The sequence below is a fragment of the Sphingobacteriales bacterium genome, assembly GCA_016699615.1.
Classification (GTDB): Bacteria; Bacteroidota; Bacteroidia; order Chitinophagales; family JADIYW01; genus JADJSS01.
Window position 1 is genome coordinate 1827672 of record CP064984.1, and the last position, 57671, is coordinate 1885342.

At 30.2% G+C, this 57671-nt stretch carries 48 protein-coding genes, 1 tRNA gene, 1 other RNA gene, 6 pseudogenes and 1 CRISPR repeat array (2 of these 57 cut by a window edge); of the genes and pseudogenes, 34 read left to right on the forward strand and 22 right to left on the reverse strand.

Annotated elements, in window-relative coordinates:
- From IPK18_08660 to IPK18_08680, 5 genes and pseudogenes are all read left to right on the forward strand, one after another.
- Positions 1 to 1374 carry the 3' portion of a HAMP domain-containing histidine kinase gene (locus IPK18_08660; protein QQR96975.1) on the forward strand. 87 nt of this gene lie to the left of the window's left edge, so only the last 1374 of its 1461 coding nucleotides appear in the window; its start codon lies beyond the left edge, outside the window; the stop codon is at positions 1372 to 1374.
- A gap of 1 nt (position 1375) precedes the next feature.
- Complete coding sequence (locus IPK18_08665) at positions 1376 to 2065, forward strand: response regulator transcription factor (protein QQR96976.1); 690 nt, start codon at positions 1376 to 1378, stop codon at positions 2063 to 2065.
- Between the two features lie 160 nt (positions 2066 to 2225).
- Positions 2226 to 5558 (forward strand): isoleucine--tRNA ligase, encoded by a 3333-nt coding sequence (locus IPK18_08670; protein QQR96977.1) that lies wholly within the window; start codon positions 2226 to 2228, stop codon positions 5556 to 5558.
- 640 nt (positions 5559 to 6198) lie between these two features.
- Positions 6199 to 6552 (forward strand): TraR/DksA family transcriptional regulator, encoded by a 354-nt coding sequence (locus IPK18_08675; protein QQR99318.1) that lies wholly within the window; start codon positions 6199 to 6201, stop codon positions 6550 to 6552.
- 112 nt (positions 6553 to 6664) lie between these two features.
- Positions 6665 to 8634: pseudogene (locus tag IPK18_08680) on the forward strand (KUP/HAK/KT family potassium transporter).
- 12 nt (positions 8635 to 8646) lie between these two features.
- On the opposite strand, the gene IPK18_08685 reads toward IPK18_08680, so the two are convergent.
- From IPK18_08685 to IPK18_08700, 4 genes are all read right to left on the reverse strand, one after another.
- The gene (locus IPK18_08685) at positions 8647 to 9765 is read right to left on the reverse strand and encodes a hypothetical protein (protein ID QQR96978.1); all 1119 of its coding nucleotides are present in this window, start codon (positions 9763 to 9765) and stop codon (positions 8647 to 8649) included.
- 79 nt (positions 9766 to 9844) lie between these two features.
- Complete coding sequence (locus IPK18_08690) at positions 9845 to 10681, reverse strand: phosphopeptide-binding protein (protein QQR96979.1); 837 nt, start codon at positions 10679 to 10681, stop codon at positions 9845 to 9847.
- Positions 10678 to 12075: a 7-cyano-7-deazaguanine synthase gene (locus IPK18_08695; protein ID QQR96980.1), complete on the reverse strand. Its 1398-nt coding sequence runs from the start codon at positions 12073 to 12075 to the stop codon at positions 10678 to 10680. Before IPK18_08695 ends, IPK18_08690 begins: the two co-directional genes overlap by 4 nt.
- Positions 12065 to 13282 (reverse strand): hypothetical protein, encoded by a 1218-nt coding sequence (locus IPK18_08700; protein ID QQR96981.1) that lies wholly within the window; start codon positions 13280 to 13282, stop codon positions 12065 to 12067. The genes IPK18_08695 and IPK18_08700 overlap by 11 nt, the downstream gene beginning before the upstream one ends.
- Before the next feature lie 69 nt (positions 13283 to 13351).
- Between IPK18_08700 and IPK18_08705 the strand changes: the two genes are divergently transcribed.
- The 3 genes from IPK18_08705 to IPK18_08715 all read left to right on the forward strand — a co-directional run bounded on the left by IPK18_08705 (position 13352) and on the right by IPK18_08715 (position 15550).
- On the forward strand, positions 13352 to 13930 hold the full coding sequence (locus IPK18_08705) for a 1-acyl-sn-glycerol-3-phosphate acyltransferase (GenBank protein QQR96982.1): 579 nt from the start codon (positions 13352 to 13354) through the stop codon (positions 13928 to 13930).
- An 82-nt stretch (positions 13931 to 14012) separates the two neighbouring features.
- On the forward strand, positions 14013 to 14600 hold the full coding sequence (locus IPK18_08710; protein ID QQR96983.1) for a 1-acyl-sn-glycerol-3-phosphate acyltransferase: 588 nt from the start codon (positions 14013 to 14015) through the stop codon (positions 14598 to 14600).
- A 41-nt stretch (positions 14601 to 14641) separates the two neighbouring features.
- Positions 14642 to 15550, forward strand: coding sequence for a ribose-phosphate pyrophosphokinase (locus IPK18_08715; protein ID QQR96984.1), 909 nt, complete (start codon positions 14642 to 14644; stop codon positions 15548 to 15550).
- Positions 15551 to 15669: 119 nt separating this feature from the next.
- On the opposite strand, the gene IPK18_08720 is transcribed toward IPK18_08715, so the two are convergent.
- From IPK18_08720 to IPK18_08730, 3 genes are read right to left on the reverse strand one after another with little or no spacing between them, the layout of a single operon-like run.
- On the reverse strand, positions 15670 to 16344 hold the full coding sequence (locus IPK18_08720; protein QQR96985.1) for a hypothetical protein: 675 nt from the start codon (positions 16342 to 16344) through the stop codon (positions 15670 to 15672).
- On the reverse strand, positions 16337 to 16642 hold the full coding sequence (locus tag IPK18_08725) for a hypothetical protein (GenBank protein QQR99367.1): 306 nt from the start codon (positions 16640 to 16642) through the stop codon (positions 16337 to 16339). Before IPK18_08725 ends, IPK18_08720 begins: the two co-directional genes overlap by 8 nt.
- Positions 16594 to 17091: a CDP-alcohol phosphatidyltransferase family protein gene (locus tag IPK18_08730; protein QQR96986.1), complete on the reverse strand. Its 498-nt coding sequence runs from the start codon at positions 17089 to 17091 to the stop codon at positions 16594 to 16596. The genes IPK18_08725 and IPK18_08730 overlap by 49 nt, the downstream gene beginning before the upstream one ends.
- A 66-nt stretch (positions 17092 to 17157) precedes the next feature.
- On the opposite strand from IPK18_08730, the gene gmk reads away from it, so the two are divergent.
- Positions 17158 to 17727, forward strand: a complete 570-nt coding sequence (gene gmk / locus IPK18_08735; GenBank protein ID QQR96987.1) for a guanylate kinase — start codon at positions 17158 to 17160, stop codon at positions 17725 to 17727.
- A gap of 11 nt (positions 17728 to 17738) precedes the next feature.
- Here gmk and IPK18_08740 read toward each other — a convergent pair whose 3' ends face one another.
- Positions 17739 to 18857, reverse strand: coding sequence for an ABC transporter permease (locus IPK18_08740; protein QQR96988.1), 1119 nt, complete (start codon positions 18855 to 18857; stop codon positions 17739 to 17741).
- Positions 18858 to 19136: 279 nt separating this feature from the next.
- On the opposite strand from IPK18_08740, the gene IPK18_08745 reads away from it, so the two are divergent.
- The 3 genes and pseudogenes from IPK18_08745 to IPK18_08755 all read left to right on the forward strand — a co-directional run bounded on the left by IPK18_08745 (position 19137) and on the right by IPK18_08755 (position 20869).
- On the forward strand, positions 19137 to 19355 hold the full coding sequence (locus tag IPK18_08745) for a hypothetical protein (GenBank protein ID QQR96989.1): 219 nt from the start codon (positions 19137 to 19139) through the stop codon (positions 19353 to 19355).
- The gene (locus IPK18_08750; GenBank protein QQR96990.1) at positions 19336 to 19773 is read left to right on the forward strand and encodes a PIN domain nuclease; all 438 of its coding nucleotides are present in this window, start codon (positions 19336 to 19338) and stop codon (positions 19771 to 19773) included. Before IPK18_08745 ends, IPK18_08750 begins: the two co-directional genes overlap by 20 nt.
- A 172-nt stretch (positions 19774 to 19945) precedes the next feature.
- A pseudogene (locus tag IPK18_08755) lies at positions 19946 to 20869 on the forward strand (transposase).
- Positions 20870 to 21131: 262 nt separating this feature from the next.
- Here the strand turns inward: IPK18_08755 and IPK18_08760 are convergent.
- From IPK18_08760 to IPK18_08770, 3 genes are all read right to left on the reverse strand, one after another.
- Positions 21132 to 21210: transfer RNA gene (locus IPK18_08760), tRNA-Leu, on the reverse strand.
- Positions 21211 to 21267: 57 nt separating this feature from the next.
- On the reverse strand, positions 21268 to 22626 hold the full coding sequence (rseP, locus tag IPK18_08765) for an RIP metalloprotease RseP (GenBank protein QQR96991.1): 1359 nt from the start codon (positions 22624 to 22626) through the stop codon (positions 21268 to 21270).
- 94 nt (positions 22627 to 22720) lie between these two features.
- The gene (locus tag IPK18_08770; protein ID QQR96992.1) at positions 22721 to 24655 is read right to left on the reverse strand and encodes a DNA primase; all 1935 of its coding nucleotides are present in this window, start codon (positions 24653 to 24655) and stop codon (positions 22721 to 22723) included.
- 199 nt (positions 24656 to 24854) lie between these two features.
- Between IPK18_08770 and IPK18_08775 the strand changes: the two genes are divergently transcribed.
- The 3 genes and pseudogenes from IPK18_08775 to IPK18_08785 all read left to right on the forward strand — a co-directional run bounded on the left by IPK18_08775 (position 24855) and on the right by IPK18_08785 (position 31836).
- Positions 24855 to 25508 (forward strand): hypothetical protein, encoded by a 654-nt coding sequence (locus IPK18_08775; GenBank protein QQR96993.1) that lies wholly within the window; start codon positions 24855 to 24857, stop codon positions 25506 to 25508.
- A gap of 4 nt (positions 25509 to 25512) precedes the next feature.
- Positions 25513 to 28755: a hypothetical protein gene (locus IPK18_08780; GenBank protein QQR96994.1), complete on the forward strand. Its 3243-nt coding sequence runs from the start codon at positions 25513 to 25515 to the stop codon at positions 28753 to 28755.
- A gap of 70 nt (positions 28756 to 28825) precedes the next feature.
- Positions 28826 to 29783: direct repeats of the CRISPR family, unit length 36 nt; unit sequence GTTGTGACACACCACATTTTGAAAGGTATTCACAAC.
- 471 nt (positions 29784 to 30254) lie between these two features.
- Positions 30255 to 31836: pseudogene (locus IPK18_08785) on the forward strand (FAD-binding protein).
- On the opposite strand, the gene rnpB reads toward IPK18_08785, so the two are convergent.
- The 3 genes from rnpB to IPK18_08800 form a co-directional block, all read right to left on the reverse strand.
- Positions 31832 to 32169: RNase P RNA component class A (gene rnpB / locus IPK18_08790), an RNA gene on the reverse strand. The pseudogene IPK18_08785 and the gene rnpB overlap by 5 nt on opposite strands.
- Positions 32170 to 32199: 30 nt before the next feature.
- Positions 32200 to 32604, reverse strand: a complete 405-nt coding sequence (locus IPK18_08795) for a rhomboid family intramembrane serine protease (protein ID QQR96995.1) — start codon at positions 32602 to 32604, stop codon at positions 32200 to 32202.
- A gap of 215 nt (positions 32605 to 32819) precedes the next feature.
- Entirely contained in the window at positions 32820 to 33254 is a 435-nt protein-coding gene (locus IPK18_08800; protein QQR96996.1) for a type I restriction enzyme HsdR N-terminal domain-containing protein, read from the reverse strand.
- 71 nt (positions 33255 to 33325) lie between these two features.
- On the opposite strand from IPK18_08800, the gene holA reads away from it, so the two are divergent.
- Positions 33326 to 34327 (forward strand): DNA polymerase III subunit delta, encoded by a 1002-nt coding sequence (gene holA / locus IPK18_08805; protein ID QQR96997.1) that lies wholly within the window; start codon positions 33326 to 33328, stop codon positions 34325 to 34327.
- Positions 34328 to 34366: 39 nt separating this feature from the next.
- Here the strand turns inward: holA and IPK18_08810 are convergent, their stop codons facing one another.
- The 4 genes from IPK18_08810 to IPK18_08825 all read right to left on the reverse strand — a co-directional run bounded on the left by IPK18_08810 (position 34367) and on the right by IPK18_08825 (position 38033).
- Positions 34367 to 35569, reverse strand: a complete 1203-nt coding sequence (locus IPK18_08810; protein ID QQR96998.1) for a saccharopine dehydrogenase family protein — start codon at positions 35567 to 35569, stop codon at positions 34367 to 34369.
- 113 nt (positions 35570 to 35682) lie between these two features.
- Positions 35683 to 36414, reverse strand: coding sequence for a BlaB/IND/MUS family subclass B1 metallo-beta-lactamase (gene bla, locus IPK18_08815; GenBank protein QQR96999.1), 732 nt, complete (start codon positions 36412 to 36414; stop codon positions 35683 to 35685).
- A 98-nt stretch (positions 36415 to 36512) separates the two neighbouring features.
- Entirely contained in the window at positions 36513 to 37001 is a 489-nt protein-coding gene (locus IPK18_08820; protein ID QQR97000.1) for a hypothetical protein, read from the reverse strand.
- Positions 37002 to 37085: 84 nt separating this feature from the next.
- A complete protein-coding gene (locus tag IPK18_08825) occupies positions 37086 to 38033 on the reverse strand; it encodes an alpha/beta fold hydrolase (GenBank protein QQR97001.1) in 948 nt (315 codons plus the stop codon).
- A 184-nt stretch (positions 38034 to 38217) separates the two neighbouring features.
- On the opposite strand from IPK18_08825, the gene IPK18_08830 reads away from it, so the two are divergent.
- The 13 genes and pseudogenes from IPK18_08830 to IPK18_08890 all read left to right on the forward strand — a co-directional run bounded on the left by IPK18_08830 (position 38218) and on the right by IPK18_08890 (position 50306).
- Entirely contained in the window at positions 38218 to 38919 is a 702-nt protein-coding gene (locus IPK18_08830) for a type 1 glutamine amidotransferase domain-containing protein (GenBank protein ID QQR97002.1), read from the forward strand.
- A gap of 37 nt (positions 38920 to 38956) precedes the next feature.
- Entirely contained in the window at positions 38957 to 39871 is a 915-nt protein-coding gene (locus IPK18_08835) for an acetoacetate decarboxylase (ADC) (protein ID QQR97003.1), read from the forward strand.
- Positions 39872 to 39882: 11 nt separating this feature from the next.
- Positions 39883 to 41244, forward strand: coding sequence for an aldehyde dehydrogenase family protein (locus tag IPK18_08840; GenBank protein ID QQR97004.1), 1362 nt, complete (start codon positions 39883 to 39885; stop codon positions 41242 to 41244).
- 9 nt (positions 41245 to 41253) lie between these two features.
- Positions 41254 to 42177, forward strand: a complete 924-nt coding sequence (locus IPK18_08845) for an NAD-dependent epimerase/dehydratase family protein (GenBank protein ID QQR97005.1) — start codon at positions 41254 to 41256, stop codon at positions 42175 to 42177.
- Positions 42178 to 42205: 28 nt separating this feature from the next.
- Positions 42206 to 43114 carry a helix-turn-helix transcriptional regulator gene (locus tag IPK18_08850; GenBank protein ID QQR97006.1) on the forward strand — a complete coding sequence of 303 codons (909 nt, stop codon included), beginning with the start codon at positions 42206 to 42208 and terminating at the stop codon, positions 43112 to 43114.
- A gap of 9 nt (positions 43115 to 43123) precedes the next feature.
- On the forward strand, positions 43124 to 43852 hold the full coding sequence (locus IPK18_08855; protein ID QQR97007.1) for a nitroreductase family protein: 729 nt from the start codon (positions 43124 to 43126) through the stop codon (positions 43850 to 43852).
- A gap of 29 nt (positions 43853 to 43881) precedes the next feature.
- A pseudogene (locus IPK18_08860) lies at positions 43882 to 44857 on the forward strand (alpha/beta hydrolase).
- A 64-nt stretch (positions 44858 to 44921) separates the two neighbouring features.
- Positions 44922 to 45929, forward strand: a complete 1008-nt coding sequence (locus tag IPK18_08865) for a hypothetical protein (GenBank protein QQR97008.1) — start codon at positions 44922 to 44924, stop codon at positions 45927 to 45929.
- Positions 45930 to 45992: 63 nt separating this feature from the next.
- On the forward strand, positions 45993 to 46676 hold the full coding sequence (locus IPK18_08870; protein QQR97009.1) for a type 1 glutamine amidotransferase domain-containing protein: 684 nt from the start codon (positions 45993 to 45995) through the stop codon (positions 46674 to 46676).
- Positions 46677 to 46727: 51 nt separating this feature from the next.
- Positions 46728 to 47630 carry an AraC family transcriptional regulator gene (locus IPK18_08875; GenBank protein ID QQR97010.1) on the forward strand — a complete coding sequence of 301 codons (903 nt, stop codon included), beginning with the start codon at positions 46728 to 46730 and terminating at the stop codon, positions 47628 to 47630.
- A 248-nt stretch (positions 47631 to 47878) separates the two neighbouring features.
- A complete protein-coding gene (locus tag IPK18_08880; protein ID QQR97011.1) occupies positions 47879 to 48727 on the forward strand; it encodes an aldo/keto reductase in 849 nt (282 codons plus the stop codon).
- A 61-nt stretch (positions 48728 to 48788) separates the two neighbouring features.
- Entirely contained in the window at positions 48789 to 49142 is a 354-nt protein-coding gene (locus tag IPK18_08885; GenBank protein QQR97012.1) for a four helix bundle protein, read from the forward strand.
- 27 nt (positions 49143 to 49169) lie between these two features.
- Complete coding sequence (locus IPK18_08890; protein QQR97013.1) at positions 49170 to 50306, forward strand: aldo/keto reductase; 1137 nt, start codon at positions 49170 to 49172, stop codon at positions 50304 to 50306.
- Positions 50307 to 50350: 44 nt separating this feature from the next.
- Here the strand turns inward: IPK18_08890 and IPK18_08895 are convergent, their stop codons facing one another.
- The 3 genes and pseudogenes from IPK18_08895 to IPK18_08905 all read right to left on the reverse strand — a co-directional run bounded on the left by IPK18_08895 (position 50351) and on the right by IPK18_08905 (position 52136).
- Positions 50351 to 51274 (reverse strand): glycosyl transferase, encoded by a 924-nt coding sequence (locus tag IPK18_08895; protein ID QQR99319.1) that lies wholly within the window; start codon positions 51272 to 51274, stop codon positions 50351 to 50353.
- A gap of 207 nt (positions 51275 to 51481) precedes the next feature.
- Positions 51482 to 51988: a GNAT family N-acetyltransferase gene (locus IPK18_08900; GenBank protein QQR97014.1), complete on the reverse strand. Its 507-nt coding sequence runs from the start codon at positions 51986 to 51988 to the stop codon at positions 51482 to 51484.
- A 43-nt stretch (positions 51989 to 52031) separates the two neighbouring features.
- Positions 52032 to 52136, reverse strand: a pseudogene (locus IPK18_08905) (Crp/Fnr family transcriptional regulator).
- 237 nt (positions 52137 to 52373) lie between these two features.
- On the opposite strand from IPK18_08905, the pseudogene IPK18_08910 reads away from it, so the two are divergent.
- The 3 genes and pseudogenes from IPK18_08910 to IPK18_08920 all read left to right on the forward strand — a co-directional run bounded on the left by IPK18_08910 (position 52374) and on the right by IPK18_08920 (position 55061).
- Positions 52374 to 53029, forward strand: a pseudogene (locus IPK18_08910) (hypothetical protein).
- 13 nt (positions 53030 to 53042) lie between these two features.
- On the forward strand, positions 53043 to 54143 hold the full coding sequence (locus IPK18_08915; GenBank protein ID QQR97015.1) for an MBL fold metallo-hydrolase: 1101 nt from the start codon (positions 53043 to 53045) through the stop codon (positions 54141 to 54143).
- A 165-nt stretch (positions 54144 to 54308) separates the two neighbouring features.
- Positions 54309 to 55061: a pirin family protein gene (locus IPK18_08920; protein ID QQR97016.1), complete on the forward strand. Its 753-nt coding sequence runs from the start codon at positions 54309 to 54311 to the stop codon at positions 55059 to 55061.
- Between the two features lie 174 nt (positions 55062 to 55235).
- Here IPK18_08920 and IPK18_08925 read toward each other — a convergent pair whose 3' ends face one another.
- Positions 55236 to 55658: a helix-turn-helix transcriptional regulator gene (locus tag IPK18_08925; protein QQR99320.1), complete on the reverse strand. Its 423-nt coding sequence runs from the start codon at positions 55656 to 55658 to the stop codon at positions 55236 to 55238.
- 108 nt (positions 55659 to 55766) lie between these two features.
- On the opposite strand from IPK18_08925, the gene IPK18_08930 reads away from it, so the two are divergent.
- A complete protein-coding gene (locus IPK18_08930; GenBank protein QQR97017.1) occupies positions 55767 to 56606 on the forward strand; it encodes an alpha/beta hydrolase in 840 nt (279 codons plus the stop codon).
- Between the two features lie 59 nt (positions 56607 to 56665).
- On the forward strand, positions 56666 to 57671 hold the 5' portion of the coding sequence (locus IPK18_08935; protein QQR97018.1) for a zinc-binding dehydrogenase. Its footprint extends 8 nt past the window's final position; the window shows 1006 of its 1014 coding nt (coding positions 1–1006); the start codon lies at positions 56666 to 56668; the stop codon falls past the right edge of the window.

A 57671-nucleotide genomic window follows, 5' to 3' on the forward strand; every position in this document is an offset into this window, starting at 1 on the left:
AAAGCAATAAAGTCAAAAGAACAAGATTTTGATAAGAATGTCTATCAAACAATGTTTGATGTATCCAAACATATAGAAGATATTCACATAGAACCATTCATGCATAGTATGTTCGGAGATGAAGATTTAGATAGACTGAGTGTCTCTAAGGAATTGATGGTAAAAAACTATGACGAAGAAGGCAATCCAATTCAGTTAGCATTATCAGATTCATTTTCAGCAGAAAAGTTTGCCGCAATTAAAGAAAAAATAAAAGAAGCAATGCCATTGCAAATAGACAATATTCAACAAATAATGGCATCACAATTTATTAGTATTGTCCCAATTCAAAATTACTTGGATACACAAAAGTTGAGAGAGATTATCCAATTAGCGCTTTTACATCATGGCATAAAAACAGATTTTAGATTTGGATTAACTGATATTGCACCAAATAATTTTGTACTAATTTCTAAAAACACACCATTTGTAGAACTATATAAAACAAAATATAGTATAGATTTATTTCCTCAAAGTATTGTGAAACAAAACAAAACACTAAGACTATATTTTCCAGATAAAGATAAATATATTTTCAAATCAATTTGGGTTGTAATAGCAAGTTCTATATTCTTTTTCTTTATAACAATCATTGCATTCATGTTAGCATTCAAGATTATTTTTAATCAAAAAAGATTATCAGATATGAAGAATGATTTTATAAATAATATGACACATGAGTTAAAAACACCAATTGCTACAATTTCCATTGCCAGCGAAATGTTGCGAGATAATAGTATATCATCATTGTCAGAAAATAGAAACAAATACGCCAATATTATTTTTGATGAAAATAAAAGACTAGCCAACCATGTTGAAAAAGTATTGCAAATAGCAAGACTAGAAAAAGGCGAACTAGAACTTAATAAAGATTACAGAAGTGTACATGAAATAATAGACGCCGCAAGCAAACGTTTTCAATTGCAATTAAACGAATTAGAAGGAGAGATTGAACTTAGTCTAAATGCCAAAAATGACATATTAGAAGTAGATGAATTGCATTTCTCCAATATGATAAATAATTTGATTGATAATGCCATTAAATACAACGACAAAAAGCCATTAATAAAAATTAACACTTCAAACTACAATTCAGGCATACAAATTGAAGTAACAGATAATGGAATAGGACTTAGTAAAGAAAATCAAAATAAAATATTTGATAAATTTTACAGAGTTGCCAAAGGAAATGTACACGATGTCAAAGGATTTGGATTAGGCTTAAGCTACGTACTATCAATTGTAAAAGCACATCATGGAAAAATTTCCGTAGAAAGTAAATTAAAAGAAGGAACAAAATTTATTATACAAATACCAACAAATCAAACAGAATAATATGCAAAAGAAAGTTTTATTAGTAGAAGATGACCCAAATTTAGGCGCATTACTACAAGAATACCTTAAACACAAAGACTTTTTAGTAGAGCTAAAGAGAGATGGCGCAGAAGGCTTATTAGCCTACAGAAAAGGCAAATTCGATATTATATTATTAGATGTAATGATGCCAAAAAAAGACGGCTTTGAAGTAGCTGAAGAAATTAGAAAAGACAATCAAGAAGTTCCAATTATATTTCTTACAGCAAAATCTTTAAAAGAAGATAAAATTAAAGGACTAACAATTGGCGCTGATGACTATATCACCAAACCATTTTCTATGGAAGTTTTAGAATTAAAAATGAATGCAATTCTAAGAAGAACAGAGAAAAAAGAAATTAAGCCAACACAAGACACTTATGAAGTAGGCAAAACAACACTTGATTATAAAAACCACAAATTAATAATCAATAATAAAGAAACTAAGCTTACAACAAAAGAAGCTGAACTTTTAAGATTATTCTTTGAAAGAAAAAACGAATTGTTAGAAAGAGAATTAGCATTAAGACACGTATGGCAAGATGATAGCTACTTCACAGCAAGAAGCATGGATGTATTTATCTCAAAAATTAGAAAATATCTAAAAGAAGATGAATCATTGCAAATTCTAAACATTCACGGTCAAGGATACAAGCTATTAGAAAATAATTAATTATTCATATAAAAAGTTTTTACATAGCCTGTTGTTATTCAACAGGCTTTTTTATTCTAGTGCAATATACTTAAACATAATATATTGATTACGAATTAAACATATCTAAGTTTTTTCGTATTTTTGCACCAAATTTTTCAAACACAACCAAGCTGAAACCATGGCAACATCGACGCAAAACACATACAAAGAATACAAGCAATTTAATCTAACTGAAATTGAAAAAGAAGTTGCAGAATTTTGGAAATCAAAAGATATTTTTAAAAAAAGTATAGAGCAAAGAGTAGATTGCCCAAATTATGTCTTTTACGAAGGACCACCAAGCGCAAACGGAATGCCAGGCATACACCATGTTATGGCACGTACAATTAAAGATATCTTTTGTAGATTCAAAACAATTCAAGGATACAAAGTTGAGCGAAAAGCAGGCTGGGACACACACGGACTACCAATAGAATTACAAGTAGAAAAAACTCTAGGTATAACAAAAAAAGATATAGGCACTAAAATATCAGTTGAAGACTACAACAAAGAATGCCGAAGAGAAGTCATGAAGTTCAAAGATAAATGGGATGAACTGACTGAAAAAGTAGGCTATTGGGTAGATTTAGAACATCCATACATCACATACGAAAACAATTATATTCAATCAGTTTGGTGGTTGTTATCAGAGTTGTATAAAAAAAATCTATTATACAAAGGCTTAAAAATCCAACCATATTCACCAGCAGCAGGCACAGGATTAAGCTCACACGAACTCAACCAACCAGGATGTTATAGAGAAGTAAAAGACATTACAGTTATTGCTCAATTCAATATCATTCAAAATGAGCAATCAATGTTTCTGTTTGAGACCAATAATAATAATACATATTTCTTAGCATGGACAACCACACCTTGGACATTGCCATCAAATACAGCATTAGCCGTAGGAAAAAATATAGATTATGTGTTAATAAAAACAATTAATCCATACACACACCTAGAAGTCAATCTAATATTGGCAAAAAATCTACTGAATAAATATTTTTCAAAAGATGATGAGAATAAGGCATTTTCAGAATATCAAAATGATGGGAAAAATTTGCCATTTCAAGTTGTAAAAGAATTCAAAGGAGAACAATTAGCAGGAATTAGCTACAACCAACTATTACCATTCGAAGCAAATAGTAAAGACAAAATCAGTGGCGATGCATTTAAAGTAATAACAGGCGATTTTGTTACCACAGAAGACGGAACAGGCATCGTACACATTGCACCAAGCTTTGGAGCAGATGACATGAAAGTTGCCAACGAAAATGGAATTGGTGGATTGACATTAGTAGATAAAGAAGGAAAATTTGTAGCTGGTGTTGGCGAATTTTCTGGCAGATATGTAAAAGACTATAAAGATGAGCCAAATTACGTATCAGTAGATATTGATATAAGCATAAAACTAAAAAAAGAAAACAAAGCATTCAAAGTAGAAAAATACGAGCACAGCTATCCACATTGCTGGCGTACAGACAAGCCAGTTATCTATTATCCATTAGATTCTTGGTTTATCAAAGTTACAGCAGTAAAAGAAAGATTAGTAGAACTAAATAAAACAATCAATTGGAAACCAGAAAGCACAGGAACAGGTAGATTCGGGCAATGGTTAGAAAATTTAGTAGATTGGAATTTATCTAGAACAAGATTTTGGGGCACACCATTAAATATTTGGAGAACAGAAGATGGCACAGAAGAATTATGTATATCAAGCATTGATGAATTAAAATCAGCAATCAATACATCAATTGAAAAAGGATATTTAGATAAATCATTTTTAGACAAAGAAATAGATTTACATAAGCCATATGTAGATGAAATTATTTTAGTAGCACCATCAGGACAAAAAATGTTTAGAGAACCAGATTTAATAGATGTTTGGTTCGATTCTGGCGCTATGCCTTACGCACAATTGGGTTATCCATTCAACAACAAAGAGCAATTAAAAGATAATTTTCCAGCAGATTTTATAGCAGAAGGTGTAGATCAAACACGTGGTTGGTTTTATACATTACACGCAATAGCAACAATGTTGTTTGATAGTGTTGCATTCAAAAATGTAGTTTCCAATGGTTTGGTTTTAGACAAAAATGGAAACAAAATGTCTAAGCGTTTAGGCAATGCAATTGATCCATTTGAAACTATCGCAAAACATGGAGCAGATGCAGTTCGTTGGTACATGGTAAGCAATGGACAACCGTGGGATAATCTAAAATTTGATATGGATGGTGTAGTAGAAACGCAACGTAAATTATTTTCTACACTATATAATACCTATAATTTCTTCGCTATCTATGCAAATATTGATCAGTTTTCATACAATCCATCACAACAAATTCAAGTTTCTGAAAGAGCAGAAATAGACAAATGGATAATTTCAAAACTAAATTCATTAGTAAGCAGCACTACAGCATCATTAAATGATTATGAGCCAGCAAAAGCAGCAAGAGCAATAGAAGAATTTGTTATTGATGATTTGTCAAATTGGTATGTGCGTTTGTGTAGAAGAAGATTTTGGGATACAGAAGAATCCTTAGACAAGAAAGCAGCGTTCCAAACACTATTTGAGTGCTTAGAAAAAATATCCATATTGATGTCGCCAATTGCACCATTTTTTGCAGATTGGTTGTATGCCAACTTAAATCAAGACAAGCAAAAAGAATCTGTGCATTTAGAATTTATTTCAGCTGTTGATACAAAAAACATAAACGCAGATTTAGAACAAAGAATGGAATATGCTAAAAATATTTCATCATTAATTTTGTCACTTAGAAAAAAGACAAAAATAAAAGTAAGACAACCACTTCAAAAAATACTGATACCAATAATTGATAAACAATTAATTGAGCAAATTAATCTAGTAAAAGATTTGATTTTGTCTGAGGTTAATGTGAAAGAAATTGAATACATAAGCGATACTTCAGGAATTATATCTAAAAAAGCAAAGCCAAATTTCAAATTATTAGGTAAAAAATTAGGTGGAAATATGAAGTTTGCTACTGATGTAATTCAACAATTTAATGCTGAACAAATAAAAGAATTAGAAGAGAACGGACGCATAGCAATACAAGTACAAGGCACAGAATATGAAATTTTGGCAGATGAAGTAGAAATAATTTCTGATGATATACAAGGTTGGTTGGTTGCCAGCGAAAAAAATATCACAGTAGCATTAGATATTCATATTTCAGAGGAACTAAAATCAGAAGGATTTGCTAGAGAAATCATCAATAAAGTACAAAATGAGCGAAAAGAACAGAATTTCAACGTTGCAGATAAAATAACCATAAATGTGCAAAACCATTTGGTTCTCAACGATGTATTTCATCAGTTTAAAGATTATATTTGCAACGAAACTTTATGTAATGGCATCTATTTTGTAGAAGATATTAATAAAGGCAAAATATTTGATATTAACGGTGAGGAATTATTTATGGAAATTCAAAAAGTAACAAATGGCTAAAACTATAAAAACAAATAAAAAAGTAGTTGCAACAAAAAAAACAGCAACGAAAACTGCTCCTGCTAAAAAATCGGCTACTAAAACTGTAGCTAAAGTAATGCCAGCAAAGAAAGCAGCTACAAAAGCTGTAGCTAAAACAACGCCAGCTAAAAAAGTAGCAACAAAAACTATAGCAAAAGCAACACCAGCTAAAAAGGCAGCTACAAAAACTATAGCAAAAGCGACGCCAGCTAAAAAGGCAGCTACAAAAACTATAGCAAAAGCAACGCCAGCGAAGAAAGTAGCTACAAAAACTGTAGCAAAAGCAACGCCAACCAAAAAAGCAGCAACAAAAACTGTAGCAAAAGCAACGCCAGCTAAAAAAGTAGCAGCAAAAACTGTAGCAAAAGCAACGCCAACTAAAAAAGCAGCAGCAAAAACTGTAGTAAAAGCAACGCCAACCAAAAATGCAGCAACAAAAACTGTAGCAAAAGCAACGCCAGCTAAAAAAACAAATACAGGAAAGAAAGGACAACAGAAATTGAGTGTGAAGGAGATTTCTAAAACAAAATTGCATGTTGGTACGCAACATCTTCCAAGCTATACAAACGAAACATATACACACAAAGAGTTAAAACCATTAACCAAAGAACAAAAAACAATTGTTAGATATAGTGATGCTGAGCTTGAAGAGTTTAAAACATTAATTAATGAAAAACTAAGAAAAGCAAAAGAAGAAGTTGATTACTATATAGCACAAATAAGAAGCTCAGCAGAAAGCGAAACTAAATTTTCAAGTATGGATGATGGTTCGTACACAACAGAAAGAGAATCAATAAACCAAACAATTGGAAGACAACAAAAACTGATTGTGCATCTAGAGAATGCCTTGGCTAGAATTGAAAATAAAACGTATGGTATTTGTAGAGAAACAGGATTGCTAATACCAAAAGATAGACTTAGAGCTGTGCCACATGCTACACTAAGTGTAGAAGGAAAGAAAAGACAAAAATAATATTGCATTATTTTATAAATAATTATCTTAGCGCACTTTTGTGTGAATTGTTTTCTATTTAATTAAGTAATTCAATTCATATTATATTTCAGAACTAATATGCTCAAGGTACATGGCAAATAATAATAAATTACACTCATTATCTACAGCAGGTGTATTGATTACACTTGGAATTGTATTCGGAGATATAGGTACTTCACCAATTTATGTGCTCAAAGCAATAATGGGAATGGCAATCTCAGGAAACCATAAAGTTACAGAAGATTTAGTACTAGGTGGCGTTTCATGTGTCTTTTGGACATTAACCATCGTTACCTCATTCAAATATGTATATCTAGCATTAAATGCAGATAACAAAGGTGAAGGTGGAGTTTTGCATTGTATGCATTGGTTAGAAGATATAAAGCAAAATGGACTATCATTCCAGCACTTGTTGGATGTGCAGCACTAATGGCAGACGGATTTATTACACCACCAATTTCAATTTCATCAGCAGTAGAAGGTCTTACTATTTTATATCCAAAACTGACTACAAATGATATTGTTGGAATTGTATTAATCATTATTACAATAATATTTTTATTACAACAATTTGGAACCAACTTAGTAGGTAAATTATTTGGACCAATTACACTTATTTGGTTTATTATGATTGGAATATTAGGTGGTATGCAAATTATAGCAATGCCTTCAATCATTAAAGCGTTAAATCCAATGTACGCTTTCAATTTAATTTTTCATTACGATGGTGGATTTTGGTTTTTAGGCGCCGTATTTTTATGTACCACAGGAGCAGAAGCTTTATATTCAGATTTAGGTCATTGTGGTAAACAAAATATCAGAGTAAGTTGGGGCTTTGTAAAAGTTTGTTTAATATTAAATTATCTTGGTCAAGCTGCTTTCGTATTAGAACATAATAATGGTGGATATAATTGGGAAGAAACTGCTCCATTTTATGCAATAATGCCACGTTCATTTTTACCAATAGGCATTGCAATTGCAACTGCAGCAACAATTATAGCATCGCAAGCATTAATTTCTGGCGCATTTACTCTAGTAAATGAAGCTATGAAACTAAAATTGTGGCCAAATATGAAAGTAATTTATCCAACAGAGCAACAAGGACAAATATATATTCCATCTATCAATTGGTTATTGTTTTTTGGATGTATAGCAGTTGTACTTATTTTTAAAGAATCAGGAAAAATGGAAGCTGCATATGGTTTGGCAATTACACTAAATATGTTGATGACTACAGCTTTACTTACCTATTATTTGTATATAAAAAGAAAGCCAAGTGTACTTGTATGGAGCTTCCTTATTTTATTTCTTTTGATAGAAGGTTCTTTCTTTGCATCAAGTTTATTGAAATTTACACACGGTGGTTGGTTTACATTTATTATTGCAGTGTTTATTTTTATGGCAATGTATTTCTTTAATGAAGGCAAAAAATTAAGAAAAAAACATATAGAATTTGTTGAGATTAATGATTTCTTAGATGATATTAAAGATTTACAAGCAGATACTTCGATACCAAAAGAAGCAACTAACTTAGTTTATTTGGCGAATGCAAACGATAAAAAACACGTAGACTCAAATATCATTTATTCTATCTTTAGAAAAAAACCTAAACGCGCAGATACTTATTGGTTTGTGCATGTAGATATTACAAACGAACCTTATGGTGGAACTTATAGCGTAGATACCATTATTCCAAAAAAATGTTTCTTTGTAAGATTGAAGTTTGGTTTCAAAGTAGAACACAAGGTGCATGTAATGTTTATGCAAATAGTGGAGGAAATGGGCAAACGTGGAGAAATTGATTTATTGAGTCATTATCCATCATTGCGTAAACATGGTTATCCAGCAGATTTTAAATTTGTATTGATAAATTCAAGTATTTCTGCAGACAACGAACTAAAAGGATGGAATCAATTAGCTATTAAAGCATATACAACTATCAAATCTTTAAGCTTACCAACAGAAGTAGATTTTGGTTTGGAAAGAACAAACGTAAGAGTTGAAAATGTGCCTATCAATATCTCAAACAAAGCAGCAATACACTTAGATAGAATAGATTAATTGTAAATGCAATTATGCATTTCTAAGTAGTTGGTTCATCTTTAGAGAAGCAGATGTAAGCAAAACTTTTGCATTTACATTTCGTTCAACTTCGTAATATTTTTGATCAAGCAATTTTATTACTTCATGTATTTGATTGTAATGATGAAAATATTTTCTCAAAGCTTTAGCAATTTTCAATTCTTCATCATTTAGCTTAGGTACATAGTTTGCTTGGTATTGTTGTAGCATGGTTTCTCTAAAAACATGCTCTGTGTATTCCAAAAATGCTTTGATTTTTTCTCTACCCATTTTGGCTTGTTCGTCTACCCATTTTAGTATCGCATTCACATCAAAACTTGTGGTGCATTTCATCCAACTGATGAGTGTGTAAGTAATATCATCAATTTCTTTTTCTGAAATTTGATAAGCATGCATCAGATTTCCATTTGCTAAAAATGCAACTTGCTGTGCTTTGCTTTTAGTTATTCCTTTTTTTATTAATGCAACTTCAATTTCATCATCAGACAACATATTCACTTTAAGAATTTGACATCTAGAAATGATGGTTGGTAATATTGCATCTTGATTTTCTGAAATTAAAATTAGTATGGTATTTTCTGGTGGCTCTTCTAATAATTTTAATAAGATATTTCCTTCTTTGCCTAATGCTTCTGCCAGCCAAATAATATGTATTTTATATTCAGATTCATAAGATTTTAAACTCAGATTTCTAATAATATTTCTTGCCTCATCAGCAGAAATATTTCCTTGTTTATTTTCTGCATCAATTAGTTGTAGCCAAGTTTCTACATCAATATAAGAATTGTCTAAAATTGCTTTGCGCCATTCTACAATATAGTCTGTACTCAAAGATGGTTTGCCAGATTTTTTAGGAATAATTGGATAGGTATAATGTATATCTGGATGAATTAGTTTTTGTGATTTTACACATTCACTACAAGTGCCACAGCTATCTAGTGCTTGCTTGTTGGTGCAAACTAAGTATTGTGCAAATGCTAATGCTAATGGCAATGCACCTGCACCAGCATTACTTAAAAATAATTGTGCATGTGGAATATTGCCTTGCTGCACAATTTCTAATAAATGACTTTTTAGTTCTTCTTGTCCAATTACATCACTAAATTTCATATAGCTAATGTATGAAAATACTTTAGTTTAGTTTGATAAAAATATAAACACACAGTTTTGTGGTTGATGAAATGAGATCTTATTTAGTTTTAGTTAGTGTAATTTCTCTTTTTACACTATTGTATAATGATTCTACTACATTGTTATTTTTATCTAATAATGTTAATTCTATAGTGTTTTTGCCTAATGGCAAACCTTCCATAAAATAACCACTCCATTTTGTTAATATAAATGTTGTGCCATTGATAACTGCTTTTACTTTGTAACCATCTTTAGATAAATCACAATTCATTAAATAAAAATCTAATAAAACAGCATCTGTTTCTGCATCTTTATATTCGCCTTTTGGTCTACTGTAAAACAACATAGGTTTTGATAAATCTTTGTTGGCATATCTAACAGCATATCTACTTTTTCCAGTAATAATATTATCAATAAAAAATGCTTTGCTATGTTTAATACTTTCATGGTATGAACGAGAAATAAAACACAATACTGTATGCATGCCATCTTTTTTTGCATCTACCACAAAATCGTTGGTGTATTGTGCAGAATATGGCTCGTTATTTATAATACAATGTATATGCTGACCTTGTGCAGAGTTTGCACAGTTTTTTGTGTTTGCCAAATCTGTTTGTTTGCCTAAAGTATAATTTTGTGTATTAACTTTTAATCTAATTTTGTTGTTGTCTAATTCTTCAGTTGTTGATGCAACTTCAAGCAACTCTAAGCTTGCATTGTCAAAGTTTTCTACTGAAACTAACTCAGTTAATGTGATGCCATTTTTTTGCATTTGTATGAGTGTTGATGTGTTGTTTTCTTGAGTTTTTACGATGCCTTTTTTAGTTTTTTTATTACACATGGCTAGTCCAAGAAATAAGACGCTTATTACTAGGATGATGCTTAATTTTCTCATGATATATGTATTGATTTTAAAAAATAAATTGCGTGTATATTATTGAAATTTCTAAATTTATGTTGCTTCAATGTAGTATCAAATATAGTCATTTTTTTAGATATCAGATTCGCATTTATTGGGTCATTTTTAATTGATGTTGAATTGTATTTCTGATAAGTTTGTAATATTTTTTTTGGCGTAATTTTTTTTAAATAATGCTTAATGTTTGCTGGCTTCGATTTCTTAAAATCAACACAATGGTTTTTAAATAAGTTATTAAAAATTAAATCTTCATATTGACTAAATGTTGTGTCTTTTTGTTGTAAAAAAAAATAATTGATAAGTTGGATATCATACAATATCAACTGCCATTGATAGCCAAAATACTCAAAACTTCGTACAGCATTTACAATAAATTTTGATGCTCTATTGTTGAGATACCAAAATATATAATCTTGATTTAATTCTTTTGAATAATATTTTATAGCATGCTCATCTTTAAACATACTTCCAGCATAATAATCACCAATAAAACCTGGAAAAAAAATTGACTGATGTGGAACAATTTGTTGTTGTCTTAGATAGTGTAATGCAAAAAAATCTTGCTCATGTGGCAATGATGTAAAATGATGATTGTTCAATGCATAATCTTTCCAAACATCAGTAAAAAATAATTGTAATAAATTTTCATCATACTCAATAAATAACCATGGCACATCTAATTTTTTAGCAACTTCTTCAGCTATTTTTTTTTCTTCTGAGTTGATATTTCCATATGTGTAAGTAAATATGTTTTGTACGCCAGCATCTTTTAGCAAACAAAGTACAGCACGCGAATCATATCCACCAGAAAGTGGCACTACAAAAGTATAATCATAAAATTGTTGCTTAATTTTTTCTACTTTTTTTAATAGTAAATCATAGAAGTTTATGGATTTATTTTCAGAATATTTATTTTTTATAATAGATAAATAGCTATCAATTTTGTACGTGTTTTCTTTTTTATTGTAATAAAAATATTCGCCAATTTGTAATCTTTTCCAATTGTCAATCAATGTGTTTTCATTTTCTGTACAAAAATGCTGTTTAAAAAACTCAACTTGTTTTGTATTAATTGTGTCATTTTCATTTCTTAGAATATTGTTTGTTATATTGATTTCGTGCGTATTTATTTTATAAAATAATGGGAATGCACTTATGGCATCTACACAAGCAAACAAAAAATCTTCATGATGTATAATTAAAGAAAAGCTTTGCTCGATAGAAGTTACATCATCTAAAATTTGTTCTAAACTATCAAATGCACAATGTTCAATATCCAAATGATTGTTACTGATATAATAACAACAATTATTCTGTTTCCAAGAATAGAAATGCTTATCAATATTTTTTATTGCAAGCTTAATTTCCATTTGGCTTAGTTATTTTTAAGATATAAAAAAACAATGCCAAATTCATGACAATGCCAACCAATACTAAATACAAAATTGCTGTCCAAAAATCATTATAATAATAGCCAGCAAACAATGCAAATGCTCTGAAAACAAACAAAATAATATTCCAAATTAGCTCTTTGTGTAGCAAATGTTTTATATCTAATACCATAGAAATTGGAGAAATTACAGCACTAGCAAAATACCAAAATACCAAATATTGCGATAGCTTTCCTGCTTCTATCCATTGGCTATCAAAAAGATAATAAAATATAGATTCTCCAAAAAATGCGACAATCAAAACAGGAATGCAACCTAAAATAATTCCAATCCAAAACGTTTGCCACACTTTTATTCTAAGTTTTTCATTTGTAATGTTGTTGGCTTCTTGCAGAAAAAACTGTGTCATTGCAGTTTGGTACAATGATGCTGGAGCCAGTAATAATCTAACACTCATGGTATAATAACCACAAAATATTTTGCCAAATAATAATTCAATGAGTGGTATAATTCCGTTTCTAGAAATAGTATTTACCATAGATGATAATACACCAAATGTAGGAAACTGAATGTAAGTTTGCAATAATTGCTTGAAATTAGATATGTCAATTTTTACAAAAAATAAATGACGCAATTTGTAAAACAAATACATTGTAGCTATTGCTTGCCCAATTGCAAATGCATAAATTAATCCAAAATTATTTTGCCAAACTTTTATGAAAACGATAGAAAAAAATAATGTTGCAACAACCATTAATATTCTTGAAGTACTAATGTAATTTACTTTTTTTATAATATTCAAATATGCAATCATTGGCTGGTTGAGTGCATACAAAACAAGTATTACAGGAAATGTAAGCCAATAATTTTCTTTATAGATGAATAAAAATGGAATAGAGACAATGATAGAAATTGCACTACCAATAATACAAGATAGATATAAAATTTGAGTTTGTTTTTCTTGATTATTTTCTACTTGCAAAGCAACATCTAATTTTAAATTAATTATTTCTATTAAAATAAATACAAAAGATGTGAATACACCAAAAGTAGCAAATGCTTGTGGCGAATATAGTTTAGGTAAAATCAGAAAGCCAATAGTATTAATACATTGAGCTAGAAACAGACCAAAGAATAACTTATAGAAATTAGTATGATAAAATATTTCTTTAAACCTTAAAAACACTTCATTAAAAATACTGTTTTATTCCAAATCAATGAAAAATATATTACCTTTATCAAACAACCATTCATTATGTTCATTTGGATTTTCAAACTCATATTCAAGCTTAAAGGCTGGAAACTACAAACAGAAATGATAAAAGATTACAAACAATCTATTACTATTGCTGCGCCACACACAAGCAACTGGGATTTAATAATTTCTCTAGCAGCTTTTGATTTAATGCAACTCAAAGTAAAATTCACACTAAAAAAAGAATGGTTCAGATTTCCATTTAAAAGAATAATGCGCAACTTTGGAGGCATTGCTATCGATAGGACACCAAAAGTAGCTGGCGAACAACGATTGAGTACCGTGGAAGCAATGGCAAATTTATTTAAAGAGAATGAAGAATTGCATATCATGGTTACGCCAGAAGGTACACGAAGCCTAAGAACAGAATGGAAAACTGGATTCTACCATACTGCAAAATTAGCAGGCGTACCAATTTTGTGTGGTTATCTAGATTATGAAAAGAAAATTGCAGGAATCGGAAAAATTATTTTCCCATCAGATAATATGGAAGCAGATTTAAGAGCAATTATGGCTTTTTACAAAGATATCAAAGGCAAATATCCAGAAAAATTTAGCACAGACCTTAGATATTCATAATGCAAACCAAGTTTTTTAGTAGTTACTTTTGGGTATAAAATTATCCTTTTTGAAATGTATTTTTGCACGCAAATAATTGAAAATGTTAAAAATAATTTCAAGAATTATATTAATTGCAAAAGGCTGGACATACAATGTAGATTTGGCAAAACCAATAGATAAATGCGTACTCATTGTTGCGCCACACACATCAGCATGGGATTTTGTACTTGGAAGAGCAATATTCACAATGGGTAAAATTCCTGCAAGATTCGCCATCAAAAAAGAAGCATTCTTTTTTCCATTAAATTGGCTGTTAAGATATCTTGGTGGATTGCCAATCGATAGAACACCAAAATCAGCAAATACAAATCAAAGATTAAGTTTGGTAGATGCATTAGCAAATCTTATCCAAAGAAATAAAAGAATATGTATGGTAATTACACCAGAAGCATCAAGAGGCAAACGCCATCAGTGGAAAACAGGCTTCTACTATGTTGCATTGCAAACAAAAGTACCTATTGCATTAGCACACTTAGATTATGACACCAAAGAAGGTGTTATCGGAAAAATATTCTATCCAACAGGAAATATAGATGAAGATATGCGTGTTATCATGGACTATTATAAAGATAAAATACATACAGGCAAATATCCAAATAGATGTGTGTTAGACGAAAGATGGTCGTAGCATATTTTTTTGTATATTGAGTTGAAAATGCACATACACAAATGATTCTTTTTGCTACAAGAAAATACGAATATCTCAAAGATGAAATTATTAAAATTGATTCTAGATTTGAATTAGGTGAAGTAAAGACAAACACTTTTCCAGATGGCGAAATTTATCATCAAATATGTACCACAGTAGCACAACAACATGTTGTTATTATTGGTGGAACAACAGACGATTCCTCTACATTAGAATTGTATGATATTGCAATTGCTTGCGAACAATTAGGTGCCAATAAATTAAGCATTGTAATTCCATATTTTGGATATGCAACAATGGAAAGAGCTGTAAAATCTGGCGAAATAGTAAAAGCAAAAACACGTGCATTATTATTTTCTTCCATTCCACAAACACCATTTGGTAATGATATTTTTCTATTCGATTTACACACCGAAGGTTTGCCATACTATTTTGAAAAAAATTGTAGAACGGTGCATGTATATTGCAAAAATATTATAAAAGAAGCTGCAGCAGAAATCGGAAATCAAAATTTTGTATTAGCATCTACAGATGCTGGTAGAGCAAAATGGGTTGAATCATTAGCAAATGATATGAATGTAAATGCGACTTTGTGTTTTAAAAGAAGAATATCTGGTAATGAAACACAAATCACATCTATTTCTGCTGATGTAAAAGATAAGCTAGTCATTATTTACGATGATATGATACGCACTGGTGGTAGTTTGATACAAGCAGCAAAAGCCTATAAAGAAGCAGGCGCTAGCAATATTGCTGTAATTACCACACATGGACTTTTTATTCAAGATGCATTGCAGAAATTAAAAAACGCAGGAATAATACAATGTGTGTATACAACAAACTCGCATCCAAATAGTATTGCAATACAAGATGATTTTTTAGTAGTAAAAAGTATAGCTAAATTAATTACAGAACAATTTAGTTTGTAATTACACTTCGTTTTCAGATACATAATATCTAAATAAGAAATAAATAGCCAAGGCACACAATATATGCCAAACAGCATGCAACTGAAATAATGAATGTGGATTGCAAAAGCAACTTCCATCTACGCCAAAATTCCAAATAATAAAAGCAACAACAAATGAAAGCACACAATAAAATATGTATTTTCTTTTAATGTCGATATTGTATTTTTAATATTTAATACTTCAATCACTACACCTATAAAACACATAAAACCAAAAGCTAAATTTCCAAGAAAGAAATTAATATCTATGAATTGATGAGCATATGGCGATAGATTGCCCAATATTAAACAACTTAAATAAATTAATACAAAATATTTATGGCTTAATTTAAAATACCTTACTGATGCATAGCTTACCATAAAGCCAGCAATTAAATACATACTGTTCATGTCAAACAAGCCACCTAAATCTGTTTCTGTAGCATGCATTGCCATAGAACATGGTCCTAATAACACCATCATACAACACAGAAATTTTGGAAAGAAACTAGAAACAGAAAATGCATTGTGGCACACAATTTTTTCTTTCTGATAGGTAATTTGCCACGCAGCAAATAAGCCAAAGAAAACAAAGCCAGCATTAGACCATGAGTTTGATGGTTGAAGAATTAATGCATTACGTGCAGCTTCACAAAATCTTCCGCCATTGCCATTTGCAACACCAAACATAGAAAAATTGAGCATTATAAATAAAAGTAAAATGGCAAATACTGCAAAAATTAAAGTAAAATAAAAAGTATTTAACTTAGGCATTTTGTTTATTTCGATTGTTGTCTATTATACTAAATAATACATAACATAAAATAATGGTAGGCATACTTAGCCATTTAAAAATTATTATTTGTGGAATGCATAGTATTAAAAAAATGAATCTAATATTGTTCTCCTTGTAGTTAAATGGATTTCCTTTTAAACTAAATAATGGCAATTCAGCAACCATTAAATAAGATAAAACAACAACAGTTGCTATCAATGTATATTGGTTGATAATTAGTGTATTGACTACACCATGATTGAAAGTATAATAGCAATACAAACCCAATACAAACATGGCAAGATTGGCGTTGGTACACCAATAAAATTTACAGTTTGCCTTGTGTCTATGTTGAATTTTGCTAAACGCAAACAGGCAAATATGGCATAAAATATAGCTACAAATGATAATGCAGGAAATATTATTTCATGGTTTCCCATTGTTTTATTATATTGAAAATGCAATGGTGCATCTGATTGTATTGCATTGAGCATGGAGAATAACATCATGCTTGGCAAAACACCAAATGTAGTCATGTCTGCCAAAGAATCTAATTGCGCACCTAAGTCTGATTTTACTTTCAATGCTCTGGCAACAAATCCATCTAAAAAATCAGCCACCAACGAAATAAAAACCATTACAGGAACTAAATAGTAATGATTGTATAAGCACAATATAATGCCAGCCACTCCACAAAATAAATTGAGTAGGGTAAGTGAGTTTGGAATATGTTGTTTTATTGACATTGTATAAAAGTATATAAAATTCTTGAAAATATAGAATGCAAACAAAATTGTTTAGTATCTTTGCGCATGCAAAAAGTAATTATACTTTCTGGACCATCAGGTGTTGGCAAAAACACACTAGGAGACAAGCTAATGCAAGAATTTCCACAATTAGCATATTCAGTCTCAGCAACTACAAGACCTATCCGTGCTGGAGAAACCGAAGGTAAAGATTATTATTTTATTAGTACTCAAGCTTTTGAAGAACAAATAAAAAATGATGCTTTGCTAGAATGGCAAGAAGTATATGAAGACACCTATTATGGCACACTAAAATCAGAATTAGATAGAATTAATCAACTCAATCAATTTCCACTTTTAGTTATTGATGTCTTTGGTGCTATCAATATTATGAAGAATTTAAAGTTTAAACCTTTAACGATTTTTATTGATCCAGTAAATCTTGAAGTATTAGAAGAAAGATTGAAAAATAGAGGCACAGATTCGCCAGAAAAAATTGCAAAGAGAATGGAAAAAGCAAGCGTGGAAATTCACGAGAAAAAACATTTTGATATTGCGATTGTGAATGACGATTTGGAAATTGCTTCGCAACAACTTGCGGCTATTGTAAAACATTTTCTATTATATATTCAATAGTAGCATAAAAACTACTCAAACTTCATTGCTTTTATGGGCATTATTTTGGCAATTATTCTTGTAGGTAGGTACATTACAAGATAGCATATGACAAACGTTAGAATATTTATGAGTAATATCATCGGAAGGTCAAAGAAAACAGGAACTTCTGAAAGATAATAGTTTTCTTCATTCAGCTTAAAGACGCCTGTGTATTTTTGTAAGAGACATACTGCAAATGCAATAAAATTGCCAATAAGTATTCCAAAAAATATGATGTATGATGCTTGATATAAAAATATTGTTTTAATTTTTTGGTTTGTGGCGCCTAGTGCTTTTAGAATACCAATCATCTGTGTTCTGTCTAATATTAATATGATTAAAGCAGAAATCATGTTGAGCATTGCAACAATTGCCATGATGAGCAGCACAATGTACTCGTTCATTTTTTGTAGATTAAGCCATTCAAATATATTTGGATATATTTCTTTTATAGTTTCGGCATATTTTGTATTGTCGATAATGGTGTAGTAAATTTCATCTTTTACTTTATCCATTTTGTTTATATCATTTAGCCTAATTTCTAGTCCAGTTATTTCATCTTTATTCCATTGATTTATTTGCTGTAACATTGCAACATCCCAAAGCACAAATTTTTCATCATATTCATACAATCCAGTTTTATAAATGCCAGCAATCTCAACTTTTCTACCAATAGGTTGTGGCGCGCCTTTTTTTAGAAAATATAAAATAAATTTATCGCCAACTTCAAGTTTTAATTTTTTTGCTTGAACAGACGAAACCAAAACTTGTTTGCTAAAACCAGTGTCAGTGTATTGTATTTGTTGCCCGTTTGTGATATATTTTTGAATAAAGTTCCAATCAAAATTTTTATCAACGCCTTTTACTACAACACCTTCAATGTCATTTTTTGTTTTTATTATTCCAGCTTTTGTAATGTATGGCGACACATATTTTACAGCATCAATTTTTTTTATTTTAGGAATATCTATCTCGTTGATATGAATTGAGCTAGCTTCAAATGAATTGCTGTTTTCTAATTTGTGAATATGTATTTCGCCCCAGAAGCCGAATATTTTTTCTTTTATTTCTTTTGTAAAACCACCAACTAAGCATATGGCACTTATCATTATAGCCAAGCTAAGTGCTATAGCAATAATTGCAGTTTTAATTATAAAATTGGAGAACGATTTTTTTTCGCCAAGTACAATTCGTTTTGCTATAAAAAATTCGAGATTCAGATGTATTTATACATTAATGAGTGAAAAAACGTAACACACAAATATAGACGATTTTCTTGAAATAATTTCTGTAGTATTTTATACTTATTATTATGTTTATTGAAAAAGGAGTAGCTAGTGCTGAAACTAAGCAAAACAAAATTAATTCTTTTTTAGTATATTTGTATTATGATGTTTCAATCAAATATTGTTTCTGAAATTAGCGAATACGTTGATAAATTGCCAAAGCAAGAACAGATAAAATTATTGTCAAGATTGAAAAAGCAAATTCAACCTAAGGTTAAAAAAGTTTCAAATAAACAAATATTAGAATTATCTAAAGAAATTAATAAGAGTATTTTTAAAAACCACACAAAAAAACGTTTGGATGCTCTTGATATCCGATAGTAATATAATTATTAGTGCTATTGTTTCGCCAAATGGTACTATTTCAAATATCATCCATTCTAAAAGAAAATTCAAAATTATAGCACCTGAATTTCTGAAAGTAGAAATCAATAGGCACAAAGAAAAGATTTTAAAATTAACAGGATATTCAGTTAATGAATATGAATTAATTTATAAAGAATTAATTGCAAATATCCAATTTGTAGATACAAATGGTATTCCTAAATATTATACTCAAAAAGCATTTGATTTGGTAAAAGATATAGATTTGGATGACTTAGAATTTGTAGAATTGGCATTATACAAAAGATGCTTATTATGGACAGTTGATAGAAGTCTAGTAAATGGTCTGAAGAAAAAAGGATTTACAAAAATTATCACTACATCAGAGTTAAGAAAATTTCTCTATAAAAAGTAATACAATAAGCTAACAAGAAGAGGTATAATAGCAAAAAATAGTTGGTAAAATGGCTTAAAGCGTCAATTTTTATTGGTGTTTAGGGTATGGTTATTGAAAATGATTTCAATTTAATTTATTTTACTTAAAAAATGGCTAAAAAAAGTGCTGGTCGTGTGGTTCTAGCAATGTAATAAAATGGGGTTTTCAAAAAGGTAAACAACGTTTTAAATGTAAAGATTGTGGTCTATTATTTATCAGACAAAATAAATCTGTTAGTTTATCTAACAAGTTTATTTAGTTTAAAAAATGGATTTTACAAAGACAAACAATTACTGATTTAGCAATAGAAAGTAATTATAGTGTTCGGAGTTTAAAAAGCTTATTTGATACTTATCTGCAAAAAGCACCAACGCATAAATTCTATCCATCTGAACAACTTAATTTGCTTATTGATGGCACTTATTTTTCTAATAATATTTGCTTAATAATTTACCGAGATGATACGATAAAACTCACACAACTGTATAGGATTACTGATGGTGAATATTTTGAAGAAATTAAAGAAGATTTACAAAATATCTTATCGCTTGGTATTCGTATAGATAGTATTACATGTGACGGTCACAAATCGATACTAAAAGCAATCAAGGTAGTTTGTAAGCAGGTTTATTTACAACGCTGTACAGTTCATATACAGAGAGAATGCAGAGCTTGGCTAACTACTCAACCTAAACATATTGCAGGTGTAGAGCTACTAGCTATTGTGCATCAATTACACACCATTATTACACATGAGCAATCTCATGATTGGATAAAACAAGTGCTAGACTGGCATTTAAAATACAGCTCATTTATTAATGAAAAATCATACAGCATTACCACAAATAGATATTGGTATAAACATAAAATGGTTCGTAAAGCATTTGTTCATATTAGAAACGCAATTCCTAACTTATTTACGTATCTATTTAATCCAAGAATACCAAAATCAACTAATGGCTTAGAGGCATTCTTCGGGCATCTCAAAAGTCATGTTTTAATGCATCGTGGATTGACCAAGGAACATAGAACCAATTTCATTAAATGGTATTTATACTTTAAAAATCAGAAATGAGTTTTTTTAGCCATAGAACAATTTGGTAATAAAAATAAGGCAGTCTTAAAGACTGCCCATTACCATATTTGTATCAACCATATTGCTGGTAGGTTGCTCTCCAGCAGAGCCTACTTCCTCTTTTGGTTGACAGTAGAATATTAAGCATTATTTTTAACAAAATCAACAACTATTTTTTGCACCATTACCCAAGATATTTTATCTGAGATAGTAAAGCAATTAGATGTAATGTTTATATAACAACAAATAATGAGCTATTTTGTACCGAAGGTGGGACTCGAACCCACACACTTGCGTACACGAGTTTGAGTCGTGCGCGTCTACCATTCCGCCACTTCGGCAATTTGTTTAAAGAACTTTTGTAAAAGTAATTATTTTATTTCAATTTCAAAATATTATCAACCAAAAATTCCTCTTATAATATCCATTCCATTAGCAAACAACATTAATCCTAGTATTATTACTAATCCTATATTTTGTAACACATTTTGAACTTTTATAGGTAATGGTTTTCCTACTACCATTTCGTAAAATAAGAATACAATATAACCACCATCTAACATAGGTATTGGCAATATATTCATGAATGCTAATATTACAGATATTAATGCTGTGATGCTCCAAAATGCTCTCCAATCCCAAGTTGCTGGCATTATTTTACCCATAGAATAAAATCCACCTAAGTTGTCTTTTAGTTCTACTTTTGGCAATGCCATTAGTTTCAAGCTCTTCCAATAGTCGCTAATTTTTGTAAATGGCTCTTTAAAACCTCTAGCTATTGCAGCAAAGAAACCATATTCTATATGTTCTGTTGGATATAGATTTTCTAATTCAAATTTTGCAGCAATGCCAATTTTAGCTTCTTTATTTGGCGTTACTTGTATGTCTACAGTATCGTTATTTCTTAGCACTGTAACAGGAATACTTGTATTCGCATGTTTTGCAATTTCGTTATGTGCTTCTACATAGGTTGGTGTGCTTATAGAATCTACAGCTAGTAAAATATCATCTTTTTTAAATCCAGCTGCTGCCGCAGGATTGTCTTTTAATACACTATCAATAACAAATGGCATGATAGGCATTACTATTTGTGTTTTTTTCTTTTGTATTAATGTACCTAAAAATTCTTTTGAAATTTTTAATGTTTGCTCTTCGCCATTTCTATTTATAGTTAATGTAGATGCTTGGTTGAGTAGCATATCTTTTTGGAAATTATCAAATCTTTCAATTGGTTTTCCATCTAGAGCCACTAGTTTATCGCCCGTTTGTAAACCTAAGTCATAAGCAACAGAATCTACTATCATAATTCCGTTTTTTACATTTTTATTAGGCAAATAATCTTCGCCATATACGCCAAATAAGCCTGCGTATATAAACATTGCCAACACCAAGTTTACAGTAACGCCACCAACCATAATGATCAGTCGTTGCCAAGCTGGTTTAAATCTAAATTGTTGTTCCTTTGGTGTGTCGTCTTTATCTAGTTCTTCTTCAGATGTAGTTTCGTCTACCATACCTGCAATATCTACATAGCCACCAAATGGAAACCAGCCTAAGCCATATTCTGTACCACCAATTTTCTTTTTAAATATTGAAAATGGCAATACTTTGGAGAAAGGGAAAAGGAAGTCAAAAAAGAGGTAAAATTTTTTAACACGTGTTCCAAAAAGTTTTGCAGGAATAAAGTGTCCCATTTCATGAAGAATAATTAGTAAGGACAATCCTAAAAACAAGTAAAATATTTGTATAAAATTCATTGCTATATATTAATTTTTTTGGTTTTTAATAATTTTAAAAACAAGGTTGTAAAAATAAGAAACAAAAGCTAGATTATTCGTTAATAATTGTTTATCAATACGGATGTGTAACAGTGCCTATTTTTTTGGCTAGTTCGTTTCTAATGCTTAAGAGTTGTATTTTCTTTAAATAGGATGCAAAAGTAAGCTCTTCTTCTTTACTTTCTTCAGATTCTTTTATTTTTTCATCAATTTGCTGTATGGCTTCCATTATTTTAAGATACTGATATCTATTCATGACAGAAATGACATCGGTTTTGTAAGTTCTATTGGCTTCTTTTACTATAATTTCATGCCTTTTCAACCAATTTGGACTCAGCTCATAGCTTGATGCTTGTATGTCTATCAAGGTTTTTTTTACTTCATCATCTTCAATATGCGTCAGTTGATTAATTTCTTCAAATGGTACATCTTGCTCATAAGCATTAATATAATATTTAATGACTTTGTCGAAAATTGAGTTTTTAAATGGCGTATCTATTAATTCTGAAAGTACAAAAACACCCACGTTTTCATCTTCATTCATTTCTTTGTCGGCGTGTTCCAATAAAACCCGAATGATATCTTTTTCTTGGAAATAGAAAGTTGGTGTTGCTGTTTTTGTTTGCTGTTTTTCTAATTCAATTTGCTGTGTAGGATATTCTTCTGCTTCATTATCATTGTTCCAATCTTCTTGTTTTTTTAGCTGCTGAGATTTTATTTTATTGATTTCAATATTTAAAATCTTTTCATCAATATCTACAATTTTAGCACATTCTTTTATGTATAGTTGTCGTTTAATATTATCGCTAACCAATGCTATACTTCGTACAATGTCTTTTATAATCTCAGATTTCTTGATTGGGTCGTTAGCCACTTCTTCAATGCCTTGCGATGCTTTGAATAATATAAAATCTTTTTGATTGTTTTGAATATAATTTAATGCAACATCAGTGCCATTATTGCGTACAAACGAGTCTGGATCTTCTGCATTGGGAAGCATTACAATTTTTACATTCAAGCCAATTTCCAAAACAATATCCAATCCACGTAGAGCTGCTTTTACACCAGCTGCATCACCATCATACAGTATAACTATATTTTGAGTAAACCTTTTGATGAGTAACACTTGCTCGCGTGTAAGTGCTGTACCAGAACTCGCTACTACATTTTTTATGCCAGCTTGGTACAATGAAATAACATCTGTGTAACCTTCCACCAAAATACATTCATCTTGTTTCCTGATAAATTCTTTTGCATGGAAAATGCCATACAATAATTGACTTTTGTGATATACTTCTGTTTCTGCTGTATTAATATATTTTGGCTGATTTTCTGCTTTTCTTAATACTCTTCCGCCAAATGCTACTGTTTTGCCAGATATATTATGTATTGGAAACATTAGTCTATCTCTAAAGAAATCATATTTCTTATTGTTTTTCTCTTTAATTAGTCCAGCATTCAACAATACATCTTCATTGTATGCATTGCTTTTAGCTTCGTTTAAGAATGCATCAAAGCTATCTGGTGCATACCCTATCTGAAATTTTTCAATCACTTCATGGCTCAAGCCTCTTTCTGTACAATAACTTAGAGCAATTGCTTGTCCATCTTCTGTTTCTAGCAATTGTTTGTGGTAAAATTTAGATGCAAAATTTAAAGCAATATATAAGCTATCTACTTGTGCTTGCTCGGCTTTACTTTCTTCAGTTTGCGTATAAGTTTCTTCTACTTCAATATGATATTTGTTCGCCAAAAATTTTAGAGCTTCAGGATATGATAATTTTTCGTGCTCCATTATAAAATTGATGGAATCGCCGCCTTTGCCACAACCAAAACATTTGAATATATTTTTGTTCGGATTAACCACAAACGAAGGTGTTTTTTCTTGATGGAAAGGACAATTACCTTTGTAGATACTGCCAGATTTTTTCAGATTCACATAATCGCCCACCACTTCAACAATCTGGGCTGTGTCTATAATTTTTCGTATGGTGTCTCTAGTAATCAAGTGTGTAAAGATAAGAACTCTCCATTAAAAAATTGAAGCAATACTATAATAATGCAATTTGTTGAAGTAGCTGTAGGTTTAGCTGGCTAATGAATATACGCACTAAGGAAAAATACTAAAATGTTGAAATCTTTGTAGCAAAAATATAAATTTTAAAATTAACAATCTATTATATTTGATATAGTAAAACTATACAATTATGGAAAAACTTTCTTTTAAGTATTATACTATTTCTGCGGCAATAGCTATAGTCATTAGCTCATCTCTTGCTTTCTTAGGATTTAATAATTTAATTGCGCAAATAACTAAAAACTTTTGTTCAGAAGCAAAGCAAATTATTTCATTAATAATGAGTCTCTTTTCTGTAGCAACAATTGCCTACCTGCTGAACCATTATTGTTTTGGTATAATGCGTTATTTTTTAGGATTACCTGATTTGCGAGGAAACTATACAGGTAAGCTTGAAAGTAGTTATCATGTAGATGATGATGAAAGCAAACCACATATTACTAAATATGTAAAAATTAGTATTTCACAGAATGTAAATGGTTTTTATGTCGAAGCATTTTTTTATGAACATGAAGCATCTTTAAAACATAGTTCAGAATCGTATAGTGTTTCGCATGATATTGATAAGAAACCTAATAATGAGTATATTATTACTTACAGATACAAAAATAAAGCAGATAAGCTACATGATGACCACGAGAAATATGGCTTAACTGACCACGATGGTATTACTATTTTAACTTTTAATGCTAAAAATAAAACCTTAAATGGAAAATATTTTAACGATAGCCAAAACCGACCAAGCTATGGAAATTTAAATTTAACTAAAAACAATAAATTATAGAACTATGGAAACAAATAACAAAAGAGAAAAAAATTATTCTCAACCAACACTAGAGAAAAATGGAGAATTAGCTCTGTTTTATAACTTGGCTTATAATAGAATAAGCGAATATATTAAACTTCAAGAAAAAAATGCTAAAGATGAAATAAGAGACTATTTTGGTGATGTAGATATAAAACACGAAAAATTTTCTGAAGCTTTATTTAGTGAAAGTACCTACACCAATTTAAAAATATACTTGTGGAAAGAACAAAAAGGAGGAAAGATAAAATATATAAAACCATGGGAAATAGAGATGATAAATCATATGTTGCACCTTTTATGGCGATTAAGAGACTTTCATTCACACTATTGGCATGATAATGCTGGTATTGTAATTTTTAAAGAAGATTTTAGAGCTTTTCTTATTGAAAAGTTTAATGAAGCATTAACTTCTTATGATGCTAGATATCCTTTTGCTCAAAAATATTACAGAAACCAAGTTCCTATTTTAATTAATGCAGAAACAAATAAATTTAATACCGAAGGCATAAACTTTTATTTAAGTTTCTTTTTAACAAAGAGCCAAATGGAATTATTTATGAATAATCGTGAATATCTTAAAATGAAAGGCGTAAAGAAAGAATCAAAGAATTCTGAAAATATAAGAGACTTTGATTTTATGAGAAAAGTAAATACACATTTTTGCCTGTCAGATGGGCACCAACTAAATATTGCTTCATTGAAAAAAGAAGATACATTATTTGATGAATATTTAGCTGATCAAATCATTAATAACGAAGAAGGAATAACATTAGATAAACAAAGCCTTGAAATTCTAAAAATAGAAACAGAAAACTACCTTAACTCCATACCTGCATACTTATACAATGAATTAAATATTAACCAAAAGAAATATCAAGTAAAAAGATTGAACAATAATTATTTAGTGCTTTTATCACAATATATTGCCCTGCATACAACAAAATTTTTAAAAGATAATAACGACAAAAGACAAATAAACTGGAAAGTTACCGAATATACTATTGAAAAAAGAAATCCTATAAGAAAAGAAGAATTAAGAGAAGTATCTGAAAATGAAAATAAACAAATACCTAACAACTATGATAAAATAGTCCATAAATTCAACACCAACTTTGGTATTCAGTTTAAAATTGACGATTCTGATAAATCTAAAGTAATTCAGTATTATAATAAACCATACACAGATAAAAATCTTACTGCAATAGAGCTTGTCTTTACTGATAATTCAAGAATACGATTTAATATTGGGCTTAAAGCTCTTACTCATTGGGCAACAATGATTATTGGCGGGCATATTGATAAAGTAGTGAATAATCTTTTTGTTTTTGCAGAAGAATACAAACAGCTTGTAGAATATATCAGATACAGAACCAACGATTTTGATTTAGACAAAACACAATATATAAAAATGTTTTGCCAAAAAGGAGTTTCTGGAGATAAAAACGCTATTGGCTTACAAATTCCACAACCTCTTTTAGATGCTTATTTTGCAATAAAAAATACAGATTTTGTAGAAATTCCTGTCGATGAACTGAGAACAAAAGTATTACAAAAAGCAAAAAGTAGAATTGGTGTTTTAGAAGAAATGAAATCTAAAGCAGTTGATACCAATTATCACGATTATAAAATGAGTGCAGAGCTAATTAAAGAGTTTAATAATTTAAAATCAGAATACAATTTAGATAAAAAAAACTTTGCTAATACTGAGCGATTAGATGAACTAGACACACTTTTAAAAGAAGATAAAAAAATACAAAAGAAGAATACAAAAATTCGTTTCAGTAAAATGAAAGAACTGCTTTTTGTAATGAAATGGATTTTAGAGAAATCTAAAAAATTTAACGACCCAAAACAAAAGAAAGCAGTATGCAAATACATTTATTTATTAGATGACAAAACCTCTGCTGAAAAATTTCTTAAAAATGATAAAATAGAAAAATTAGATTCAGATTTAGCCTTGTATTCTGCTTCTGAATGGCTTACAAGACTAGCCACAAAAGAAGAATACCAAACAGATGAAAACCCACAGCTAGTAGAAAGAAAAGCATTACACAATATTTTTTTTACAACAGCTACAAGTTTTGATGAAGCCTATCTACAAGTAATAGATTTAGCCATTAAAAAATACAATACTTTGCAAGAAACTATTAATAAACACATAGAAACAAACAGTAAAGAAACATCAACAAGCATACCACCATCAAAAGATAAAACAGATGGAAGATTAATGTGGCTATTACAAAGATGTAAAGAACTAGATTTAACTAATAAATCATATACGCTTTCTGCTAATAGCGATTTTAGAGAAGCTACAAAAAAAGAGGTAGATAGAATAAAAGAATTGGTAATGCCTTATGTTTTTAAATATGATTATATAGATGAAAATAATTTTAAGGAAGGCTATATTTTTGGATTATCCAACTGGTTTTTTGAAACAATAGATAATTTTAAAGAAAAATTTATAGCCACAAAAAACACTCATATAGTTCAATTTGTTGAAGAAAAACGAAAACAATATCAGGAGTATTTCAAGAATAATCAAAATGCACAACCTTATTTGGTATCAAAAGATGCCTTTAGTAATAGGTTAGAAAAAGAAGATTTTAATAAGGCAAGAACCTTTTATCAAGATGTAGTACACGATGCCTTACTTGCTAAATTAAAAGACAATTATTTTAATTTACAATCACATAAATTTGATATTAAGCGAACTAGAAGCAAAGATATTAAAATAGAGCATATAATAAATGACATAAAACTACATACTTTTATACCTATAAAGCTATTGCAAAGAAATAATGGAGTAATCCATAAAAAACACATTATAAAAATGATGGAGCTACTGTATAAAAAAGAAATTCAAAAAGGTAGAGATAATCCAAAAACAACTTTCGAATATCAAACCATAGTTCAGCGATTACAAAGTTATTACCAACAAAGTATAAAGTATGTATCAGAAATTTTAAAGAACGAGAAAGAATATGGAGAAAGCCAAGATTGGGCGGCTATACAAAATAAAATAGACCTTATTAACAATCCTATTCCGCAAGAATTTGAGCATAAAAAATTTGAAGTATTTAGAAGTTATATTGAAAGTAAATATGTAAACGCTTTCGTGGATATTGAAAAACAACTACGAAATAAAATATTTCATTTAGATGTAGCAGAAAAAGGATTTGGAAATCTATTAAAACTAAAACAACAAAATAATACCAATATATAACCAAAACATGCATTTTTATAAAGCAGAAAACAAGCTAAATTATTTATATTTAGCACTTTATAAACAAGCCGTTGTGACACACCACATTTTGAAAGGTATTCACAACAATCTGCAACAGCAGTAGGTAAAACATATTGTTGTGACACACCACATTTTGAAAGGTATTCACAACATGCCGCTGGTGGTGTAGAAGCTTATAAATGTTGTGACACACCACATTTTGAAAGGTATTCACAACACTATATCTGCAACAAATCCTATGCCTACCGTTGTGACACACCACATTTTGAAAGGTATTCACAACTTGGAGATGGAGTATATAAAACAGGTATTTGTTGTGACACACCACATTTTGAAAGGTATTCACAACTAATCAATGGTATCAAAAACACATGTGTCTGTTGTGACACACCACATTTTGAAAGGTATTCACAACGCTAATTCAGGTAGAAAGCGTTTCTTCTTAGTTGTGACACACCACATTTTGAAAGGTATTCACAACCCTTCACGAAAAGTACGGTAAGTGCTTGTGTTGTGACACACCACATTTTGAAAGGTATTCACAACATATACTCTTGAATATATTTTATATATACAGTTGTGACACACCACATTTTGAAAGGTATTCACAACGATTATAATACTCTAAAATCATGTCTTTGTGTTGTGACACACCACATTTTGAAAGGTATTCACAACTTCAATAAATAGACACAAATACTATCATTGTTGTGACACACCACATTTTGAAAGGTATTCACAACGATACTAAATTCGATACTACCACACCTTCCGTTGTGACACACCACATTTTGAAAGGTATTCACAACTGGCATAGTTTTTTCATCAAAAAAAACGCAGTTGTGACACACCACATTTTGAAAGGTATTCACAACAGAAAACGCTGCCTTTATGTTAGTTGTAATGTTGTGACACACCACATTTTGAAAGGTATTCACAACGATTTCTGCGTAATATCTACTTTTATTATTGTTGTGACACACCACATTTTGAAAGGTATTCACAACTGAATAATTTAATAATGAAGCAATTCGATAATGTAATAATGAAATACAAAAGCAAAAAGTCTTATGTCTCACATCTTAAATCTTATGTCTATTTTCAGTTCACATTTTATAGAGTAAACACAACATGAATAATTTAATAATGAAGCAATTCGATAATGTAACAATGAAATACAAAAGCAAGAAGTCTCATGTCTTATATCTTAAATCTTATGTCTATTTTAATGTAACAATGAAATACAAAAGCAAAAAGTCTTACTACTTAATCCTTGCTACTTACTACTAATTAAAAAAGTCTTAAATCTTATGTCTATTTTAATGTAACAATGAAATACAAAAGCAAAAAGTCTTACTACTCAATTCTTGCTACTTACTACTACTTAATACTTGCTACTTACTACTAATTAAAAAAGTCTCATGTCTCTTAAGTATCTTTACACTATCATTTAACTATAAATAAGTTACTGAATAAACATGAAAAAAAATCTATTACTTACATTGCCTGTAGCTATTGCCTTCGATGAAAGCAAACTATATCAACACATTAAACACGAACTGCAAATTAAAGATGAACAGAAATTTAGTATAAGAATACTAAAACGTTCTATTGATGCCAGACAAAGAAATATAAAAGTAAATCTACAAGCAGATGTATTTGTTGATGAACCTATGACTAGTTTATTCCAAAATTCATTTGCTTATACAGACGTATCTAAGCAACAGCAAGTAATTATTATTGGTGCTGGCCCAGCTGGTTTGTTTGCAGCACTAAGGTTAATAGAACTTGGCATAAAACCAATTATTTTAGAAAGAGGAAAAAATGTGCAAGACAGAAGGAGAGACTTAGCCAACATCAATAAAAATAATATTGTAAATGAAAACTCAAACTATTGTTTTGGCGAAGGTGGTGCAGGCACATACAGCGATGGAAAATTATACACTAGAGCTACCAAACGTGGTGATATAAGAAGAGTGTTAGAAATTTTGGTACAACATGGTGCAAAGCAGAAAATATATTGTCTGATGCACATCCACATATTGGCACCAACAAACTACCTAAGATTATTCAAAATATTAGAAATACAATTATTGAATATGGTGGAGAAATACACTTTAATACAAAGCTTATAGATTTTAATGTAAAAAATAATACAATAGAATCTGTGTCTGCAATAGATGTAGAAAACAATACAATAGAAGATTACAAAGGCATCGCCTACATATTAGCAACAGGACATTCAGCAAGAGATATTTTTGAATTATTGCATCATAAATCAATTAAGATAGAAAATAAACCATTTGCTTTAGGCGTACGTGTAGAACATCAGCAACAAGTTATAAACCAACATCAATACCACAATAGCGAAGATATTAATTTGTTGCCAGCAGCATCATACAGTTTGGTGGATAATGTAGCATACAAAAATACAACGAAAGGTGTGTTTTCATTTTGTATGTGCCCAGGCGGATTTGTTGTGCCAGCACTACTGCGCAAACAGAAGTAGTAGTAAATGGTATGTCGCCATCAAAAAGAGATTCGCAATATGCCAATTCTGGTATTGTAGTGAGTATAGATGAAAATGATTGGAAAATATTTGAAGGTAAAGGTGTACTTGCAGCATTAGAATTTCAAAAACAAGCAGAGCAAAATGCATGGCGCATCTCACAAAGTCAAGTAGCACCAGCACAACTATTGAACGATTTTATTCAAAAGAAAAATTCAAGTACAGTATTAGCAACATCGTACCAGCCAGGTTTGGCAGCTACAAACTTGTACGATGTATTGCCAGAAGTTGTAGCTACTTGCTTACAAAAAGGATTTCTTGCATTTGGGAAAAAAATCAAACAATTTAATACCAATGAAGCACAGATAATTGGTGTAGAAAGCAGAACATCATCGCCAGTAAGAATACCCAGAGACAAAGAAACATTGGAGCATATACAAACTAAAAAACTCTTTCCATGTGCCGAAGGCGCAGGCTATGCTGGTGGCATTATGAGCGCTGCCATAGATGGCGAGCGTTGTGCTGAAAGCATTGTAAGAATATATAAATAAATGCAGGTCTATAAGCCGAGTTCTGTATAAAATATTGCTATTTTATTTCTATCATTTATCTGGGATAGTTGTCACCAACTACCTCTATCCATCTACCCACCAACATCCAGCGAGTAACTGTCAAGCATTGGGTTACATGATGTTTCAGCATCTGGGGTTTGCCTGTGCTAATATATTACTACAAAAGCATGTTTCACTACAGCACTACCTGTACTATTTTCTGTGGCACTTTCCATACATTACTGCATACAGCTGTTAGCTGTCAGATTTACTCTTTGCTGCTCAGACTTTCCTCATCTATAAAACTATAAACGCGATAGAACGACCTGCACCACAAAATTAATCTTTTATTTGTAAATTATTTTATCTGACTTGTTCTATAAAATGTGCTAAAGCATCTTTGTACACAACACATATAAAGATAACACCATACAAAGCACCAAAAAGATGCGCAGTATGTCCAATATTATCCAAATTTCGCTTAGACATATAGTATGAATAAGCAATATACAGTGGTCCAAAAATATAAGAAGGTATGAAAAATGGAATTGGGAATATCATAATTCCTTGTTGTGGATATAAAATGATACAGCAAAAAATTACTGCTGCAACAGCACCACTTGCACCTAATGCATTGTATGCAGGAAAATTGTTGTATTTCTTATAATCTGGAATGCTACTAATGGCTAAAGCACTTATATATAATGTTAAGTACAAACAACTACCCATTGTTTTTCCATAATAACTAATGAGAAAGTTTTCTACCAATGTACCAAATAAATACAAAGCATACGTTAAAAAAAAAGATGAAACATGTCAGCATGTATTAATCCATAACTAAAAAAACGATACCATTGTTTCCTAGCTTTGATAACATAGGCATTAAAAATTAATTCTTGAGAGATCTTTGGATTGCTAAAAGCCCATAGACTTGTGACGGCAGTAATAATAATAATGATGATTGTAATCATAGTATTTGCAATTTAAGTAAATATTTCAAATCTTGATGGTAATTTATCTATCTGTTTAAATTGACCTTCATTCAATTCAAAAATATGATGTTGTGTGCCATTGCTTATCATTAAAAATGGCGCAGCTATGGAAATATTATAATTCAATAATTGTTTTAAAGTATCATGGTTGATAGTAATGGAATTTGCCTTGCATTCTACCAAAATATGTGCCTGCAATTCTTGGTTGTACACTACAATATCATATCTTTTTTTAAGTTGATTAACTTTTATTTGTTTTTCAACCGAAATGTAATTTAATGGATATTGCAAGCTTGTAACAAAATAATCAATTAGAAATTGGCGTACTTTTTCTTCTGGAGTTAAGATTATCCATTTCTTTCTAATCTGACAATGAATAAATGTTTTACCATTTTCTTTTTTAATGTTGATTTTATTTTCTTGCATTATTTTTTATTGCAATAGCTTTTTAATACATTAGCAAAAATAGACGAATAAATTCTATTTTAACTATATAAATGATGACTTTTGATGCTATCCATAAAGAAATTTTGACCAAAAAATTTAAGCCAATTTATTTTTTTTGTGGAGAAGAATCCTATTTTATTGATATTCTAGAGCAAGCATTGCTCCAAAATGTACTACAAGAACATGAACGCGATTTTAATTTAGATATTTTTTATGCAAAAGATATTGATGCGCAACAAATACTGAATGCAGCAAGTCAATATCCATCGTTTGCAGAAAGAAGAATAGTGTTGGTAAGAGAAGCTCAGGATTTTAAAGCAAAAGTTTGGGAAGATTTAGAAAGTTATTTTAGTAAGCCAATACAAAGTACAGTATTGATTTTTTGCCACAAACATAAAGCATTAGACAAAAGATTAAAGATTAGCAAACTTATTGAAAAAGCATCTGAGTTTTTTGTGGCAGACAAAATTAAAGAAGAAATGTTGCCAACATGGATAGCCAATCATGTAAAACAAATCGACTTAAAAATTGATGCAACTGAATGTAACTTATTGGCAGAAAATTTAGGTAATGATTTGTCTAGAATTAATAATGAACTAGAAAAATTAAAAGTGGTATTGCCCAATGGAAGTAATATTACAAAAGAAGTAATTGAAAAATGGATAGGCATTTCAAAAGAATACAACTTAACAGAAATGAATAAGGCAATTATTCATCATAATTTTGAGAAAGCTATAAAGATTTCAATGTATTTTGAGAAAAATCCCAAAGCTGGTTCTATTATTGCAATTATAGCGTTCTTGTATCCATATTTTAGCAAATTACTTTTATACCACACGCAACAATCTAAAAGTGATAATGAGCTAAAAAGTATGGGCTTGTACTATTTACAAGATTATAAAATAGGTGTACGACAGTATTCTGCACAAAAAACAATACAAATTTTGCACTTACTCAACGAGTTTGATGCTAAAGCAAAAGGCTTGTACGCAAGTAACAATACTACTGATGCTAATTTGCTAAAAGAGTTAATTTATAAGATTATGAATTAACTAACTACATGATGTATGTAGTTAGTTAATTGAAATGTATTAATATTCGTGTGGTAATGTAAGACCAACTTGTTCATGCCATGGCAGTCCAAGTTTGCCAATTTGTTGCATAAATGGATCTGGATCCATTTCTTCAGTATTGTATACGCCTGGTTTCATCCAAATGCCTTCAAGCATCAATTTTGCGCCAAGCATGGCAGGAACGCCAGTTGTATAGCTAACGCCTTGTGCTTTGGTATCTGCATATGCATCTTGATGTTTGCAATTATTCCAAATAAAATAAGTTTGGTCTTTGCCATCTTTAATACCTTTTATCTGGCAGCCTATCGATGTTTCGCCAGTATAGTTTTCGCCTAAAGAACCTGGTTCTGGCAATAATGCTTTTAAAAATTCTAATGGCACAATATCTTGTCCTTGAAACTTAATAGGTTTGATAGAAGTTAGGCCTATGTTTTGCATTACAGTTAGATGTGTAATATATTGCTGTCCAAATGTCATCCAGAATCTTGCTCTTTTTATAGTTGGAAAGTTTTTTACTAAAGATTCTAATTCTTCGTGGTATAATAGATATGATTCTTTTGGGCCAATGTTTGGATATTCGATAGGTTTGTGAATAGACATTGCAGGAATTGTGACCCATTTGCCATTTTCCCAATATTTTCCATCTTGTGTTATTTCTCTGATGTTAATTTCAGGATTGAAGTTGGTAGCAAATGCTTGTCCGTGGTCGCCAGCATTACAATCAACAATATCTAAATAATGAATTTCATCAAAATGATGTTTTGCAGCATGTGCCACATATATTTGCGATTGTCCTGGGTCAAAACCACATCCTAACAATGCCATAATTCCTTTTTCCTTAAATCTTTCTTGGTATGCCCATTGCCAAGAATATTCAAATTTTGCTTCGTCTTTAGGTTCGTAGTTTGCTGTATCTAAGTAGTGTACGCCAGTTTCTAAACAAGCATCCATAATTGGCAAATCTTGGTATGGTAGCGCAACATTAATGACTAAATCTGGTTTAAAACTATGGATTAACTCTACCAATTGTTTTACATCATCTGCATCCACTGATGCTGTTTTGATATTTGCATTTGGAATATCGTTTGCTATGGCATCGCATTTAGATTTTGTTCTACTTGCTAGCATGATTTCAGAAAAAACTTCTGGAGCTTGAGCACATTTTCTTACTACAACATTGCCTACGCCACCAGCGCCAATAATTAAAACTTTTTTAGACATAATTTTTTTATTTTATTTTATCAAAAAACATTCCAAAAATAATCAATAATATTTTACTCAGCCTAAAAAAATACGAATACTCAAATCTTTTTTTTGAATAAGATTATGCTTGTTTATTTGTTTTTCTTTTTTAGTTTTTTTGCAAGTTTTATGGAGTGTTTTAATGAGTTTAAATTGTTCCAATCACTATGTGAAATGATAATGTATTTTGGTTCAGGATATTTTTGTTGTACATTTTTGAGTGTATTTTCATATTCAAAAACATTGGCATCGCCTAAATAGCCTAAATTTTTTGAATCTACACCTTTTATTAAACAACCACCATATAGTATTTTTTCCTTATCAAACCAAATAGTGATGTTGTCAGTGGTATGTCCTTCTCCTGGATAATAAATTTCGAAAGCATATTGCCCAATATTGAATATAGTGTCTTTAGTGATTAAAAATTCTGCTCTCTTTTTATTGTTCTTTTTACTTAGTTCGTCTGTGCGTGCCGTTGTGTAAGTTTTTATTCCAAGTTGCTTGTAGTATTCTAGTCCTTCAGTTTTGTCGCTGTGCCAATGTGTTGCAAAGCAATAAGTCAGCTGTTTGTTGTGTTTTAGTTGTATGCTATCAAGCAAAGGTTGAAATTGAGTGGTGTCCCAAGGTGTGTCAAATAAAACAACACCTTCGTTTGTTAGTAGATACATGCCATTTGCAGGTATCTTTGTTCCTTCGTAAGTATTATATGTGGTGTATATATAAAAGTTGCCAGTAAGATGAGCTATTTTTAATTTTGCTTCTTCGTTTGCAAAAATATTAAGTAGAGAAAATGTAAAAATAATTGTGAGTGTGATAGTGTGCATCTAATCGTTTTTTATTGAATGAGTATTTTAGAAAACGAAGTTAAGTCCAAGATGTGTCAATTACAAATTAATCTGAAAATTGATAAATGTATTTGTGTTTATTTGTTTTGCTTTATTATGTCATCAATAATTTCTAGATGATGTTTGGCATGTGTATCAAGAAAATTTACTGTTTGCATTAATTTAAGCTGTCCAAAAACTGGATGTTCCAAAAATGCATCTTGTGAAAGATTTTCAAACTTTTTAATATTTTTTCTTGTATCAGATATTAGTTTTGTTAGTATTTTGTCATCGATATGAGTTTTGGGCAGCAAAGTTTCTGGTGATTTGCCAAATCCTCTTGGAATCATTTTTGTAATAAGAACAATATTTCTAATAAAATTAAAACGCCATTTGTATTCTTCAGGATTTGATTTGGATAACAAATCAGCGTACTCATTGAATGACATTAAAGTGTGTTCTATATGCCAGCCAATACTTACTCTGGATATGGTGTTGTCTTGTAATCGATAATATGGAATTTTAGTTTCAAACTGGTCTAAAAGTAAGTTGAATTTATCTAGATATATTTTTAAGTTTTTGGTCATAAGATGGATAATAGCACTAATGTATTATAATTTCTTGATTGCTATAATATTTATATGTATTAAATGTTTGTTACGGTCAATAACTTATTTCGTAAATTTAATTATATTTTCTTTCCATTCTTCTTTGTATTTGTCTACAATATCTTCATGCCCAGCAGATTTATATATTTTTAATTGTTTTTCTCCTTGTAGATTTTTAAATATTAAATCAATTTCTTCTTTACTAACTTTGTTGTCTTTCAAACCATACATCAATAAAGTTTTTATTTTTATTTTCTTTGCATATTCAGTTGGATTGTGGTTAAATGCATTGAAATTATTTTGAAGTCCACCATAGAATAAAAGTAAGTATGACATAGGAAAACTTGGTGCATTCATGATTTTAAATCTAGCTTGTACAGTTTTTAACATATTTCCAAATGGACATTCAATAATAATTGATGTTGGTTCTAAGTTATAATCACTAATAGATTTCATAATTGCAACTGAGCCCATAGATATTCCATACAATATTATTTTAGATTTTGCTGTATACTTATTAAAGTAATCAAAAACATATTTTACTTGTTCAGACTCAAAATAACCTATCGTTGTTTTGTTTCCTGTAGAATTGCCTGAGCCAATAAAATCTACTAAGACAGTATTGAATCCTAAGTCATTTAATAAATTTGATTTCTCAATCATTTGAGATTTGCAACCTGCATAGCCATGAAAAATCAATACTGTAGGTTGTAGACTATCAATAATAATGTGCCAACAATCAATGGTGTCTGAATTGTATTTGATTTTAATTGTTTTAAATTTTCTATTTGGAAATGAAGTGTTAGTTGGTCTTGGATTATCAATGCCAAACACTATAGTTCTTATTTTTTGAACAATAGATAACTTGTTTGGGTCATTGGTTCTTGTAGTTTCTTCAATGTCAAAATGTGTGAACTTATAAGCATGGAAATAAGCAATAGCATTGATTAAAACAAATAATATAATAAAGATACTCAGTAACCATTTTTTATACCTTCGGAGTATTGTCATTTATTAATCAAATTTAATTTATTAAAGCTAATAATTATATTGAGACACACGATATATAAAATTGTTTTCTATGCTTTATTTCCTAAAAATACTACATATCCGAGATTTTGTTACAATGTTCCTTAATTAGGTTACAGCTGCTGTGTATTTAGTGCGCAACTTTGTATCATAAAATACAAACAAAATGAATCTAATTAAAATCTTAATCATCGTAACAAACATTAGCCAATATGAAAGTGGAAATCTAGAAACTGGCTTATGGTTGAGTGAACTAACGCATTTATACGCTGCTGCAGAAGCAAAAGGATATGACATTACAATTGCAAGTCCAAATGGTGGCAATGTACCATTGGATCCAGAAAGTTTAAAGAAAATGATGCTCGATAAAGTTTCAAAAGCATACTTAAATGATAGTGCTTTTATGAATCTTTTGAAAAATAGTAAAAGTTTAAAAGCTATAGAAAACGAAAAATTTGATGTGGTGTATTTAGCAGGTGGACATGGTACGATGTACGATTTCCCAAATGATACCACCATGCAAAACATTATTGCAAAACAATATGAGTCTGGAAAAATAGTTGCGGCTATTTGTCATGGTGTAGGTGGTTTGTTGAATGTAAAATTAACTAATGGAAACTATCTAATTCAAAATAAAAAAATGACTGGATTTTCTTGGTTTGAAGAAAAATTAGCTCGAAGAAAAAAAGAAGTACCATTCAATTTAGAAGCAGAACTAAAAACTAAAAATCCAAATTACAAAAAAGCATTTATTCCTATGACTTCTAAAGTAGTTGTTGATGGAAACTTGATTACAGGACAAAATCCATTTAGTTCTAAAAAGATGGCAAAAGTAGTTATGCAACAATTACAAAATCAAATTAAATAATTAGGCTTATTATATTTATTTATAAATTACAGAAATCATGAACACAATAAATAACAATCAAACAATCATAAATCTTGCTGGAAATGAAGTCTCTATTTTAAAAGATGGTTTGTATGATAGATTTCATTCTAATCCACCACTTGCTATTATAGAAAATGAAAGTCCAGAAATTGATTTATCTTGGTTTAAAACCATAAAAAAAGTAAAAAAGAATGTAGGATTTGAAACTTATTCGCCCAATTTTTATTATAAGAATAGTAGTATCACAGCTATTTATACTGCAGATTTAAAACAGTTAAAAGCATTAATGCCAGATAAAATAAAAAATATTGTTCAGCCTATTTCTATTTTTCCAAATAGAGGTCTAATTGCTATTACTGCTTATGCTTATCATTATTGCGACAATGATGTATATAATGAACTCTCCATTTCTATTGCAACTACAAAACCTAACTCAACTAACTTTGGTGTATTTTCATTATTAGGTCAATTAAAAAATAAAAACCTTTGGGGTTATGTTTTGAAGTTACCAGTAAATACTGACTTAGCAAGAGTGCGTGGTGTAGTTGGTTATAATTTACCTAAATGGAAAATTCCTATAGATTATAAAGAAAACAACAAAGAAATTACTTTTGATTTTTATGATGAACAAGGAAATTTAGACTTTACTATGATAGGAAAAAAATTAGAAATAGAAAATAATAAACCAACTCTAACTCGTTCTAATTTTATTAATCTAAATAAAGAAGATAAACTTACACATGGCTACAACGATACTCGTGCTATTCAAAAAGCGAGTAGTAGCAAACAAAACGATGTGCAATTAAATTTAAGTAATGGCGCTTTATCATCCTATATAAAATCATTAGATTTAGGAAGATTAATACGCTATGATTATCAACCAGATTTTCAAGCAGCATTATATACACCAGAAATTATTGAATCAAAATAAAAAATACAGTCATGGATTTTAACAGCATTTTTCACTCTCAAAAAGTATTTTTCAATACACATAAAACAAAAGATATTGCATTTAGAAAAAAAACATTAATTAAACTAAAAAGCATTCTAAAAAATAATGAACAAGAATTATTCGATGCAATCTATAAAGATTTTCGCAAAAGCAAATTCGATACCTTTTTAACAGAATTAAATCTTATCTATAATGAAATAGATTTCTTCTTAAAAAATTTAAACACAATTAGCAAACCTAAAAAAGTAAAAACAGCAATCAGTCTTCAACCAGGCAAGAGTTTTATATATTCAGAGCCATTAGGCGTTACGATGGTTATTGGTGCTTGGAATTATCCATATCAACTAACACTTTTACCTTTGGTAACTGCCATTGCAGCTGGCAACACTTGCATTGTAAAACCAAGCGAATTGCCAGTAAATACTATGCATTTGATTGCTAAATTAATCAATACAAATTTCTCATCTAATTATTTATTTGTAGTAGAAGGCGGCGTTCCAGAAACAACTGAATTATTAAAACTCAAATTTGATAAAATCTTTTTTACTGGAAGTCCAATGGTAGGTAAAATTGTATATGAAGCAGCTGCAAAAAATTTAGTGCCAGTTACTTTGGAGTTAGGTGGGAAATCTCCAGCAATAGTAACCAAAACAGCTGACTTAGAAGTTGCAGCTAAAAGATTAATTTGGGGGAAATTTTTAAATGGTGGACAAACTTGCATTGCACCAGATTATTTGTTGGTAGAAGCATCTGTGAAACCAAAATTAATTGAAATCATTAAAAGCAAACTAGATAAAATTCAATATACTGATGGTGCAGAACATTATGTAAGCATCATTAACAAAAGAAATTACGACAGAATTTTAAGATTAATAGATAATGATAAAATTGTTTATGGTGGCAAACACAATGATGAAACATTATATATAGAACCAACCATTTTAGATAATGTTTCATGGGAAGATGCTGTAATGCAAGAAGAAATTTTTGGTCCAGTTTTACCAATTATATCTTATAATAATTACGATGAAATATTGCAAAAAATTATTGATGGAGAAAAACCATTAGCTGCTTATTTGTTTACTAAAAATCAAGAAGAAAAAGATAAATTCTTAAACTATGTTTCTTTTGGTGGAGGTTGTATTAATGATACATTGATGCAAATTACCAACGATTATTTACCTTTTGGTGGTATTGGAAATTCTGGTATTGGAAATTATCATGGTGAATTTGGTTTTAATACTTTTTCACATCAAAAATCTATTATAGAGAAAGTAAATTGGGGAGAACCTGATTGGAAATATCCACCCTATTCAGATAAAAAAATGAGTTATTTAAAAAAAGTAATGTAATTTAATACGATGCAAGTTATATTAGGTGCCAACGGACAAATTGGTTATGAGTTAGCCAAAGAATTAAAACGAAATTTTACTTCAAATATTCGTATTGTAAGTAGAAAGCCAGAGAAAGTAAATGAAACGGATACTTTATTTGCTGCTGATTTAACGAATAAGGAACAAGCCATTGCTGCTGTAAAAGATTGCAAGATAGCTTATTTTACTTTAGGGTTACCAATAAGCACTGATTTATGGGAAGCACAATTTCAACTTATTTTACGCAATGTAATAGATGCTTGTAAAATCAATGATACTAAATTGGTTTATTTTGATAATACTTATATGTATCCACAAAATGATAAAGTTTTAACAGAAGAAACAAAGTTTGCACCTGTTGGTAGAAAAGGAAAAGTAAGAGCTAAGATGACCGAAATGTTGTTGGCAGAAATGCAAGCAGGAAATATTGAAGCAGTAATTTGTAGAGCACCAGAATTTTATGGACCAGCCAAAACACAAAGCATAACCAACTCACTTATTTTTAATAATATTAAAGAAAATAAAAAATTACGAGTACCATTAAGTGATTCAAAATTACGTAGTTTAATTTGGACACCAGATGCCAGTAGAGCTACAGCATTAATTGGTAATACACCTAGTGCTTATAATCAATCGTGGCATTTACCAATAGATGATAAGCGATTAACCTACAAACAATTTATTGCTTTAATAGAAACTGTTTATAATCAAAAATTGAACTATACAGTTATACCAAAATTTGTTTTTAGGATTGGTGCATTGTTTAATGATAGAATAAAAGAATTACTAGAACTATTGCCAAGATATGAACACAACAATATTTTCGATGATTCAAAATTCAGAGAACATTTTCCAAATTTTGTAGTTACCACTTATGAGCAAGGCATCACTCAAATTAAAAATGAACAATAAAACATTCGTGGCAATAAAAATATAAAATATGACAACACCTATAAAAGTTAATTCAATCAATAATTTGCATCAATTGTTAGGCATAGGAAAACCAAAACATCCATTAATAAGTGTGTTTGATTTTTCAAGCATAGCATCTAATGTTGCAGAATTAACAATGCCAATTACATCTGATTTTTATGTTATTGCTATAAAACAAGAATGTACAGGTAAATTCAAATACGGACAACAATACTACGATTATGATGATGGCGTAATGTATTTTACAGCACCACAACAAGTACTACAGTTTGAAGATATGTTGCTCGAAGTAATAAAAAGCAAAGTTTTAGTCATTCATCCAGATTTTTTACATGGCTATCCATTGGCAACCAACATAAAACAATATGGCTATTTTTCTTATGCTACCAACGAAGCACTTTTTCTTTCGGAACAAGAAGAACAAGCTATATTAGATATTTTTGAAAATATTAGTAAAGAAATCAACACCAATATGGATGCTTTTACGCAAGATTTATTGATTTCTAATATAGAATTATTGTTGAAATATAATGACCGATTTTACAATCGACAATTTTTAACACGCAAAAAAGTAAACAGCGATTTATTAACTAAACTAGAAAGTATTTTAGATAACAATTTTAAAAGTAAAAATATAGAAGAGTTTGGTATTCCAAGTGTTCAAGAAATAGCGAGTCAATTAAATTTAAGTCCAAATTATTTAAGTGATATGTTGCGTGTACAAACAGGACAAACAACCCAACAACATATACAAAATAGAATTATAGAAAAAGCAAAAGAATTACTGAGTACATCAAAATTGTCCGTATCAGAAATTGCTTATCAATTAGGTTTTGAGCATGCACAATCTTTTCATCGATTATTTAAAAATAAAACCAATATTTCACCATTAGAATTTAGACAGTCATTTAATTAATATAAAAATATGAATTTAGAAGAAGTGTTAAATTACAGGCGTTCTGTAAGAGTTTTTGATAAAACAAAACCATTAGATACTCAAAAAGTAAAACATTGCTTAGAATTGGCAACTTTAGCTCCTAATAGTTCTAATATGCAGTTATGGGAATTTTACCATATAACCAATCCTGAGTTAATGAATAAAGTTTCGTATGCATGTTTAGACCAAACAGCTACGCAAACAGCTACACAACTTGTAGTTTTTGTTACTAGAAAAGACAAAAATAAACAGCATGCAAAGTTTGTTTTAGATTTTGAAAGAGAAAACATAGCACGAAATAGTCCAAAAGACAGACAGGAAAAACGAATAAAAGATAGAGAACTATATTATGGAAAAATAATGCCTTTGCTTTATACAAATTTCTTTGGTGTTTTAGGTACATTTAGAGTTGGACTAACTAAAGTTATTGGTTTATTTCGTACTATAACAAGAGAAGTTTCTGAAAATGATATGCGTGTAGTAGTTCATAAATCTACTGCTTTAGCTGCACAAACATTTATGATTGCAATGGCAAATGAAGGATATGATACTTGTCCATTAGAAGGATTTGATAGTAAAGTTTTGAAGAAAGCACTAAAACTTCCAAATGGTGCAGAAATAAATATGGTTGTGGCTTGTGGTATTAGAAAAGGAGAAGAAGGTATTTTTGGCGAAAGATGTAGAGTGCCATTTGATGAAGTTTATAAATTAAATTAAAAAAATACTTAACAAATAAATTAACTATTATGAAAACAATTAAAGCAGAAAATGATCCTCAAATCATCTCAGAAATTAGATCTTTTTTAAAAGCACTAAACAATAGTGGAGGTCAGCCATTGGAAACAATGACACCACAAGAGGCAAGACAAGTATTAATTGATGCTCAAAAATCTGTTGAGTTCGATTATTCAGATATTGTAGAAACCGAAAGAACAATCACACAAGATGGAATTACTGTAAATATACATATCGTAAAACCAGCTAATGCAGTAGCTACAAAATTACCTGTATTTATGTTTACATGGTGGTGGTTGGATATTAGGAGATTATCCAACACATAGAAGACTCGTAAGAGATTTAGTAGTAAATAGTGGTGCAGCAGCCGTTTTTACAGATTATACGCCTTCGCCAGAAGCCAAATATCCAACAGCTATAAATGAGATTTATGCAGCTACAAAATGGGTTTCAGAAAATAGCGATGAAATAGGTGTTGATGGCAATAATATGGCAGCAGCAGGAAACAGCGTTGGTGGTAATATGACTGCGGTACTGTGCTTGATGGCAAAAGATAAAGGTGGTCCAAAAATAAAATTTCAATTATTGTTGTGGCCAGTTACAGATGCTAATTTTACTAGAGATTCTTGGCAGAAATATGCCGAAGAAAGATTTTTAACAGCTTCATTAATGAAATGGATGTGGGATAATTATACAAGCAATGAAGAACAAAGAAAAGAATATTATGCAACACCATTTAGTGCTACTATTGAACAATTAAAAGGTTTACCACCAGCATTGGTACAATTGGCAGAAAATGATATTTTGTTTGATGAAGGTTTGGCTTATGCAAGAAAATTAGACGAAGCAGGTGTACCTACTACTATTCAAACTTATAATGGATTTATACATGATTATGGTTTATTAAATCCACTAGACCATATTGATGCTATAAGATTTTCTACTGAACAAGCAGCATTAGCTTTGCGTAAAGCATTATTCTCTTAGTGATAGATAATTCATAACTAATAAACTTAAAAAAATTATTATTTTAGTAGATAGAATAACCATTATGCAAAGCCTACCAATACTCATACTTGTTTTTGTAATATCAGGAATTATAATTTGGTATTGTTCCAATAAACTATCTGATGTGGTAGATTATATTGATGATACATTTAAACTAGGTGCTGCATTTGGTGGAACAATAATGTTATCAATTGCAACAAACTTACCAGAATTATCTATTGTTGTACAAGGTGTATTGCAAAAAGATACATCATTAGCAATTGGAAATATTTTAGGCGGAATAGCCATGCAAACATTATTGCTAAGTTTGTTTGATTTCTCTGCAAGAAAAAACGATAGCAAGCCTTTCAGTGCTTTGGTAAATCCAATTGTCTCCATCATGCAAGGCTTATTTCTAATTGCAATTTTAGCAATTGTTATCATGGGCACACAGTTTAGTAAAAATAAAATTTCGACAAATTTACCTATAGCTGAAATTTTTATAGGTATATTCTGGTTGTCTAGTTTGTATTTGCTGCATAAAAGCAATCAAAACATAAAAGAAGATAACAGTGAGGCAAATAATATTGCTTTGTCGAATTATACAAAATCAAAAGCATTGATTATGCTGTTTGTGTTAGGTACAGCAATATTTGTTTTTGGCTATTTATTAGGATACACAAGCGATAAATTAGCAGATAAATTTCATATAGATGGTGTGATATTTGGTGCAACAATATTAGCATTTGTAACAAGTCTACCTGAAATTTCTGGTGGCTTAGCTTTTGTAAAACAAAGAAATTATCAATCAATAGTTAGTGATATTTTTGGAGGAAATACTTTTCTGCCTGTTTTATTTTTAATCGCATCTATTATCAATCATTCAACATTATTGCCAAGTGCAGATCATTCAAATATATACCTAACAGCTTTGTCTATTATACTTACAAGTATTTATATGATAGGAATGGCATTAAAATCTGATAAAAGATACTATGGTATGGGCATAGATTCTTGGCTAGCTATTTTGGTATATATAATCGGAATAGCAGGAATGATATTTGTAGCATAGTTCTATTAAAATATTATATTTATAACGTAATTAGATAAAATTATAAATCACAAAAAAAGCAACATGAAAAAGATATTATTAATAGTTACTAATGTAGACCATTATGCAAGCGGATTGGAAACAGGATTATGGTTAAGCGAACTAACACATATATACCACAGTGCAAACGAAAAAGGATGGAATATCACAATTGCAAGCCCAAAAGGAGGCAATGTGCCAATAGATCCAGAAAGTTTAAAACCATTGGTCTTAGATAAAATTACAAAAGATTATTACGAAAATCAAGAGTTTATGAATAATCTCAATCAATCAAAAGCTTTAAGTGAAATTGAAAATGAAATCTTTGATTGTGTATATTTGGCAGGTGGTCACGCAACAATGTATGATTTTCCTGATGATAAAACATTACAATTAATACTTGCAAAACAATATGAAAGTAATAGAATTGTAGCAGCTATTTGCCATGGTGTTGGTGGATTGTTAAATGTGAAATTGAGTAATGGAGAATATTTAATAAAAGGAAAAAAATTAACAGGTTTCGATTGGTTTGAAGAGTCTATTGCGCGAAGAAAAAGAGAAGTGCCATTTAACTTAGAAGCTGAATTAAATGAAAGAGGCGTAATTTATAACAAAGCATTAATTCCAATGACATCAAAAGTAGTTGTAGATGGAAATTTAATAACTGGGCAAAACCCATTTAGCTCAAAAGAAATGGCAAAAGTATTAATTAAAGAATTAGATAAATAACTTGTCTTCTTAAAGCAATATAAAATTGATTGTTTTTTGTAATTTTATAAAGTGAGAAAGTCAGAGAGCATTCAAGCATTCTATGAAGAAAGATTTCAATGGATACCTACTGAAATAAGAAACAGTCTTGGACATTTTAATGTATTTCAACTACAATATCCAATCATCGGAAAAGGTGCAAAAGATTTAGAATATGGCAGGCGTGAGTGGTACAATATTGTTTTAGTTGCTGGTGGAGGAATTTATCAAAGTTCTGGAAAAGAATATAAAGTAAAAAAGCATGCTATTACATTTTCTAATCCACACACACCTTTTGGTTGGCAAGAACGAAATAAAATTACCAAAGGTTACTACTGTCTTTTCAATGAACAATTTCTACATAAGTACAAGAAAGTTATTGAATTTCCAATGTTTAAAGCAAATGCTTTGCCTTTGTTTGAACTAAGCGCTAAAGATGCGAAAGTTATAGAATTATTGTTTAAAAGAATGTTTGTAGAATTAAGTTCAAATTATCTTTATAAATACGATATAATACGATTGTTGATTGAAGATATAGTACATATCACTATGAAATCTGCAAATTTTGATGCACATGAACACGATACACAATCAGCATCAAAGCGAATTACATTGCAATTTTTAGAATTATTAGAAAGACAATTTCCAATAGAATCAACTAACCAAGTATTAAGATTAACTTCTGCATCAGACTTTGCAAAACAACTCAATGTGCATGTCAATCATTTAAATAAATCCGTAAGAGAAAATACTGAAAAAAGCACTACAGCATTAATTAAAGAACGCATTTTGCAAGAAGCAAAAACATTAATTCATTATTCAGATTGGAACATCTCGGAAATAGCATATGTATTAGGATTTAAAGAAACAACACACTTCAATAATTTCTTCAAAAAATCAACAGAACTTACACCTTCGCAATACAGAAACTTATAAAATTATTAAGTAAAGACTGTATCAATCATTCCACAAATGAGCCATACTCTTAAATACACAAATAAAAATCTAAATTTGTATTTATCTCATAAAATTAACAAGATAAATACAATTATAAATGTAACTTATTTTCAACTTTTAATTTGTTTAGTCATTTGTAGTTATTTGATTTTCGTAAGTTTTAGTTTGATTCATATTACTTAGCATCTTATTTATAGTTATACCTTTGTATCGTAAAATTAGTAAAGATGAAAACAGTAATATTAAACAATGGTGTAGAAATGCCAATTTTAGGATACGGTGTATTTCAAGTTCCAGATTATGAAGAATGTAAAAAAAGTGTTCTGGCAGCTTTAGAAATAGGCTATAGAAGTATAGATACTGCACAAATTTATGGAAATGAACAAGCAGTAGGTGATGCAATAAAAGAAAGCGGAATTTCAAGAAATGAATTATTTATAGCAACTAAGCTATGGATTTCAGATTATGGTTATGAAAAAGCAAAGAGTGCATTTGAAGTTTCTTTAAACAAATTGCAATTAGATTATTTGGATTTGTATTTATTACATCAACCATATAATGATGTTTATGGTTCTTGGAGAGCTATGGAAGAACTAAATATAAATGGAAAAGTAAGAGCTATTGGTGTAAGCAATTTCTATCCAGATAGATTGGTAGATTTATATAGCTTTAATGACGTAAAACCTGCTTTGAATCAAATTGAAACAAATGTGTTTTTTCAAAGAACAGTTGACCAAGCAGTTATGAATGAGTTAGATGTGCAACACGAATCATGGGCACCATTTGCAGAAGGCAAAGCAGATTTTTTCAATAACGAAGTATTAACTACAATAGGAAATAAATATAACAAAACAGTAGCACAAGTTACACTTCGTTGGATGATTCAACGTAATATTGTTGTAATTCCAAAATCAGTTACGCCATCAAGAATGCAACAAAATTTTGATGTCTTTGATTTTGAATTATCACAAGAAGATATGAATCTTATTGCTACTTTAGATACAAATACCAGTCATTTCTTCGACCACAGAGATCCGGAAAGAGTGAAATGGTTTGCATCAAGAGTTCAGTCTTAATGCTTGATTTTAAATGTTTAATTTTGTATTCTAAATTGAATTTATATAATTAAGTAACACAATGAAAGAAAATATAATTCAAATGAAATCTTTTGAATTTGCTTTAAAATCAATAGAACTCTATAAAATGTTGTTGGATAAAAATGAGTATGTTTTATCAAGACAATTTTTTCGTTCAGCGACAAGCATTGGAGCAAATGTTGAAGAAGCCACCATGACTTATAGTAAAAAGGAGTTTGCTGCCAAAATGGGAATAGCATCGAAAGAAGCAAGGGAAACAGCATATTGGTTAAAGTTGATTAAAGCAAGTGGTTTTATCCATTATGATTATACAGAATTAGAAATAGAGATTGAAAGTATAATTAAAATATTGACATCCATTGTAAAAACTGCACAAACTAATATTCAACATTAAACATCCAACATTCAAAATTATAATAAAATGGAAAGAAGAGATTTATTAAAAACAATAGGATTAGGTATTGCAGGAATTGCTGTTGCACCGACTAATGTGTTTGCAAAGAATAAAAAGAAATTACAAGTAACTAACAATATTAAAACTAATTTGAGCAAAAGAAAATTAGGAAAAACATTAGAAGTTTCAAGTATTGGATTAGGAGTACAAAATATGAGCAGAACGTATCAAACTACTATTCCTAACAGAGCTCAAATGCATAATATTATTCGTAATGCTTACGAAAATGGTGTTACACTTTTTGATGCAGCAGAAGCTTATGGACCATTAGAAGTAGAAAGAATTTTAGGCGAAGGTGTAAAAGAATTTCGTAATGATATTGTCATTGCTACTAAGTTTGGTTGGAATATCGACCAAGAAACTGGAAAAAGATTACCAGGGTTAAACAGCAAGCCAGACCATATAAAATTAGTAGTTGATGGTATGTTAAAACGTTTACAAACAGACCGTATCGATTTGTTATACCAACATCGTGTTGATCCAGAAGTACCTATTGAAGATGTGGTAGGCACTATTCAAGATTTAATGAAAGCTGGCAAAGTATTGCATTATGGTTTATCTGAGCCTGGTGTACAAACAGTACGAAGAGCACACGCCATGCAACCTATTACCGCCATACAAAATGAATATTCTTTACTATGGCGTGGACCAGAAAATGAGATTATTCCTCTTTGCGAAGAATTAGGAATTGGCTTTGTACCTTGGAGTCCATTAGGTGTTGGTTTTTTAACAGGTGCTATCGACGAAAATACACGTTTTGCGCAAGGCGATATTCGTGGTGTAGAATCTCGTTTTTCGACAGAAAATTTACCAAATAATTTGGCACTAGTGGAGCTTTTGAAAAAATGGGCAAAAAATAAAAATGCGACACCAACACAAATTTCATTAGCTTGGTTACAAGCACAAAATCCTTGGATAGTTCCTATTCCAGGCACAACACAAATGGAACACATGAAAGAAAATATTGGTGCAGATGCTATTAAATTTTCTGATAGCGAATTACAAACATTCAATAAAGAACTTAATGAAATTAATATCTTAGGTGAACGATTACCAGAGTATGTTCTTCAATTTTCAGGTGTAGAAGCACCAATGAAAAAGTAACTTAAGAATTATAGAATATTCTAAAAAAAGTTTTAAAGTTAAATCTATACAGTACTAAAATTTTCTTTGCTACTTTTCCGACTTAATGCCAGATGAAAATGAGACTTCATGTTGTCTATTATTGTATCATCTATATTGTCGTCAAATTTACGTGCAAAGAGATGTTCACCAATATGCAAGAAATTAAAATCTTCATGAGTAAAGGTTTTTGGTCGTAGTTTGATTTCGCCATCTGGAATCCAAATAATCGCTCTTTTATCATCATCTATTAATACACCATCAAAAGAAGTATTCATTAAAACCGTTTGAAAAAATGATTCATCAGCAATCAATGTATTTTGGTAATATTTTTCAAAACGTTCCACTTCTTTGTTATGACAAAGAAATTCGCAACATGTTCTAGTAAGCATCATCCATTGTCCACCAATGTACGGAACTACATCTTTCATAAAAGCTCTAGTATGTGTAATTGCTGATATGCTATCGTCCAGTTCTTCAAAATGATTTTCAATTCTATTCATCGTTTCTGGTCGTGATAGCTGTTGATTGGCAATTTTTAGATAACTTTTTCCATTATTTTCTGAAAGAAACTGACTAATAATTTTTTGAGATTTTAAAGGATAATCCTGACCACTTAAGTTGATGAAATAATCCCATTCGCTATTTATTTCCAATAGATATTTCATGCCATCTAGTTCTGCCTGCACCATACTGTAGCCGCCCCAAATTACTTTTTCGCTTTGCATAACATATGCATTTGGGTATGGCTTCAAGAATAATCGAATTTCATTTTTCAGTTCATTTGAAGTCTTCTTGTCGATATGAATGAGATAGAAGTTTTCAGGAACATAAATTGCTTTAAACATTCTTTTAAACTGATTGGGTAATCGGTGTACTAAGATAAAGTAAGCGATTTTAATAGAGCTTGTTGTAGTAACTTCATTCGTAGGAATGTCGGACTCAAGCATTGGAAATGCATTTTTCATTTAATAAAATTTTGTATGAATAAGTGGAAATACACTCATTGCTACAAAGTGGCGTCCGTTTTATCCAAATATACAATAATTAATCGAATAAATATTATAAAAATACTGAACTCAGAAAAAAATGTATATCGAGATAGAAATTTAATGATTATAGTTGATTTACTAGAAAAATATTTGGAAAGAAATAGATTAATTTACTTGCATTTCTAATAAAGCTAATTTTCCTTTGTAATGTTTAGGCATTCCTTTAGTGTTATCTAAATCGATAGTTTCTATGTGTGTGAAGCCACATTTTTTATAATAATCTATTAGTTTAAGATTTTCGCCCCAAGTATCTATACGGATAAATTGTTTTCCATTTTCTTTACAATAAATTTTTGCCCAATCTATAATCTTTTGCATGATAGATTTTCCTCTAAAGTCATTATGTAATGCAATTCTATGAATATAAATAGAAGGTTGTTTGTCCTTTTCTTGCCAAAATAAAATGTCATTAAAATTTATAGAAAATACACAAATAGTTTGTTTATCAGCACTAATTTTCCAAAGTCGATTTTCTTCAATTTCTTTTTCTATTAAAGATTGTTCAAAGCCTTCCCATTGTTTTTCATAAACTGTCTTTTGAAATGAAGTTGCCATATCATACAACTGAAATATTGTAGCTAAATCATTACTATTTGCAGTTTCTATTTTCATGATAGATTTTTTGTAAAATAAGAATTCATGTTGAATGTAGGATTTATTTTTTTACTAATCTACTCAATGTTTCTCTTGATACACCTAAGTAATGTGCGATAGTAGATTTAGAAACTCTTTGAAATAAAGCTGGATATTGTTCTAATAAAAAATATTTCAAAAAATGTATATTGTATTTGAGCAATATTGGTGCAACATCATGAATAATATAGAATCTAGAAACTAGCTTGTCTTGTTAGGAAATGCATTGTTTTAAAATTTTTACTTTCTATTTATAAAGTCAAAAATATATTGGTACCAAATGAAATTAATTTGAAAATAAAAATACATGGTTGGCTACTATAGATAGTTTATGTAAATTTGCACACTTATAAAAAATATAAATATGAAAGTAATAATAACTGGCGCAACAGGAATGGTGGGCGAAGGTGTTCTGTTTGAATGTATTAATAATCCAAAAATTTCAAAGATTTTAATTGTTGGTAGAAAAAGTACGATACATCCAGTACAAAAGTAAAACAGTTAATAGTTCCTGATTTCTTGAAAATTAATGAATACAAAGAACAACTCAAAGGATATGATGCCTGTTTCTTTTGTGCAGGAATCAGTTCTGTAGGATTAAAAGAAAAAGAATATACAGTAATAACTTATGATACATCAATGATTTTTGCAAAAACATTGTTAGAGGTAAATCCAAATATAGTATTCAACTATGTTTCTGGAAGAAGTACGGATTCTACAGAAAAAGGAAATGTGATGTGGGCTAGAGTGAAAGGAAAAACAGAAAATGATTTAATGAAACTTGGTTTCAAAGCACAGCATAATTTTAGACCAGCATTAATGTTGCCTTTTGATGGACAAAAAAGTGTAAAGCCAATATTCAAATTAATGGCAAATATACTAAAATACATTATGCCAAAAGCAACACTTACACTTTCTCAAGTTGGACAAGCAATGATTAATGTAGTTGAAAATGGATATTCTAAGCAAATTTTAGAAGTTAATGATATTAGGATAGCTGCAAATGAAACGAACAAATAAAATAATTAAAAATATGATTTTGTCCACGTTAATTGTAATTGTAGTTTCTGCCACAGGCGGATATATCTACTTACGTCAAGAAAAATTTGGAGCATTACCCAAAGGCAAACGACTTGAGCAAATCAAAAATTCACCCAATTATAGAAATGGAAAATTTCATAACAAAGTAAAACTTCCCATGATTGCAGAAGGCTATAGCTTTTTTGACGTATTATGGACTTCCTTAACGAAAAAATTCCCACGAACAGAACCATCAGAAATTCTACCATCAATAAGAACAAATTTAAAAAAACTTCCAATAGACAAAAATTATCTTGTATGGTTTGGACATTCGTCATTTTTAATGCAAATAGATGGAATAAAAATTTTGGTAGATCCAGTTTTTAGTGGTAATGCCTCGCCAATTCCAGGTTCTGTAAAAGCATATAAAGGTGCTGATATCTATACTGTCGATGATATACCAGAAATTGATTATTTATTGATATCACACGACCATTATGACCATTTAGATTATGAAACTATAAAAAAACTCAATTCTAAAATAAAATATGTAGTATGTGGATTGGGCGTTGGTGCAAATTTTGAATATTGGGGATATTCTGCTGATAAAATTCTAGATAAAGATTGGGGCGATGAAATAAAAATAAATAATAACCTCTCAATTTTTGTTGAAAGCACACAACATAATTGCGCAAGAGGTTTGGCAAGAGATAAAGCACTTTGGGTTTCATATATTATCAAAACACCAACCATGCAATTATTTTATAGTGGCGATGGTGGATATGATAATAGATTTAATGAAATATATAAAAAATATGGAGTAATGGATTGGGCAATCATGGAATTTGGACAATACAATCCAGCTTGGGAATCAGTGCATGAATTGCCATATCAAGTAATAAAAGCTACAGAAGAATTACATGCAAAACAGATGGTGCCTGTACATCATTCTAAATTTACCTTAGCAAGACATCCTTGGGATGAACCGCTAAAATTAGCAACAGAATTATCTCAAAATAAAGAATATAAGCTAGCAACACCTATGATTGGAGAAGTACTTTGGCTAAATGATACAACACAACAATTTAAACAATGGTGGGACGGAATAGGTTAAGCTGAAAATTATGAACTCTAAATAAAAAAAATAAATATTAACTAATATATAGATTTAGGGTTTGAAGCTTTATCTCATTTTTCTTCTGCATTCAAAAAACAATTTGGAATAGCACCAACAGAGCTAGTTAGAAAATAGGATTATCAACGATAAAAAAATAAATTTATGAAAAGAAATATCTCAAAAGCATTCCAAGGAATTCCTGCAATAAAAGATAGCACCATAACATTATATCGTTCATTGCCTACTAATCAATTGGAATCATTAGGACCATTTGTGTTTGTAGATTATTACGAAACCAAAGGCAAAAAAGGCATTGGCGATACACCTCATCCTCATGCTGGAATTGAAGTCATCAGTTATTTATTTACTGGCGAAAGTGTACACAAAGATAGCCTCGGTAATGTTGATACACTAAGAGATGGCGATGCTCAATTTATTAAATCTGGTAAAGGAATTATTCATAAAGAAACACCACAGAGTTCTAGACGTGGCTTGCAACTTTGGACAAGTTTACCACCTGCACAAAAGTTTGATGAACCTGAATATTATTCTTATAAATCAGATACCATTCCAACATTTACAGTAAATGACAATGCTATAAAATTAGTAGCAGGTAGTTTAAATGGTCACCAAGGTATTTTGCCAACGGCAAGTCCAACGTTGTTAGCACATATTCATTTTAATAATTTCAATAAAGTGGTTTTAAACGTAGAGGAAAGCTGGGAACTTGGCATTTATATTATTAATGGCAAAGCTATTGTTGGTGAACAAGGTCCAATTAATATTGGCGACTTAGTATTGCTTAGCAATGGCGACGAAATAGAAGTAACTGCATATGGAGAGCTTCCTGTAGATATTGTTTTATTAGGTGGCGAGAAAATTGATTATCCATTATTTTTTGATGACCATTTGTGATGGATTCACAAGAAAATATTGGAAAAGCTTACGATAATTACCACTCAGGTAAAATGGGTTCTTTGGATAAATATTAAAAGATAGTGTAAATAGTTTTGGATACAACAATAATCTTTCAAAAACAAAAGCCAACCAAACATATTTGGAATTTAGAGCATCGTTTAATTGATACAACTACTTTGTTATTAGCATTTTTTTGAGTGTTTTCTTGCTCTCTTTTATAAATCCTTCCTTATCTTTTTTCAAAGCCTTAAGCTCATCTTTCCGTTCTGGTGGAATGTTATAATACTTATCCATCCAAATATTTATTTCTGCCATTATTGGTAACAAATCAATTCCCTTTTCTGTCAATTGGTAAAGAACTTTTGCCTTGCTTTCGGGATGTTGCAATTTTTCAATAATGCCATTTTCGGTCAAACCTTTTAGCCGAGAAGCTAAAATATTGGTGGCAATACCTTCATCCGATTTTTGAAAATCACCATAAGTACATTGGTTTTTCATCATTAAATCCCTAACGATAAGCAATGACCATTTATCACCCCAAATATCGAGTGAACCGCTAATTGGACAATCAGAACGTTTATTATTTTCTTCCATTTCAAAAAAATATTTTAAAAACACTTGCAAATTAAAAGTTGTTTTATAACTTTGTACTTGCAATTTGAAAGCAAAATTATAATTTATAACTTTTAAAAACAAATAAAAATGGAAAATTACACATATGCTACTGTACCTACGCAGTCTATAGAAGCAAACGGAATCACATTCGCTTATCGTTCTTATGGTAAAGAAGGTGAATTACCAATTATTTATTTTCAGCATTTAGCGGGTACGCTTGACAATGCAGATCCTCGGATTATGGACGGAATAGCAAAACATCATCAAATTATTTCTTTTGATTTAAGAGGAATTGGTGCAACAACAGGCGAAACACCTGATAGTATTTATGCTATGGCTGATGATGCTATTGCATTTATCGAAGCATTAGGTTTTGACAAAGTAAATGTTCTTGCGTTTTCTTTAGGTGGTTTTATAGCCCAAGAAGTATTAGTTAAAAAGCCTGAATTGATTAATAAAATAATTCTTGCAGGAACAGGTCCAAGAGGTGGCGAAGGCATTAGCGATGTAGTTTGGACAACTTATTGGGATATGGCAAAAGGCTTTTTCACTTTCCAAGACCCTAAAGTATTCTTATTTTTTAATCGTGATGAAATTGGAAAATTAGCTGCACATCAATTTATTGACCGCATCAATGAACGAAAAGAAAATCGTGATAAAGACATAAAAATTAATGCTTTTCAAACCCAATTAAAAGCAATCAAAAGTTGGGGGCACGATACACCAGCCGATTTATCAGTTTATAATCTTCCTGTTTTTGTAGTCAATGGCGATAATGATAGAATGGTACCAACACCTAATTCATACGACCTTGCAAAACGTTTTCCAAATGCGGAGTTGAAAATTTATGAAGATGCAGGACACGGTGGTATTTTTCAATACTACGAAGATTTTACAAGACGAGCATTAGATTTTTTCACTAAATAAATTATTTACCTATTGAAATAATTTCCCAATTTTAATCCTAACACTAAAAAATAATAAAAATGCAGTACCACAAAATTAAACTAACAGAGTTTGGAGATATAGATGTTTTAAAATATGTTACCGAAAACGAGCTTCCAGAACCTAAGGTAGGACAAGTGCGTGTAAAAGTATTGGCAACCAGTGCTGCCTATACTGATACATTAATTCGCAGAGGTATTTATCCCGATGTTCCAAAAAAAATGTTACCGCTTTCGCCAGGTTATGATATGGTGGGTGTTGTCGATAAATTAGGAAGTGGCGTAAACAATCTAAAAGTTGGTCAAAAAGTAGCTGAACTTACTGTAATTGGTGCTTATTCAGAATATATGATTTTGGAGGCTGATAAACTCGCCATTGTACCTGACGGTGTGGACGATGCGGACGCAGTAAGTTTAATACTTACTTATGTTACAGCCTATCAAATGTTACATCGTGTAGCCAAGGTAAAGAAGGGCGATGTTATTTTAATTCACGGTGCAGGTGGTGCTGTTGGTACTGCATTTTTGCAATTGGGTCAATTAATGGGATTGAAAATGTATGGCACCGCTTCAGCAAGCCAAAAAGCATACATTGAAAGTTTTGGAGGAATATTTATTGATTATAAAAACCAAGACTTTTTACAAGTTATAAAACAAAATGAACCGGGCGGAATAGATGCCGTCTTTGATCCTATGGGTGGCGATTATTTCCCTCGTTCCTTAAAGACTTTGAAAAAAGAGGGAACCTTAGTCGGTTTTGGTTTTCAAAATGCAGCAAGTGGAAAAGGTGGCAATAAATACATTGACTTCATCAAGATTATGATTTGGGATTTATTACCAACCAAACCCAATTCTAAATTTTATTTGATTGGCGATTGGCATAAAAAACAACACGAATTTTTTAAGCAAGACTTAGCTACGCTTTTCGAATTATTGAAACAGGGAAAAATAAATCCAAATGTATTCAAAAGAATGCCGCTAAAAGATGCCAAAGAAGCCCACCGAATGATTGAAAATGGAGAAGCAAAAGGAAAAATAGTTTTAGTGA

What these genes read in the sequence shown, in the direction of transcription:
- IPK18_08730 (QQR96986.1), bottom strand. Translation starts at nt 17,091, where the DNA reads ATGTCAATAAAACAACATATTCCAAACTCACTTACCCTACTCAATTTA.
- IPK18_08880 (QQR97011.1), top strand. Translation starts at nt 47,879, where the DNA reads ATGAAAACAGTAATATTAAACAATGGTGTAGAAATGCCAATTTTAGGA.
- IPK18_08825 (QQR97001.1), bottom strand. Translation starts at nt 38,033, where the DNA reads ATGACAATACTCCGAAGGTATAAAAAATGGTTACTGAGTATCTTTATT.
- IPK18_08925 (QQR99320.1), bottom strand. Translation starts at nt 55,658, where the DNA reads ATGGAAGAAAATAATAAACGTTCTGATTGTCCAATTAGCGGTTCACTC.
- IPK18_08705 (QQR96982.1), top strand. Translation starts at nt 13,352, where the DNA reads ATGTTCATTTGGATTTTCAAACTCATATTCAAGCTTAAAGGCTGGAAA.
- IPK18_08845 (QQR97005.1), top strand. Translation starts at nt 41,254, where the DNA reads ATGCAAGTTATATTAGGTGCCAACGGACAAATTGGTTATGAGTTAGCC.
- IPK18_08855 (QQR97007.1), top strand. Translation starts at nt 43,124, where the DNA reads ATGAATTTAGAAGAAGTGTTAAATTACAGGCGTTCTGTAAGAGTTTTT.
- IPK18_08670 (QQR96977.1), top strand. Translation starts at nt 2,226, where the DNA reads ATGGCAACATCGACGCAAAACACATACAAAGAATACAAGCAATTTAAT.
- IPK18_08900 (QQR97014.1), bottom strand. Translation starts at nt 51,988, where the DNA reads ATGAAAATAGAAACTGCAAATAGTAATGATTTAGCTACAATATTTCAG.
- IPK18_08720 (QQR96985.1), bottom strand. Translation starts at nt 16,344, where the DNA reads ATGCCTAAGTTAAATACTTTTTATTTTACTTTAATTTTTGCAGTATTT.
- IPK18_08725 (QQR99367.1), bottom strand. Translation starts at nt 16,642, where the DNA reads ATGTTTGTATTGGGTTTGTATTGCTATTATACTTTCAATCATGGTGTA.
- IPK18_08890 (QQR97013.1), top strand. Translation starts at nt 49,170, where the DNA reads ATGGAAAGAAGAGATTTATTAAAAACAATAGGATTAGGTATTGCAGGA.
- IPK18_08895 (QQR99319.1), bottom strand. Translation starts at nt 51,274, where the DNA reads ATGCTTGAGTCCGACATTCCTACGAATGAAGTTACTACAACAAGCTCT.
- IPK18_08775 (QQR96993.1), top strand. Translation starts at nt 24,855, where the DNA reads ATGGAAAAACTTTCTTTTAAGTATTATACTATTTCTGCGGCAATAGCT.
- bla (QQR96999.1), bottom strand. Translation starts at nt 36,414, where the DNA reads ATGCACACTATCACACTCACAATTATTTTTACATTTTCTCTACTTAAT.
- rseP (QQR96991.1), bottom strand. Translation starts at nt 22,626, where the DNA reads ATGAATTTTATACAAATATTTTACTTGTTTTTAGGATTGTCCTTACTA.
- gmk (QQR96987.1), top strand. Translation starts at nt 17,158, where the DNA reads ATGCAAAAAGTAATTATACTTTCTGGACCATCAGGTGTTGGCAAAAAC.
- holA (QQR96997.1), top strand. Translation starts at nt 33,326, where the DNA reads ATGATGACTTTTGATGCTATCCATAAAGAAATTTTGACCAAAAAATTT.
- IPK18_08745 (QQR96989.1), top strand. Translation starts at nt 19,137, where the DNA reads ATGATGTTTCAATCAAATATTGTTTCTGAAATTAGCGAATACGTTGAT.
- IPK18_08780 (QQR96994.1), top strand. Translation starts at nt 25,513, where the DNA reads ATGGAAACAAATAACAAAAGAGAAAAAAATTATTCTCAACCAACACTA.
- IPK18_08930 (QQR97017.1), top strand. Translation starts at nt 55,767, where the DNA reads ATGGAAAATTACACATATGCTACTGTACCTACGCAGTCTATAGAAGCA.
- IPK18_08840 (QQR97004.1), top strand. Translation starts at nt 39,883, where the DNA reads ATGGATTTTAACAGCATTTTTCACTCTCAAAAAGTATTTTTCAATACA.
- IPK18_08920 (QQR97016.1), top strand. Translation starts at nt 54,309, where the DNA reads ATGAAAAGAAATATCTCAAAAGCATTCCAAGGAATTCCTGCAATAAAA.
- IPK18_08835 (QQR97003.1), top strand. Translation starts at nt 38,957, where the DNA reads ATGAACACAATAAATAACAATCAAACAATCATAAATCTTGCTGGAAAT.
- IPK18_08865 (QQR97008.1), top strand. Translation starts at nt 44,922, where the DNA reads ATGCAAAGCCTACCAATACTCATACTTGTTTTTGTAATATCAGGAATT.
- IPK18_08740 (QQR96988.1), bottom strand. Translation starts at nt 18,857, where the DNA reads ATGATAAGTGCCATATGCTTAGTTGGTGGTTTTACAAAAGAAATAAAA.
- IPK18_08685 (QQR96978.1), bottom strand. Translation starts at nt 9,765, where the DNA reads ATGAAATTTAGTGATGTAATTGGACAAGAAGAACTAAAAAGTCATTTA.
- IPK18_08710 (QQR96983.1), top strand. Translation starts at nt 14,013, where the DNA reads ATGTTAAAAATAATTTCAAGAATTATATTAATTGCAAAAGGCTGGACA.
- IPK18_08915 (QQR97015.1), top strand. Translation starts at nt 53,043, where the DNA reads ATGATTTTGTCCACGTTAATTGTAATTGTAGTTTCTGCCACAGGCGGA.
- IPK18_08870 (QQR97009.1), top strand. Translation starts at nt 45,993, where the DNA reads ATGAAAAAGATATTATTAATAGTTACTAATGTAGACCATTATGCAAGC.
- IPK18_08820 (QQR97000.1), bottom strand. Translation starts at nt 37,001, where the DNA reads ATGACCAAAAACTTAAAAATATATCTAGATAAATTCAACTTACTTTTA.
- IPK18_08800 (QQR96996.1), bottom strand. Translation starts at nt 33,254, where the DNA reads ATGCAAGAAAATAAAATCAACATTAAAAAAGAAAATGGTAAAACATTT.
- IPK18_08885 (QQR97012.1), top strand. Translation starts at nt 48,789, where the DNA reads ATGAAAGAAAATATAATTCAAATGAAATCTTTTGAATTTGCTTTAAAA.
- IPK18_08695 (QQR96980.1), bottom strand. Translation starts at nt 12,075, where the DNA reads ATGGAAATTAAGCTTGCAATAAAAAATATTGATAAGCATTTCTATTCT.
- IPK18_08830 (QQR97002.1), top strand. Translation starts at nt 38,218, where the DNA reads ATGAATCTAATTAAAATCTTAATCATCGTAACAAACATTAGCCAATAT.
- IPK18_08690 (QQR96979.1), bottom strand. Translation starts at nt 10,681, where the DNA reads ATGAGAAAATTAAGCATCATCCTAGTAATAAGCGTCTTATTTCTTGGA.
- IPK18_08750 (QQR96990.1), top strand. Translation starts at nt 19,336, where the DNA reads ATGCTCTTGATATCCGATAGTAATATAATTATTAGTGCTATTGTTTCG.
- IPK18_08810 (QQR96998.1), bottom strand. Translation starts at nt 35,569, where the DNA reads ATGTCTAAAAAAGTTTTAATTATTGGCGCTGGTGGCGTAGGCAATGTT.
- IPK18_08665 (QQR96976.1), top strand. Translation starts at nt 1,376, where the DNA reads ATGCAAAAGAAAGTTTTATTAGTAGAAGATGACCCAAATTTAGGCGCA.
- IPK18_08850 (QQR97006.1), top strand. Translation starts at nt 42,206, where the DNA reads ATGACAACACCTATAAAAGTTAATTCAATCAATAATTTGCATCAATTG.
- IPK18_08715 (QQR96984.1), top strand. Translation starts at nt 14,642, where the DNA reads ATGATTCTTTTTGCTACAAGAAAATACGAATATCTCAAAGATGAAATT.